The organism is Ruegeria arenilitoris (genome assembly GCF_013031355.1).
In the GTDB taxonomy this organism is placed as follows: domain Bacteria; phylum Pseudomonadota; class Alphaproteobacteria; order Rhodobacterales; family Rhodobacteraceae; genus Ruegeria; species Ruegeria arenilitoris_C.
On the sequence record NZ_WPZO01000014.1, the window covers coordinates 1 to 54,965 of the forward strand.

A 54,965-nucleotide genomic window follows, 5' to 3' on the forward strand; every position below is an offset into this window, starting at 1 on the left:
TGACAAACAACTCAATCTGGTCGCGCGACAGATTCCAATGATCAATCGCCAATGATCCCGCAACAGACTCGTCCAAATCCGTGCCAGCATGCAGGCGCGGAAGCAGGATCGTGGCCCGCAAATGCTGGACCAGCTTGGCCTTGCAGGGTTTGGTGTCGGCTTTCATTCGCCCTCCCCGGACGTATGGCGCGAATCGCGGCGTTGCTTCGGTGTGCCATTAGTATTCCAAGAAAATACATATTGTATATAGTAAAGAATCGTGCAGCATAGACTATTGACTACGTAAAACTGAACGGAACACCCGATGCGCCAGCCGCGCCACATCACCTTCATTCTGGTCGAGGAATTTTCGCACCTCGCCTTTTCCTGTGCGGTCGAGCCACTGCGGATCGCGAATCTTGTCAGTGGTGAGAAGCTTTACGAGTGGAGCTTCCTTTCCGAACATGGCGAACAGGCGGTCTGTTCCAACGGGTCGGTCACGCTGGTGCATGGCGGTTTGGATGTGTTGCCGAAGACCGATCAGCTGTTCGTGCTTTCCGGCATTAATATGCGTAACCACGCAACGCGGTCGTTGCTGGCAACGTTGCGGCGTGAACGCGCGAAGGGAACCGCCCTTGGCGCGTTATGCTCTGGTGCCTGGCTGCTGGCCGAGGCCGGGTTTCTGGACGGGATGCAGGCGGCAATCCACTGGGAATACCATGACGCATTCATGGAAGCGTTCCCTGAAGTGAATTTGGTGCGCAGCGTCTTTGTAGCGGACGAAAAGCACATCACGGCCTCGGGCGGAACTGCGACCGCCGATCTGATGCTGCATCTGATCGAACGCGATCACGGTGAAGAACTGGCCATCGCAGTCGCAGATCAGATGGTCTATAACGCGGTGCGTAATGCCACTGCGAAACAGCGGGTCTCGCTTCAGTCGCGCAACGGGATGCGGAACGCCCATCTGGCCAAAGCGATCCACATCATGCGGGATTGTATCGAAGCACCGGTGTCGCCGTCGCAAATCGCGGAGGATCTGGGCATATCGACCCGACAGCTGGAACGATTGTTCGGCAAATACCTGAACTCTTCGCCCAAGAAGTACTTTATGGAATTGCGCCTGGAGCGTGCTCAAAAGCTGTTGCTGCAGACCGAGGCGTCGGTGACCGAGGTTGCCATGGCTTGCGGGTTCGAAAGCCCCGGGCATTTTTCGCGGGTGTATCGGTCCAGCTTTGGCGTCACGCCACATGCACAGAAAAGCAAAATCGACTGAGTGTTAGCGGCGGGGGGAGCTGCTCTGGCCGTCGGCGAGCCCGGCTGGTCAGGCGCTCACCCCCTGGTCCCGCTCGTACCCCCTCGTTAAATTCAAACTCGTAAACTGATCAGCAGGATTAAGTATTCATAGATGCCAAAATGGGCATAACTATTACGAGATCGTGTCAGATATATGTAGGTTTTGGCCTAACTTAGCGTTGGTGCCCTAATTCAGGTTGAGCAGAAAGCCCGCACAAACAAGCAGGTACTGGTTGCCAGAGGCGACTTATGTTTGCGTTATTACTTGCTTTGTGTCATTTTTATTTAGCCAACAAAGGGACCATTTCTGAAAATAATGGCGTTAAATCGCAACCGAATTTCTTTGAGAGTTTCCAAGTCCTCATCAGGAGTTAACGTTGGAGGACGCATATGAATTTGGAATCCCACGAAGCCGCAGTTGAATTTGCGCCGCGTATTATTTCTATTGCGAAGCGCGAGCGGCAGATCTGTCAGGCGTCCAAAGCTGCTGAAGCCGCGTTCGAACGTATCGCAGATGCGGCTACTGGTGGTGTTGCGGTGCATAGCGAATTGCAGGATCGGGTGTTTTCCATCTTCCGCTGGTATTTTCTTTCGGCCTTTTGCACGCGTCTGCTGACGGATGCCGAGCATCGGCTGGAGCATCAAACCCTGCAGGTGTCGGTGGACATCTTCAGCGCGGTCAAGATGGTTCTGACCGAACGCGAGATTGAACGCTCGATGGCGCTGGTCAGTGTCGAGCGCACGTCGCCCACGGTGGTACGGGCCAATGACATCGGTAGCCGCGGGCATACCGTGGGCTGGGTCGCCGCCGGGTTGCATGAAAAAGGTCGGGATTTCCCGGATGAGATTCAGCACGCGCTGGCCGGTGCGCTGGCAGCGTCGGCCCGGATCAACTGACGCCTCGGTATTGGTTGCCTCTACGTCAGGGTCTGACTGCACAGTTTACACAAGCATAAATCCTTGCGTACGATCCGGTTGAATTCTTCCGATTGATTTAACGCAAGGGTTTGATGCGATGTCAGAAACACTGGACCTGCATAAGTTTGAAAATCTAAGTCCTTTCCAGATAAAAGACGAACTCATAAAGCTGGCCGAGAAAGAGTCGCGCCAGATGGCCTTGCCCTATCTGAATGCAGGGCGGGGCAATCCTAACTGGATCGCCACCAAGGCCCGCGAGGCGTTTTTTCTACTGGGCCAGTTCGCAATGACCGAAGCGCAGCGTCATCGCAACGAACCGCAGGTTGGGTTGGCCGGGATGCCGCAGGGGCCGGGCTGCTATGATCGGCTCAAGGCGCATTGTGCGGACTCGGTTGCCAAGAACGGTCCTCCGGGCGCGGATACTCTAACCGCCGTTGTGGATTTTGCGGTTGAGAAATTTGGCTTCACGCCGGACGATTTCGTGCTGGAACTGACCGACGGCGTCGTGGGCGATCATTACCCGATGCCAGATCGCTGTATGAAGCACAACGAAGCGATCGTTCATGAATACGTGATGTGGGCGATGTGTGCGGGGCATCGGCCCGACGCAAAGTTCGACATCTACGCGGTCGAAGGTGGCACCGCCGCGATGTGCTATATCTTCAAGGCGCTCAAGAACCAGAGACTGCTGAATGCGGGTGACACCATCGCGCTGGGTACGCCGATCTTTACGCCTTACCTGGAAATGCCGGTGCTGGAAGATTATGGGCTGAACGTGGTGGATGTATCCTCGGAAGAGGAGGACCATTTCCAGCTGACCGATGACGATCTGGAACAACTGGCCGACCCGAAGGTCAAAGCGCTGTTCCTGGTCAATCCGGGCAACCCGTCCTCGGTTGCGATCAGCCCCGAGGTGATGGCCCGACTGGTCGAGTTCGTCAAAACCCGGCGTCCCGACCTGATCATCCTGACCGATGATGTCTATGGTACGTTCATTCCGAACTTTCAGTCGGTGATGGGGCATCTGCCCGAGAATACGATCGGGGTTTATTCCTATTCCAAGTATTTCGGCTGCACCGGCTGGCGTCTGGGGGCCATTCTGGTGGCCGAGAACAACATCTTCGACAAGATGATCGCCGAGGCCCCGGCCGAGACCAAGGCCGTCGTGAATGCGCGGTACGAAACTCTGACCCCGGACCCGGACTCGTTCAAATTCATCGACCGGATCGTGGCCGACAGCCGCGATGTGGCGCTGAACCACACGGCGGGCCTGTCGCTGCCGCAGCAGGTGATGATGACGCTGTTTTCGCTGGTGGAACTGATGGACGAGGACAAAGCCTATCAGAAGTTCTGCTGGGGCATCCTGAAACACCGCTTTGATGAGTTGGTTGATGGGATGGGTATCGAGGTCCCCGACAACCCGCTGTTCGACCGGTATTACGGCATCATCGATTTCGAGTACTGGCTACGCAAATATGTCGGCGAAGAGGTGGTCGAGTGGATCAAGGAAAACGTCCACCCGTTGGATATTTCCTTCAAGCTGGCGCAGGACCACGGGATCGTGCTGCTGAACGGATCGGGTTTTGATGCCCCGAACTGGTCTGCGCGGGTGTCTTTCGCCAATCTTGATGACAGCGCCTATCGTCAGATCGGACGCGCGGTGCGGGCTGTGGCCATTGGCTATGTGCAGGCCTATCGCGCCTCGAAAGGCTTGCCGCTGCACGGCTGAGGCGGAACTGCAGAGAGGCTGCTGCTTTGGAACTGATCGGGTCGATCTTTGGTTATCATCCTGCCCTCGCTCTGTTCTGCAGCCTCGCCCTTGGCTATGCGCTAGGCAAAATCACCGTCGGTTCGTTCACCGTTGGTTCGGTGGCGGGTTGCCTGTTGGCTGGTGTGCTGGTCGGCCAGACCGGGGTGGTGGTGTCGGATGATCTGAAACAGGCTTTCTTTCTGCTGTTCCTGTTTTCCATCGGCTACCGAACTGGACCACAGTTCTTTCGATCCCTGAATCTGCACGCTTTGCCACAGATTGTAGTCACCGCGCTGCTTTGCGTCGTGGCGCTGGTAGTCGCCCTGCTTTTGGCCCCGCTGATGGGGCTGTCAGTGGGGATTGCAGCGGGTCTTTTGGCGGGCGGTGTGACCGAAAGTGCTACGCTGGGCGTGGCCATTGACGCCTTTGCCAAAACCGGGGCGGACGAGGCGGCGCAGCAGATTTTCGATGGAGAGATCGCCACCGGTTTTGCCGTGGCCTATTTCGTTGGCGTGATCGCCACGATCTTTTTCCATACTCAACTGGCCCCCCGGTTCTATGGCCGGTCATTGAAAGCGGCCTGCGCGGAACATGAGGCCGAGCTGGATAACAACGGCGCCCCTATGGTGTCGGAACATCGAGATTTTGAGGCGCGGGCCTATCGCATCAATCCTGAATTTGCCGGCCACAGAATTTCCGAGCTTGAGGCCCGCGTGCCGGACCATGTTCGCGCCTATTTCGACCGGGTGCGGCGCGGGGAAAAGATCCTGCCGACCTCGCGCGATATGGTGCTGCAAGAGGGCGACATCGCCGCAATTGCAGGCGTGCGCTCTTATCTGATCGACCACACGGCCATGCTGGGAGAAGAGGTCGAAGACCCCGAACTTCTCGATCTTCCGGTTCAAACCAACGATATCGTCGTGACCAATAAAGAGGTGGTCAACCAAACCTTGGCCGAATTGTCGGCCCGCCCCGAGGCGCGCACTATCTATCTGCGCGGCATCATGCGCAGCGGTGAGCGGCTGCCGATCTTTCGCGGCGTGACCCTGCACAAGGGCGATGTGCTGACCGTATCGGGCACCCGCAGCCATATCGAAGATGCCGCCAATCGGTTGGGCTATCTGGATCGCGAAACCAACAAGACCGACATGGTCTTTGTGGCCTTCTTCATCCTGCTGGGTGGGCTGATCGGCATCCCCACGCTGAAGTACGGCGCGATTGAACTGGGTTTGGGCACCTCGGTAGGGGTGCTCTTGGGTGGTCTGGTGGCGGGGTGGCTGCGCTCGACCCACCGGACATTTGGTTTTGTGCCCGAGGCTACGCTGTGGATCTTCGACTCGCTGGGGCTGTGCGTGTTTGTGGCTTGTGTGGGCATCACCTCGGGACCCAGTTTTGTCACCGGGGTCATGGAAAACGGACCGACGTTGATCTTTGGTTCAATCGCCATTGTGCTTTTGGCCCACGGGACTGCGGTTTTCGTTGGCCGCAAGGTTTTTGGCATAAACGAGGGCGTTCTGGCCGGCACGTGCTGCGGGGCAGGGACGTCGGCCCCGGGTCTGGCCGCAGTGCAAGAGGCCGCGCAAAGCCAGGTTCCGACGCTGAGCTACGGCCTGGGTTACGCTGTCGGCAACGTGCTGTTGGCCTTGTGGGGTTCGGTCATCGTGATCCTGCTGATGTAGCCTAGGGCACAAACGCTACGACCAGCGGCCCCCACAAAGTCAGGAAGATGTTCGCCACCGCATAGGTCATTGTGAAGGCAGGCGTCGGGGTCGCGTTTCCGGTCTTTTCCAGCAGCGTCGCAAAACCCGGATTGCCCGAGCGTGACCCGGTCACCACCGCGCAGGCCTCGACCGGGTTTTTGATGCGCAGCACGAAATAGTTGATCGGGAACTGAACGATCATCGGCATCAGAGTGACGACCACGCCCAGCAGCAACAGGGTAATGCCGTATTCCTGAATCGCCTCGAGCGCGGGCTTGCCTGCATTCAGACCGACGACCCCGACGAACACCGCAAGGCCAAAGCTCTGCAGGAAATTCGCGGCACCCCGGTTGATCCCACCGATCTTAGGCCTCCGGATACGCAGGTATCCGATGATCAGTCCGGTCACGAGACAACCAAGGCCCGACCCCAGCGCCACTTTCGTACCCGCGATGACAAAGCTGATCTCGCCGATCAGATAGCCGACGGCCACACCGATCCCCAGCGCGATGAAATTCGTGACCGAGGCTGCGGGCGGCACATAGCCTGCCACTTTCGACACCCGGTTCAGATCGTCTTTGTGGCCGACGATTGAAACCTCGTCGCCTGCGTGGATTTCAGTGTTGTGCAGGACGGGCACGTCATGGCCCATGCGGGTGATCTTCGAGATATGAACCCCGCGCCGCTGATCCGCTGTCAGTGCCTCGCGCAGTTGCGACAGGGTCTTGCCCGCCAGCTTGCGGTTGGTGATGACGATATTGCGGCGTTCTTCCACAACGGTCAGCTCAGGCGGGTATTCTCCGATCTCGCCACTTGCGGTGCCCTCGAACTGCGTCAGGGTCGCAACGAGCGCTGACACGACGATGATGTCACCCGCGCTGACAACAGTTTCGGGCGTCGGGTCTACCGGGGCACCGTTTTGCAGTAGTTTTTCGACAATCAGGTCACCGTCATATCCGCCTTCGATGGCTTTCACCGTTTGGCCTGCAATCGAGGCTTCGGCGTTCACCTGATAGGCGCGGGCATCAAAGCGATTCATTGGAAGGAACTCACCTTCCTCCAGTTTGCGGCCGCCACCGCTGAGCTTTTGGGCCAGTTTGATCGCCTCCTGCCGCAGGTCGACGCGCATGATGATCGGGATGACGCTGACGGCCAGGATCGGGCCGATCGAGCCAAAAATATAGGTGACCGAATACCCGACCGCGATGTTGGTCTTGAGCTTTTCAGCCTCATCCGCGGCTAGTCCCAGCAGGTCGATGGCATTGCCTGCGGTGCCGATAATGGCAGATTGCGTCAGCCCTCCGGCGGCCAGACCGGCCGCCAGCCCTTTGTCCAGTCCGGCCAATCGGGCCACGACGATAACAAAGAACAGCCCCCAAAGGGTCATCATGAACGCGGCCAGCAGCTTGGTCAGGGCGGTTCGGTTCAGGGCCGCAAAGAACTGCGGCCCGCCATTGTAGCCGACCATGAAGATGAACAGAGAGAAAAAGACGTTCTGAACATCCGTGCTCAGGTTGATGCCGCCGATCTGACCCACGAAGACCGCCACCAGCAGGGTCCCGGCGATACCGCCCAGCTCGAACTTGCCGACCCGGAACTTGCCGACGCCGTAGCCCAGGCCCAGACACAGAAACAGCGCCATGATCGGAAAGGCGCGAAGCTGTTCAGTGATCAATTCCATCTCAAATTCTCCAGGTTTCAATTCTGGCCTTATCACCGCCTCGAAAGACGTCTCAGAACGCTGATAAATCTTGGAAATTCAGATTACCTGCATCGCGCTGCGCTCAGGTAAACATCGACTTTGTGTTCTGTCAAATTGCACCTGAGAACCGATGTGCGCAAATGTGGCCGGGATGCACGCGGTTCATCCGCGCCCCTTTATCAATGTCTGCTTGTAAACTCTGCGGATATGCGATTGGGTCAGTTGATCCGACAAATGAGGCTTTGTCTGTGGCGATCAATTCGGTGAAGGCATGACGATATCAGCTGTGCCGATTTTGATTTCGGGGGCACGTGCGCCAGTTGCGCTGCATCTGGCGCGATTGCTTGCCCAGGCGGGTCACCCGGTGACTTTGGTTGATCACTTGAAATATCCTGTTGCCGCCGCCAGCCGGTTGGACATCGGGTATCACCGCATCCCCACCTTCGCTGCCGAACCCCAAGCAGCGCGGGCGGCGCTGTCAAAGATCATTTCGTCCAAAGGCATCAAAATCGTCATTCCCACCTGCGAGGAAGCACTGCATCTGGGCGCGATGTGGGCGCAGAACCGCATGAGGGCCGAGCTGTTCGCGCCAGAATTCGCCATGCTGAAACGGGTCCACAACAAATTTGCCTTTATTGAATTGTGCCGGAAAATTGGCCTCGACACCCCTGAAACTCACCTTCTGACCAGCCAAGCCGAATGCGCCGCCTACGCCGCATCTGCGCGGGATATGGTGTTCAAGCCGGTGTGGTCGCGGTTTGGGTCAAAGGTGCTGATCAGGCCTGATGCAGCGCGCCTGCGTCGGGTGAATCCTACGGTGGAGATGCCTTGGGTTGCGCAGGACTACATCTCGGGCGCGGAGCTATGCGTCTACGCCGTGGCGCGTCGGGGTCGAATTGTTGCGCTTTCAGCCTATCGCGGTTTGGTGCGTGCCGGACCGGGGGCGGCCGTTTGTTTTGAACCTGCCGATGCGCAGATTGCCCGCCCATTCGTAGAACGCTTTGTCCGCGCGACCGGATGGACCGGTCAGGTCTCGTTCGATCTGATGCATACGGAGGGCGGGCGGATCGTCCCGCTTGAATGCAATCCCCGCGCGACAAGCGGTCTGCATTTTTTCACCGAAGGGGCGGCCTTTGCACGTGCCCTCTTCATGGATGACGCAGAGGTTAAGGCAGATGTCACCGACCCGCGGGCGGTACGGCTGGCGTTATGGCTCTACGGTCTGCCGATGACGCTGCGGCGACAGGAACAGCGTGTCTTTCGGGATGCCCTGCGCCACTCGGGCGATGTGCTGGGGTGGCCCGGCGATCCGGTTGGGTTAAGGGCGCAGCTTCGATCGGTCTCTGAGTTTGCCGGGATCGCCTTGCGGCATCGGATCCGTCTGGAAAGTGCCTCAACCTGGGGGATCGAATGGAATGGAGAGGGCTAGATCTCCATCTCATAGTGTTGCACGCCGGGAGTCAGTGTTTGACCCGCTTCGATCAGCTCAATCTCACGCCGCAGAATGTCCAGCGGTCCGATCATGCGGGTGCTGCCGCGCCCGTTTTCTAAGGCCGACGCCAATACCCGGCGATCCTGTTCCAGCGCGACGCGAAACATCGGCTTGAAAAACAGCGCTTTGAGATGACCCAAACCATGTTGGCGCGGGGCGCTGAGCCAGCCAATGCCTTCGACCGTTTCCGCATCTGTCTGCCGAAGATGGAACGTGGTGGCCAGAACCATTCCCCGAGGTCCCCAATATTCCAGCTCGGCAATTCCCGGACGGCGGTAGCGGCCCACGCCTTTGGTACGGGAACCGTCCAGCAAGGCGCTGACCAGGCCATGCTGGCGCTCTTCCCCGGTATAGACGGCCTCGACCCAATCCGGGCCGCGTGTCACCTCGACCTGAACCCGGTAACGTTTGGCAGAGAGGCCGCGCAACAGGCCCTTGTGCGTGTAATGGGTATGGGTTGCATCAAGGATGTTCTCGGCTACGTCGACTAGGGTCGAGCGCGTTGTGCTTTTGACGACCTGCGAAACGATGTCCTGCCCTTGCAGTGGATGAATAACGGGCGGGGCAGGGGGTTGCCCGCTGGACAGGAAAATCCCACCTTCTGCTTCCAGAACCCGGTAGCGCGGGACGCGGCAGCGGGGCAGGGCCTCGACTGTTCCAGGCATGTCGACACATGTGCCATCGCCCGAAAAGCGCCAGCCGTGATAGGGGCATTCGATAGTATCACCCACCACGCGGCCGTCCGACAGCGGCACCAATCGATGGGGGCATTGGTCGTGCAGCGCAGAGACGCCTGTTCCGTTTCGGAAAAGCGCAACGGGTTTACCGCCAAATCGCACACGGATCGGTTTGCGGCGCAGGTCACGGGACCGGGCGACAGCGTGCCATAGGTCAGCAGTCATAGTTCGAACCTTTGCAGAAGGGGGACGCCGATGCCTGACAACACGGTTGAAATCGCGCGTAAGGCCATTCTTTGTCGTAGGGGCAGATGCCGGGCGTAGACGGCGCTGTATTCTATGGCCGGCACGGCCCCCCGATGACGTTTGAACCCCGCCGCGCCAGCGCTCATGTTGAACAGCAGACCGTTTTCCAATGCCGCTTGCTGTGCGAGCGCTGTTATCAACCGATATAGCCCATCCTTTTGCGGGCGGCTTGTGTCGTAGCCCAAAAGCGGTTGTGTCAGGGTGTGCCCGATCTGAAACCGCCCACCAAACGCCGCAAGCTCTCCGTCTTCACCGCGCAACCCCTCCAGCTCAATCAACCCGCGTTGGTGCATTTCAGCGATGAAAGTCGGAGTGTATTGCGGGTTCAGCGGGGTGTATTTTTCCAGATAAAGCAAACGATAAAGCGCGGAGCAGCGGGCATAGTCGCGCGGCTCAAAGGCCTCGTTGGCAATCAATTCATACGGCGTTCTTCGCAGCAGTCGCCGATCGTTTTTCATGTCTTTTTGCGGCTTTGGAGCTATGCGGCCATCAAACAGGTAGACCTGCCGTGACGGTAACAGATGGAAACCGTCGGCCCGGAAGGCACTCAGCGTAGACGCGTCCGCATAGGTATTGAGCGAGCGCAGGATGATCGCGTGGTCCGGAAATCGTGCCGTCAAGTTGTCGCGCAATGCGGCGGCTGTGGGGCGATCGATCTGCGGTGCCGGGTTGGTGGAAAAAAGCCAATTGTTCACCTGCACCGCGCGATCCAGCCCCGTGGCCCGAACGAAAGGTGATGCGGAGTGGATCAGCCCGATCAACGCCTGCCGCAACAGCGGGCGACTGACAAAGTTGCGGGTCTCTTCGATGGCATAGTTGATGTAGCCCGTCACCGGATCACAGATGTAGCAATTGCCTCGCAGCCCGCCATCGTTCACCGTCATCGGGACGCTCAGCCCGCCGATATCCAACTGCTCAACCCGTGTGGACAGGTTTGCAATCAGTGCTTCGGAACGGTGTCGGGCAAAGAGGTCGACAAACTGCGCAACAGGGGCGGGGCTGTCCATCATGCGCCGCCATCCGGTGCAAAGCAGCGTTCGACCCGCCTGAGTTTCCGCGTCACGTTCAGCGTCAGCGGTTTGCGTGCCAATGTGACCTCTGCCCGAAGACCGCGACGCGTCAGCAGGGTTTCAAGCTGGTGTTTGGCGCGATCTGCCGCTTCTGAGGGCAAGTCCGGCAGCAGCGTCAGGACGATGTCCTGTGCGCCCGTCTGAACGATCCTGAAATCTGTAATCCGCGGGTCTGCTGTCAGCAAAGCATTACGCAGTACGTCCGGAGTGATGAGTTGCCGCCCAGATTGGCCCAGCAGGTGAAAACAATCGTCCATGCGCCCGACCACCTCCTCCACCGCTTGCAAGGGTGACCCGCAGGGGCAGGGTTCAGGCGCAAGCCTGAGAAGGTCGTTCATCCGGTAGCGGGCAAGGATCTGCGTGTCCCTTCGGAAGGATGAAATCAATGGTGTGACAAGCCCGTCCTCCGCCGGTTCGAACTCAAAATGAATCGAGTCTTCGGCCAGATGCAGACACCCATGGCGGCAGGTCACGCCCAGCAGCCCCTCGGTGGCCATGTAGATTTGCTCCAACGGTGCCCCATAGGCTGTTTCGATCACCGGTCGGTCCACCGGATCAAGCGTTTCCGCCGCCGAGAAAACACGGGCCGGCTGCACCCGAAAACCCTGTTCTGCCATGTGGCGAAGCACTTTCGGCGGGGCGACGATCACCGAGGGGTCGAAGGCTTCCAGCGCGCCCCGCCATGTGTCCGGGCCGACCGAAAGATCGAAGAACCGCAACTGGATTTGCCGGAACTGGTTGGCGCTGTCATACAGCCCGGTTCCTTGCGGCAGGATGATCGCCACCCGCTGCCGGTGCCAAAGAAGATCGGCAATGGTTTTTGCCAGGATGGTCCCCAGCCAACGGAACCGCTCCGCGTCCGAGATGACAAAGAAACCGCGGTTTCCACTGGTTCCGGTGCTGGCACCCACGGTGAGCGAACCGACGCGAAAATCATGCTCCATCGCGTTGCGGACTTGCTCGGCCGTCACGCCGGGCACGTTGTAGCTTGCGAAATCGGCCAAAAGCCGGGCCTTGTCCATCACAGGCAGATCCTGCAACCGGTCCGGCGCATTGGAGTAGGCGCGCACGTGTGGCACCGACTGCCTGAGCCATCGCGCAAGCGCGCGGGTCTGCAGCTGTTCGAACCGTGCGCGCGAAAGCCCCGCCTTTGAAAGGCGGCATGTCGTGACAAAGCTTATGGGTGCCTGAAACCGGGCGCTCAAAGATAGGCCCCTTCTTCGACGTCAAAGAGAGAGGGTGCATCATCGTGGCACAGCATGACGCGGCCCCCGGAATTGCGAAACGCTTGGACATGATCGGTGCTGCGCCGCATGGCATCGTAATCGTCGGAAAGGAGGCGAGGCATCAGGCAGGGCCGCGCGGCCCGGGGCAAGGCATCGATCACCCATTGCGTATCCGTCGCGTAAAGCAGCGGTTCCTTCAATTGCGGGAACAACAGCCCGAAATGACCCGCTGCGTGGCCGGGCAGGGGTACCGACAAAACACTGCCATCCCCAAAGAGGTCATAACCGTCCGGCAGGTGCTGAACGCCCTGGCGGGGCCTGTCTTCCACTGGCGTCAGGCGAGTGGCAAAATCATCCGGAAGCAGTTCCGCAAAAACCCCGTGCCGGATGTTCTGAAAATTCCCGTTGCGTTGAAGACTTGCCCAAGCCGCCCTGCTGCACATGAATTGCGCGTTCGGAAATTCCGACAGGCCAGAGACATGATCGGCGTGAAAATGGGTGACAATGACCGTGGTGATATCCCGGGGGGCAAGACCAAAGCGGCTCAGGAACGGCTGCGGCTGCGCATCGTCGTTCAGCTTGGGCGCGAACGCGCGCCCATAAGCGCGCAGCCATCGGCTCCGCCCCGGTCCTTGGACGCTGTGGACGGTGTAGCCGGTATCGATCAGAACCGGCCCTGCATCAGGATGCACGAAGACCCCATAGCGCACCTTTAACCAGCGCTTCCGCCACACGCCGTTCCGCAAGATGAACCTTTCGCGTGTACTGATCCAGGCGCTGTTGGCAAAAACCGGTGTCATGTCGCTTCTCCTTCTGCGAAGGTTCGCTCAAGCCCCTCGGAAAAGGATACCCTTGGTGTCCAGCCCAGTTCGTTTTGAGCGCGCGCGATATTGAGGCTTTGTTCAAACGCAAAAAGGCCCAGAGCGTATCGGGTGACCGCAGGTTCGGGTTGGCCGGGTCGCAACAGGGCGACAGCTTCGGCTGCACGGGCTGCGATCAATGCCGGTGCCAGCGGCATGTCACGCCACCGCGGTGCGATCCCGGCCCGCTTGCACACCTGTTCGACAATGTCATGGATCGGGATCACTTCGCCCCCGGAAATATTGAAAACCCGTTGCTCAACCGAAGGCCCGGCATGAAGGGCGGCTAACACGGCCTCGACCACGTCATCCACGAAGGTCAGGTCAATCCGAGCCCGCCCGCCGCGAAACCGGGGCAGCGCGCGCGCTTTGGCAGAGCTCAGCAACCGGGGCAAAAGCGAGATGTCACCGGGCCCATAGATGCCACGCGGTCGCAAAATGATCGGGCCGACCTCTTTGGCGGCCGACACAAGGTTCTCGGCCGCAATCTTGCTTGCGGCGTACGCTGTAAACGGCCGGGGCAGAACCGCGTCTTCGCTCATGTCCAACTGATCGTTCAGAGCGAAATACACCGAGGGGCTGGAAATAAAGACGACCCGCCTGACGCCGCGTGTGCGTGCGAACTCCAGGACGGCCTGCGTGCCTGCCACATTTGCTCTGTGAAACGCCCGGGGTGGGCCGAACGGCGCGGACAATCCGGCGCAGTGAACAATCGCTGAAACATCATCAGGTATCCGGGCGTCGGGTGCCGGGTCGGGCAAGGACCAGCATACCGTGCGCAACCCTTGGTCCTCGAGTGCCGCAAGACGCCCGGTGTCACGCCCCTGACCAATGCCCCGCGCGTCCAACCGGCGCAGAACGGCACCGCCCAAAAAGCCGGTGGCCCCGGTGACAAGAGCGCGCCCCTCCATGTCAGATCACCAGCGCGGCGCCGCCAAAGCTGACGCCGGCGGAGGTTCCAAGCATCAGCACCCTGCTGCCCTCTGCCAACAGGCCCTTCTCTCGGGCGATATCGAGCGCAAAGGGAATGGAGGCCGCAATTTGGTTTCCATAGTCTTCGACAATGCGCACAACCCGATCCCGGTCGAAACCGGTTTGTCGGATCATGTGATCCAGCCCCGCCGGACTGGCCTGATGGGGGATCACCAGATCGACATCGGACCGGGCCCAGCCTGCCTGCTTGAGCAGGTCACCCATAAAGGTGTTGAAATGCTGCGATGTCAGCCGGAACAACTCTTTTCCGTTCATACCGAACTTGGCATTGGCGACAAACGCTTGGTGATCGGTTTCAAAATCGAACCGGGTGCCACCGGCACCGATGTGGCAGGCCTCGTAGGCCGAGGGAAAACTGCGGAGCCGAATTGCCTTTATCTCACTTGGCGCGCCGTCACCGGACGGCCCCAAAACCACCGCCGCCGCGCCGTCTCCGAAAAGGGCTGCGACCTCTGGTTGATCATCCCATGGCAGCGCGCGCGAGGCGATTTCCGACGAAATAACCAGCGCCCGCTTTGCGGCGCCGCCTTCGATCATCCGTGCCGCCGCCTCCAGCGCGCTGACAAAGCTGAGGCAAGTGCTGTTGATGTCAAAAGCTGCGGCGGTTCCATCAGTTATCCCCAATTCCCGCATGATCAGCGGTGCGGTTGAGGGGATAGGCTGAAATGGCACGGACGACCCCGAAATCACCAGATCGATATCACCAACGGACAGTCCGGCATTTTCAAGCGCCGCAAGACCAGCGGCCTTTGCCAGATCGATCTGATCCTCATCGCGACAGACAAACCGCCGCTTCACGCCGGTAGAAGAAACGCGATCTACCAATCCCAAATCGAAATCTATTGCGCTGCTTTGCAGTGACTGTGTCGGCAGGGACCGACCGGTTCCGAGAACGGAAACTTTCATACTGGTTCCTACGGTTGAGCCTTGATCATATAGCTCGGCCGCGCGGTTTAAGAAATGGAGTTATTCCCCACCTGTATTCGCTATATCCCCAACCGTTGCGCCCTCTGACGTTGGCTCGTGCCCGTCGGAGCTCGCGTTTTTGAGTTGGTTCTGGCTTGACCGGAGAAAGCAAAGCCTAGACATCACGCGGCGCGCCATGGTCGATGGTGGAACTTTAGGAACACTTTTTCGGGGTCACACTGCCTGCGTCAGGGAACAGATGGCGATCTAATCGAGGGAGGATTTGGTGGAGCCTAGGGGAGTCGAACCCCTGACCTCTTGCATGCCATGCAAGCGCTCTCCCAACTGAGCTAAGGCCCCTTCCAGGTACTGCCGAAGCAGTGGACGGACGTTTATGAGACGGTGGCTGTGAGTGCAAGTCCAAAAAAATGGAAAATGCCAAAAAGTTTCCGTTCCGCGTCCGGGGGTGGGCATGAGGCGGCGAGAGGCCGCCCCTGACCGGTCTTAGTTTTCGTCCTCCGACGACATGTCGGTGATATCGTCCAGCGAGACGTTATCATTGTCGTCATCATCATCGTCCAGCAGATCATCGTCCAGTTCGACATCGACATTGTCGTCATCGTCCAGAACCAGATCCTCATCCGAAGCGTCTTTACGCGCTTTGGCCGAGGCGGCATCTTCCGCATCTGCGGCGATCATCCGGCTTTTGCCGGTCTCAAGCTCCACGATCTCGCCAGTGTAGGGGCTGATGATCGGGTCCTTGTTCAGGTCGTAAAACCGCTTGCCGGTTGTCGGGCAAACGCGCTTTACGCCCCATTCTTCCTTGGGCATGTCAAATCCCCTTGATATCAGGTGAGTCGTAATAATGATTCAGGTCACGTGCCACATGCAGCGGGCACTGTCAAAGCCTTTGAGCAGGAGAAACAGGCATATGGGAGATCACGCACTGCCCGGGACGCCGCCGGTGCCGCTGACGTTGCGCAAATCGGCGCGGGCGCGGCGGATCAGCCTGCGGATTTCCCAACTGGATGGGCGGGTTACGCTGACCTACCCGCAGGGTGTGCCCGAGACTGAGGCGCTGAGTTTTGCCCGCACCAAGGAAGAGTGGATACGTCAGCACTTGCAGGATCGCCCCGATCCGGCCGTTGTGCAGTTCGGTCAGACCATCCCCATCGAAGGCGTAGAACGGCGAATCGTTCCTGCGAAAGGCCGTCGGGTTCTGTTGCAGGGCGATGAGATTGCCGTGCCCACTGGGGCCGAGGCGCGGCGTCTGGCGCGGTTTCTCAAGGAATTGGCGCGGGACCGTCTGACCGGGGCTTGTGACGATTACGCGGCGATGCTGGGCCGGTCTTATTCCAGCCTGACCATTCGCGACACCCGCTCCCGCTGGGGGTCGTGCAGCTCGGCCGGGGGGCTGATGTTTTCCTGGCGGCTGATCCTCGCCCCGTCCGAGATTCTGCACTACGTCGCCGCGCATGAGGTGGCACATCTGGCCGAGATGAACCACTCGCCCGCCTTCTGGGCGCAGGTCGAACGCATTTTCGGTGATTACAGTGACCAGAGGCTCTGGTTGCGCGACAACGGGGCGCAGCTTCACCAGTATAGATTTGATGCCGCGGTGAGTTGACCTCGGGCCTGTTTGTGATCACAAATTGGGAATGTTGACCACACGCCCCTCCGACTCTCACGGCGCGACACATGACCGGGTGTATCGCACGCTGCGCTCTCGAATCATGCATGGCGAGATGGCGCCGGGGCAGGCGTTGACCCTGCGCGGGATCGGCAAGGAGTTCGGTGTCTCGATGACCCCCGCGCGCGAGGCCGTGCGGAGGCTGGCGGCCGAAGGGGCGTTATTTCTGTCCACGTCTGGCCGCGTTTCGACGCCCGAACTTACCAATGACCGGATCGAGGAACTGGCAGCCCTGCGGGCATTGCTTGAGGTCGAGCTGGCCAGCCGCGCCCTGCCACGGGCGCATATGGCGCTGATCGATCGGCTGCAGAGCATCAACATGAACGTGGCCGAGATGGTCACCAAGCGCGATGCCGTCGGCTATATCCGCACAAATCTCGAGTTCCACCGCACGCTTTACCTGCGGGCGCAGGCCCCGGCGATGCTGGCGATTGCGGAAACAGTCTGGCTGCAGTTGGGCCCAACCATGCGCGCGCTTTATGGCAGGTTACGGCGGACCGATCCTCCGCATAACCACAAGCTGATCATCGCGGCGTTGCAGGCTGGGGACGAGCCGGGATTGCGGCTGGCGGTCCGATCGGATGTGACACAGGGTTTGCGGTTGCTGGTCAGCTAAGCGGCTTGTTGCCGAAGGTCTGAAATTGCCCCTGATCGGCTTTGTCGTTGTGGCTTGAAGATTGGGTCTGGGTTACTCTGGTCCAAATCACAACAAGAGCAGATTTCAATCATGATCGATCGACGGATATTTTCACTGGGCCTCGGGTCGGCCTTGCTGACAGCCTGTTCAACCGGTGCGCCCACCAATACGCCCGCCTCGCGGATGCGCCCGGTGCCCAATGCCGGGTGGGACGCCTGGGTTGCAAGTTTCAAGGGCCGGGCGTCGGCGCAAGGGATTTCACAGAACACCCTCAACCTTGCCTTTCAGGGGTCAGGCTATTTGCCCGAGGTGATCGAGCGCGACCGCAATCAGGTCGAATTCAAACGCTCGCTTGAGGATTATCTGGCGATTGCGGCTTCGGACGAGCGGATCGACACCGGCAAGCAGATGCTGGTGCGCCACGCAGGCACCCTGTCGCAGATCGAGGCGAAATATGGTGTCGACAAAGAGGTGGTCGTGGCGGTTTGGGGGCTGGAAAGCCGCTATGGCGCGCGGCGCGGAGATGTGCCGGTGATCTCGGCGGTGTCCACGCTGGCCTATGACGGACGGCGCGGCGCGTTCTTTGAAAAGCAACTGGTGGCGGCACTGCAGATTATTCAGGAGGGTGACACTAGCCCTGCCAACATGACCGGCAGCTGGGCCGGAGCGATGGGGCATACACAGTTCATCCCGACGTCTTATCTAGCTTATGCGGTGGATTTCACCGGCGACGGGCGGCGGGATATCTGGTCGGATGATCCGACGGATTCGCTGGCCTCAACCGCCGCTTATCTGGCGCGCGCGGGTTGGGTGCGGGGACGGCCTTGGGGGGGTGAGGCCGGTACTGTCTCGGGCACGCCGGTTGCAGTGCTACAGCCGCAACAACCGGGGCCGCGTATTGCGGTGTTCCGCAACTTTCAGGTGATCAAACGTTACAATAACTCGGACAGCTATGCGATTGGGGTCGGGCATCTGTCTGACCGGATCGCGGGCGGTGCGCCGTTTCAGGCCTCGTTCGGGCCGGATGCTACGGGGCTGACGCTGGAGGACCGTAAAGAGCTTCAGCGCCGCCTGACCTCGGCGGGCTACGACACGCAGGGCGCGGACGGGGTGATTGGCAAGAATACCGAATCTGCGATCAGCGGATATCAACGTGCCAATGGGTTGGCCGTTACCGGCAAACCCTCGGTCGAGTTGTTGCGGCAGTTGGGCGGTTAGGCCGCCAACCCTTTCGAGCCAATATCGAGGAATTTCTGACGGCGGTCCTGAATCAGGGCTGCCGCATCCTTGCCGTCCAGCTCTTGCAGCATGGCGGCAATTGCCGAGCGCACCGATTCAACCGTCGCTTCGCGATCCCGGTGGGCACCGCCTTTGGGTTCAGTAATGATCCGGTCGCAAACGCCCAGCTTGTGCAGGTCCTGTGCAGTCAGACGCAGCGCCTCGGCAGCTTCGCGCATCTTCTCGGCATCCTTCCACAGGATCGAGGCGCAGCCCTCGGGCGAGATCACCGAATAAACCGAATGCTCCAGCATTGCGACGCGGTTGGCCGTGGCAAAGGCCACAGCCCCGCCTGAACCACCTTCGCCGATGATCACCGACACCAGCGGAACACCGATCTTCAGGCACATCTCGGTCGAGCGCGCGATGGCCTCAGATTGACCGCGTTCCTCGGCCCCTTTACCAGGATAGGCACCTGCCGTGTCGATCAGAGTGATCACCGGCAGGCCAAAACGGCCGGCCATTTCCATCAGGCGCACAGCCTTGCGATAGCCTTCGGGGCGGGCCATGCCAAAGTTGCGTTCGATCCGCGACTTGGTGTCCGAGCCCTTTTCGTGGCCGATCACCATCACCGGCTGATCGTTGAACCGGGCCAAACCGCCAATGACGGCCAGATCGTCGGCAAAGTTCCGGTCCCCGGCCAGCGGGGTGAATTCGGTGAACAGGGCGTCAACGTAATCGTTGCAATGCGGGCGTTCCGGGTGGCGGGCCACCTGGCATTTCCGCCAGGGGGTCAGTTCGCCATAGAGCTCCTCCAGCAGCTTGGCGGCTTTGGCGTCCAGCGCTGCGGCTTCTTCGGCCACGTCCATCTCTTCGTTGGCGCGGGCCAGCGCGCGCAGTTCCTCGGCCTTGCCTTCGATTTCGGCCAGGGGTTTTTCGAAATCCAGATACTGGGTCATGACGCCTCTCAACGCGGAAGTTCATTGCTATATGACCTGTGGTTGCCCCGGATGCAACTCAGCAAGATTTGTGGATGCGGAATATGCAACCACGGATGGGCAAAGAGAAGGAAGGACACCAATGCCGACCAGCTATGAAAACCGCATTCTGCGCGTGCTGGACTATATCCACGACCACCCCGCCGGGGATCTGTCGCTGGATGCGCTGGCCGACGTGGCCGCGATGTCCCGGTTTCATTGGCATCGGGTGTTTCGCGCCCTGACCGGTGAAACCTGCGCGCAGGCGGTGCGTCGTATCCGTCTGCATCGTGCGGCCGTCGCGTTGGTTCAATCCGACAAAACGTTGGCGCGGATTGCGTCGGACGTTGGCTATCCCAACCTGAACTCCTTTGCACGGGCCTTTTCCGAGGCCTACGGCAGCAGCCCTGCCGCATTTCGCAAGGCCGGGCAGTTTCTGCCCGCCCATCCACGATTCAGAACCGGAGAGTATCCAATGTATCCAGTAACCACCCGAACCGAACCCGCCCGCCGCGTTATCGGCCTGCCGCACAAAGGTGCCTATGCTGAGATCGGCAAGAGCTTTGAGGCCTTCGGGGCCTTGTGCGAATCCCGTCAGCTGTGGCCGCAGGTCGGGCCGGTGATTGGCATCTACCTCGACAGCCCAGACGCGGTGCCCGTCGAGGAACTGCGCAGCTATGCGGGGGCTGAATTCTGCGGTGACGAAACACCCGAAGGCATGGAGGCCGTGCAAATCCCCGGCGGCAAGACGGCCGTTCTGACCTTCAAGGGCCCGTATTCGGGGCTTGGGGCAGCCTATCACAGCCTGTTCGGCAACTGGTTGCCGGAATCGGGTGAGGAGCCGGCGGATCAGCCCTGTTACGAAATCTACCTGAACGACCCCCGCGATACCGCGCCCGAGGAGTTGCTGACGGAAATCTGCCTGCCGCTGAAGTTACTCAGTTCGGCCACAGGACCGGGTAAAGCGATGCGACCAGCAGCGCCGCCATTGTCCAGTTGAACACCACCAACCGGCGCGGGTTCGTGAGGACTCGTGCCATTTGCTGCCCCAAAACGGTCCATGTGCTGACTGACGGCAGGTTCACCGCGCCAAAGATCAGTGCCACGATCACGATGGCCTGCAACGTATGGTCCGGCGTGTAGGCAGTGGTGGCCGTCAGGGCCATGGCCCAGGCCTTGGGATTGACCCATTGAAACGCGGCGGCTTGCAGGAAGGTCATGGGATCGCCCTCAGACGCCTTGCCCTTGGTTGGGGCTGCATGTGCGATTTTCCAGGCCAGAAACAGCAGATACCCGACCGAGGCGAGTTTCAGCGCCGTGTAGCTGACCGGATACTTGTCGAACAGCTGCACCAGCCCGGTTCCGACCAGCAGGACCATGATGGTAAATCCCAGACCGATCCCCAGCATATGCGGGATGGTGCGGCGAAAACCGAAATTGGCGCCCGACGCCATCAGCATCAGGTTGTTCGGCCCCGGTGTGATGGACGAAACAAAGGCAAAGGCGATCAGGGCCAGAAGGATGTCATAGGTCATGGTGGCTATAATTGCCGCAAAACGACCAAATGAAATTGCGTTTTCGTGCGTGATTGCAGTAATCTTACAATTAATGACGAAAGTCGACCAAATAAATCAACAGATATTGCGTGAGCTGTCCCGCGATGGCCGCATCAGCAATCTGGAACTGGCGGACCGCGTTGGCCTGTCGCCTTCGGCCTGTCTGCGCCGGGTGCAGGAACTTGAGCGCGTGGGCGTGATCTCGGGCTATCGCGCGGTACTGAACCCGGCGGCGATGGGGGTGGGGTTCGTGGCCTATATCGGCGTTGGTCTGGGCGAGCATACCAAGGCTGCGCAGGAAGGGTTCGAACGCGCCTTGCAACGCGCGCCGGAGGTGGTGGAATGTCACAATATCACTGGCACGATCGAATACTTGCTGCGCGTGGAATGCACCGACCTTGCCGCATACAAGACCTTTCACACCGACGTTTTGGGAACCTTGCCGCATGTGACGTCGATCACGTCCTACGTTGTGATGGGATCCCCCAAGGACATGCGCGCCTGACGGGTGGAAAAGTTAACTGTAACCGTCTTGCCGGGCAAAAACTGAGGTCATAATGTTATCTCAAAGGTTCAACAATTGGGGATCAACCTTAGCTGGACCAAATTCAGGGAGATGACCATGACATTCGTCCGGACCAGTGCGCTTGCCGCAGCTTTGGCGTTAATCGCCGGGGCAGCAATGTCCGCGCCATTGAAACTGCAACCCGCCAACCCGCAGCCCAGCCCGAAGGCCGGGTTGAACGTGAAATACTATGGTACAGGCAATCAACACAAAAAGATCCGAGATCTGAGCCAGGCCAAAAGCTTGCTGTCTCAGGCGCAGCCCGGAAAACCTTTGCGGGGGTTAGACTATGCTGACACCAGCAAGGGTGAGGATGTCATGACGTTCGACGGTGCTTACAATGTTGCCGCCGAGGTCACGGGGTATATGCGATTTGATTCACCCGGAATCTACGAACTCGAAACATGGTCCAACGACGGGATAGAAGCATGGGTTGGTGGTCAACAGATTGGCCACGTGAATGGCATTCAGGGGTGCGAAGCCAATCAGCGAACCGAGGTGGAAGTACCGCAAGCCGGGTGGTATCCGCTGAAAATCTATTATTACCAGAAACTCGGAACGTCTTGTCTGATGATGAAGTCGGGCAAACAGGGTGAGCGTTTCACCTGGACGCCCAACAACGTCTTCGGTCGGTAAGTAGAAAGGCGCCCCGCAGGGCGCCTTTTTTCATTAGGCGTTGGCGGCGATCAGTTCGGCCTGCGCCACAATGACTTCGGCCTGTTTGATCGAAGCGATATCGACCAGACGCCCTTTGTAAACGGTGGCACCTTCACCATTGGCCTTTGCTTGCTCCATCGCGGCCAGAATTTCGCGCGCTTCGGAAACAGCCTCGTCCGACGGGGTAAAGACCTGGTTGGCCAAAGCGATCTGTTTCGGGTGGATCGCCCATTTGCCCACCATGCCCAGCGTGGCCGAGCGTTTGGCCTGCGCGATATAGCCCTCGTCATCCGAGAAATCGCCGAACGGCCCGTCCACCGGCAGCACGCCATGGGTGCGGCACGCCGCGACGATGGCGGCCTGCGCCCAGTGCCACGGATCGGACCAGTGCTTTTCACCCTCGCGCAGCATGTAATAGTTCTCCTGCGTGCCGCCGATGCCGGTGGTCTGCATTCCCATCGAGGCTGCAAAATCCGCCGCACCCAGGCTCATCGCTTGCATCCGGGGGGATGAGGCTGCGATCTCTTCGACATGGGCGATACCCGCGGCGGATTCGATAATGACTTCAAAGCTGACCGGTTTGGTGCGGCCCTTGGCGCGCTCAATGGCGGTAACCAAGGCATCTACTGCGTAGACATCCGCCGCGCAGCCGACCTTGGGGATCATGATCTGGTCCAGACGGTCGCCTGCCTGTTCCAGCAGATCGACCACATCGCGATACCAATAAGGCGTGTCCAGCCCGTTGATCCGGACGGACATATACTTGTTGCCCCAATCGGCAGTGTTTAGCGCCTCGATCACGTTGGCGCGCGCGACGTTTTTGTCCGACGGCGCGACCGAGTCTTCAAGGTCGAGGTTGATCACATCCGCTGCCGATGCAGCCATTTTCGGGAACAGCTTGGTGTTCGATCCCGGCCCGAACAGCTGACAACGGTTGGGGCGCGCGGGGGCGGCGGGTTGAATGCGAAAGCTCATCTGGACCTCGTGCAAGAAAGGAAATTACGATTTTCTTGCCATATGAGGTATTAAATTGCGCGAAGCTTCGCAAGCGTCTTTGTGCAGCTGCGGCAATGCAATCGCAGCATCTGCCGTGGGTTGGGGTCTGCGTGGTGATTAAAGATTAATCAGTGTGAAAACTTGGGAGATTTTTGCGCGCTGACTTCTATCTGTGCAAAAATTTCCCTCTCGGGCAACTGAACCCGAAGGAAAACGCGAAACACTCGCTAAGCACGTCCCTTAGCCTGCGTCGGAATCAAAGGAGTGACCGCAATGATCGAGACACCGTACCTGCTGTTTTTGGGCGATGCGCCCGACCAATTGGCGGCCAAAGTAGCAGTTGGAATTAAGGACTGGCGCCCCGAAAACGCCGTGGGCCAGTACCGGATGGACGGCTGCAAGGCCGATCTGGGCCTGACGGACATGACCCTGACCGAGGCGAAAGCGGCCGGGGCAAAGACCCTTGTCATCGGTGTGGCCAACCGCGGTGGCGTGATCAGCCAGGAATGGAAAAAGGTTCTGGTCATGGCGCTGGAAGAAGGGTTCGACCTCGCCTCGGGTTTGCACAACCTGTTGCGCGACGAACCCGATCTGGTTGCCGTTGCCGAGGCGACCGGCCAGAAACTGCACGACGTGCGCGTACCCGAAGTCGACTATCCGATTGCCAATGGCATCAAGCGTAAGGGCAAGCGGTGTCTGGCCGTGGGCACCGATTGCTCGGTCGGCAAGATGTACACCGCTCTGGCAATGGATGCCGAGATGCGCGAGCGTGGTATGAAATCGACCTTCCGCGCCACCGGTCAGACCGGCATTCTGATCACCGGTGACGGTGTGCCGCTGGACGCAGTGATCGCCGACTTCATGGCCGGCTCTGTCGAATGGCTGACACCCGACAATGACGACGACCACTGGGATCTGATCGAAGGGCAGGGGTCGCTGTTCCACGTGTCTTATTCGGGCGTGACCATGGCTCTGGTCCACGGTGGTCAGCCCGACGCGCTGATCCTGTGCCACGAACCGACGCGCGAGCATATGCGTGGCCTGCCGACCTATCAGCTGCCGACGCTTGAAACCTTGCGTGACACTGCGCTGGCGCTGTCCAAAGTCGGCAACCCGGATTGCCAGGTCGTGGGCGTTTCGGTCAACACGCAGCACATGTCCGAGGAAGACGCATCGGCCTATCTGGCCAAGATCGAAGCCGACATGGGCCTGCCCGCGACCGACCCGTTCCGTTTCGGTTCGGGTAAGTTGGTGGACGCGCTGGCCGCGATGTGATCTGAACAACGCGCCGGAGGCGGGGTTCTTCGCCCCGGCGCCTTTTGGAAAAGATGAAGGAGCGTTTGCGTGCAGGTAGAGGTCTCTCGTGATGTGTTTCGGCTGGCGCAGGTGTTCACCATCTCGCGCGGGTCGCGGACCGAGGCAAAGGTGCTGACGGTTCGGATTTCCGATGGAACTCATCAGGGCTGGGGCGAATGCGTTCCCTATGCGCGTTATGATGAGACGCTCGAGTCGGTTGAGGCCGAGATTGCGGGTCTGCCTGCCGAGTTTACCCGCCAGTCGCTGATGGACCTGTTGCCTGCTGGCGCCGCCCGGAACGCCGTGGATTGCGCCCTTTGGGACCTGGAAAGCAAGCGCGCGGGCAAACGGGCGTGGGATCTGGCCGGGATGCCAATTCCGGGGCCTGAGATCACCGCCTACACCCTGTCGCTGGACACGCCAGAAGCGATGCAGGCGCAGGCGGCGCAGAATGCGCACCGTCCCTTGCTGAAGATAAAGCTGGGCACGCCGGACGACATGCCCCGGTTGGAAGCCGTGCGCGCAGGGGCGCCCAAGTCCAAGATCATCGTGGATGCAAACGAGGGCTGGTCGGCCGAGGTGTATGCCGATCTTGCGCCGCATCTGGTGCGATTAGGCGTTGAGCTGGTCGAGCAGCCTCTGCCCGCGGGGGAAGACCATGCGCTGATCGGGATGGAGCGCCCGGTGCCTGTCTGTGCTGACGAATCCTGCCATGACCGCACCAGCCTGCCTGCCTTGAAGGGCAAATATGATGTGGTGAACATCAAGCTGGATAAAACCGGTGGCCTGACCGAGGCGCTGGCCCTGCGTGAAGCGGCGCTTGCCGAAGGCTACAAAGTCATGGTCGGCTGCATGGTCGGCAGCTCGCTAGCCATGGCCCCTGCGACCCTGTTGGCACAGGGTGCGATGGTAACGGACCTTGACGGCCCGCTTCTGTTGGCCGAAGACCGCGAAAACCCGCTGATTTTTGATGACGCCGGAGTGCACCCGCCTGTGGCGACGCTCTGGGGCTGAGGAGAGATACATGACCCGCACCGTTTACGTAAATGGCGAATACCTGCCCGAGACCGAGGCCAAGGTGTCCATCTTTGACCGTGGTTTCCTGTTCGCAGACGCCGTTTACGAAGTCACCAGCGTACTGGACGGCAAGCTGATCGATTTCGAAGGCCACGCGGTACGCCTCAAGCGGTCGTTGGACGAGCTGGAGATGGCAGAGCCCTGCACCAAGGAAGAGCTGCTGGAGATTCACCGCAAGCTGGTTGAGCTGAACGGCATTGAGGAGGGCCTGATCTATCTGCAGGTCAGCCGTGGCTCAGACGGCGACCGGGATTTCGTGTTCCCGTCCGCCGATACCAAACCCAGCCTCGTGCTGTTCACCCAGAACAAGCCCGGCCTGGCCGACAGCCCTGCGGCCAAGAAAGGCGCCAAGATCATCTCGATTGAAGATATCCGCTGGGGCCGTCGTGACATCAAGACCGTGCAGCTGCTCTACCCGTCGATGGGCAAGATGATGGCCAAGAAGGCGGGCTGCGATGATGCGTGGCTGGTCGAGGACGGCTATGTCACCGAGGGCACCAGCAACAACGCCTATTTCGTGAAAAGCGGCAAGATCGTCACCCGCCCGCTGTCCAACGACATTCTGCACGGCATCACCCGTAAGGCCGTGCTGCGCATGGCAGCTGAGGCACAGATGGAAATTGAAGAGCGTCTGTTCACCATCGACGAGGCGAAAGAGGCAGATGAGGCCTTTACCACCTCGGCCAGCGCATTTGTCATGCCGGTGGTTGAGATCGACGGGGTGACATTGGGCGACGGCACGCCGGGTCCGATTTCGAAACGCCTGCGTGAGATCTATCTGGACGAAAGCCGCAAGGCCGCGATCTAAAGCAAAGGCCCGCCAAAGCGGCGGGCCTTTTTCGTTCCGGGCGTCAGCCCTTTTTCAAAACGTTTTCTTCGAAGGCGACTTTGAAGGCGGCCTGTTTCTCGGGGCTGGCATCAGTCTGGTAGTTGGCCTTCCACTCATCCATGGTCATGCCGTAGAAAATCTCGCGGGCTTCGTCCTTGCCCATTTCGATGCCTTTTTCGTTGGCGGCTTCCTGATACCAGCGGGCCAGGCAGTTGCGGCAGAATCCGGCCAGATTCATCATGTCGATGTTCTGAACGTCGGTGCGATCTTCCATCAGGTGCTCTTGAAGCCGACGGAACGCGGCGGCCTGAAGTTCGATTTCGGTTTGCTTGTCCATGGTCTGGCTCCGGATGACAGTTTTGTTGTCTCTGACCTAGCGGTCCTGTGGTGATGTTTCAACACGGTGGCTCAGGCCAGTTTCAAAGCCAGCCAGGGGACGATGCAGAAGATCAAGGTCAGGATTTTATAATTCGCCAAATACCGGAAATACGCTCGTTTCACATCCGGACGCTCCATCTGGAACATCCGGCCATGAACACCTGCGATCCAATCCTGCAACAGCACGATCATCAGGGTCGTGAAAAGCAAAACCGCGATATTGAGCACCGCCATCCAGCCAAAGACGGAGGTCAGAAACTCCTGAGTCATGATCGCCTCCTTTCCCCTTAATATATGGGGATCAGCGGCCGACCCCACAATGAGGTGTGATCAAAGGCCGCTGTCAGCCAGAGCATCCTGAAGGATCACGGCCATGCGCTCGGCCCAGGCGCGTTGACCGGTGTGGTCGGCGATCAGGTCGTTGCGCAGCTCGATCAGGGCGTTCGGGCGGCCATGGGCGGAACAGTGGCGGTCAATCGCGTCACCGGGCAGGACACCGGTATAGGGTTCGTTGACGCCTACGCACAGATCGCCCTCGGCCCCGAGCCGGTTGACCAGCGGGCGCGAGAACCGTTCGTCCGGCGTGTGCAGTACACCGATGTGCCACGGGCGTGGCGCACGACCGCGCAGCTGGCGGGTAAAGGAATGCATCGACACGATCACCGCGTGGGGCAGGCCCGCCATGCGCCCAAGCGCTTCATGGTAAGGGCGATAGCACATGTTCAAGCGCCGTTCGCGTTCAGCCGCGTCGGCGTGGCGGTTGCCGGGGATAATCGAGCCGTCATAGAGCTTCATCAGCAGGGTCGGATCGTCCTCGCCCCTGTTCGGGTCAATCACGAGGCGCGAGAAATTTGCTGCAATCACCGGCGCGTTCAGGATCTCGCCTAAATGCTTGGACACTTCATAGGCGCCGACGTCATAAGCGATGTGACGCTCCATATCCTCGCGCGGCAGGCCGAGGTCGCCACCATTGATTTCGGGTGGCACTGTATTGGTTGCATGGTCGCATGTGATCAGCCAGCGCGACGGGCGATCAGCGCCGTGGATAAAAAACGGAGAATACGTCATAAGCCTGTCATCTAGTTTGTCGCAGGTGTAGGGCAGTTGCTTTGAAAAGGGAATTGCGCAATAAGCAGCGTGAAGCAATGTTTGCGGTAACATTTATGCGAAACCAAGAGATGACGTCAGGAGAACACCATCAATGCGACGCCTGAGAAATGTAAAAATCGTGGCGACGCTGGGACCGGCGTCCAATGACTATGACATGATCCGCGCCCTGCACGAGGCCGGTGCTGATGTGTTCCGCCTGAACATGAGCCACGGCAGTCACGACGAGATCCGCGAGCGGCACCGGATTATCCGGCAGGTGGAAAAGGATCTGGACAGCCCGATCGCCATCCTGGCCGATCTTCAGGGTCCGAAACTGCGCGTGGGCGAGTTCGCCAATGGAGCCGAGGAACTGGAGGAGGGCGCCACTTTCCGGCTGGACCTTGATCCGGCACCCGGCGACGTAGGCCGCGTGTGCCTGCCGCACCCCGAGATTTTCGCAGCCCTTGAGCCGGGCGCACGTCTGTTGGTCAATGACGGCAAGATCCGTCTGATCGTACAAGACTGCGGCCAGGATTTCGCAAATTGTACGGTCGAGGTCGGCGGTACCATCTCGAACCGCAAAGGCGTCAACGTGCCCGATGTGGTGCTGCCTCTGGCGGCACTTTCGGCCAAGGATCGCGACGATCTGGAATTTGTCTGCCAGTTGGGCGTCGACTGGCTAGCGCTGAGCTTTGTTCAGCGCGCCAAGGACGTGTTCGAGGCCCGCGCGCTGGCTGACGGCCGTGCCTCGATCCTGTCCAAGATCGAAAAGCCTGCGGCGGTTGAAGCCTTTGACGACATCCTCGACGCCTCGGATGGGATCATGGTCGCGCGCGGCGATCTGGGGGTCGAACTGCCGGTGTCTGCCGTGCCGCCCATCCAGAAACGTCTGGTTCGGAAATGCCGCGGCGCTGCCAAGCCGGTGATCGTGGCCACCCAGATGCTGGAGAGCATGATCGAAAGCCCGATGCCCACCCGGGCCGAGGTATCGGACGTGGCAACCGCCATCTATGAGGGTACCGACGCCATTATGCTGAGTGCTGAGTCCGCGGCGGGCTCGTACCCGGTCGAGGCTGTGCAGACCATGAACAAGGTCGCCATCGAGGTTGAGGCCGACCCGACTTATATGCAGATCATTTCCGCTTCGCGCAGCGCGAAGGGCACAACGATTGCTGATGGGATTGTGGCCGCCGCGCGTGAGATTGCGGAAAAGACCGATATCAAGGCGATCTGCTGTTTCACCCAAAGTGGCACCACGGCGCTGCTGACTGCACGGGAACGTCCCAGTGTGCCGATCATCGCCATGACACCGGCCACCGGAACCGCACGGCGTCTGTGCCTGAGCTGGGGTTGCCACTGCGTGATGACGCCCGAGCTGGAGCGGTTCAAGGGTGCCGTCGTCAACGCGGCCCGCGCGGCGCGGGCAGGCGGATTTGCGGCCGAAGCGGATCAGATCGTTGTGACTGCCGGTGTCCCCTTCAACGTGCCGGGAACCACCAATATTCTGCGTATCGCACCGTGTGATGAGCGTCTGATCTACAACACGGACCCGGGCTGACCCATACGGTAAAGCCTCTTTCCCACCGCTGGCTTGCGGTGTTTGCCTATTTTTTGGGCGAAAAAAGTGTAATAATATCAACAGAAAGCCGGACTCTGGGTTGAGTTCGGCAATTTCCCCTCTGTTTTTCGGTGTTTTTCCCGGATACTGGTTCGCGTGGGCAGTCTACTCAGAAAGTTCCAGGTTCCGGCTGCCCTGCCGGGGACACGGCCCCGGCACAATCATAAAATAACGGAGGAACGTCATGACAACGAAAATTGTCATTGGACTGGACGGGACAGAAACCGGGGAACGTGCGATCACCTTTGCCAAGGATTTGGCCGGGCGGATCGGATCATGTGAATTGCTAGTGGTTTACGTGATCGAATGGTCCCCTTTCACTTTCCAGACACCTGAAGAAAACGCGCTGCGTCACAAGCGGCGCGAGGAAGAGGTCGAACTGGCCACCAACCGCATTGTCACTCCTGCGGTAGATGCGCTGAAGGCAGAAGGTTTCGCAGCGCATGGCATTGTGCGCCATGGTGACGTGGCCGAAACGCTGAATGCGATAACGGTCGAAAACGGCGGTACCCAGATTATCGTCGGGCGCGCCTCGGCGGACGGGTTCAAGAAACGCCTGTTCGGCAGCTCGACCCAGAATCTGGTCATGCACGCTGATGTGCCGGTCACTGTCGTGAACTGAGGGGAGTGACGAGTATGAATACGCTTCAAAGACTGAGCTTTGCTGCATCCGCAGTTCTGTTCGCCAGCCCCGCATTTGCGCAGGAAGCACCGGGTCTGGATGATAAGATCAATCAGGCATTCGCCGACTTCACCGGACCGTTTGTCAGCTTTATCTTCGCGCCGTTCCCGGGAACGGGGTTCCCATGGATCGTGGGATGGCTGGTGATCGCGGCGACGGTGTTTTCGCTGTATTTCGCCTTTGTGCAGTTCCGCTTTTTTGGACACGCTGTCAGCCTTGTGAAAGGTGATTATTCCGATCCCAACGACGCGGGTGAGGTCAGCCACTTTCAGGCGTTGGCTACTGCGCTTTCGGGCACGGTCGGTCTGGGTAACATCGCCGGTGTGGCGGTGGCCGTCGGAATCGGCGGGCCGGGTGCTACGTTCTGGATGATCATGGCGGGCCTGCTGGGCATGGCCTCGAAGTTCACCGAATGTACGCTGGGCGTGAAGTACCGCAACGAATACGAGGACGGCACCGTTTCGGGTGGTCCGATGTATTACATGTCCAAGGGATTCAGCGAACTGGGCCTGCCGGGCGGTAAGATTCTGGCCGTTCTGTTCTCGATCTTCTGTATTCTTGGCGCGCTGGGCGGGGGCAATATGTTCCAGGCCAACCAGGCGCACCAGCAGATCGCAGGTATTACCGGTGACTATCCCGGCTGGATAACTGGCCTGGTCTTCGCCGGCATCGTGTTTGCGGTGATCGTGGGCGGCCTGAAATCCATCGCACGCGTGACCGAAAAGGTCGTGCCCTTCATGGGCGTTATGTATGTGGTGGCCGCGCTGGTCATCATCATCATGCATGCAGATCAGATCGGCTGGGCATTCGGCCAGATCTTCGCAGGTGCCTTCACGGGTCTCGGCGTGGCTGGTGGTATGGTTGGCGCGCTGATCCAGGGCTTCCGTCGTGCGGCGTTCTCGAACGAAGCGGGCGTTGGTTCTGCTGCGATTGCGCACTCGGCCGTGCGGACGAGCGAGCCGATCACCGAAGGCTTCGTGTCGCTGCTGGAGCCGTTCATCGATACGGTTGTGATCTGTACCATGACCGCGCTGGTGATCATCATCACCCAGCAGCTGATCATTGATCCGCAAACCGGTCTTTACATGCTGAACGAAGATGGCGGCGGTATTGCAACCGTTGACGGAAACTCGGGCGTCAGCCTGACCTCGGCGGCCTTTGCCAGCGCCTTTGGCTGGTTCCCGTATGTGCTGGCCGTTGCTGTGGTTCTGTTTGCCTTCTCGACCATGATCAGCTGGTCCTACTACGGCCTGAAAGCTTGGACCTATCTGTTCGGCGAGGGCCACACCAAGGAACTGGTGTTCAAGATCATCTTCTGCGTCTTCGTCGTGATCGGTGCGGCGGCCAACCTTGGCCCGGTCATCGACTTCTCGGACGCGGCGATCTTTGCGATGGCGGTTGTGAACGTCTTTGCGCTCTACTTCCTGATGAAAGTGGTGCGGGAAGAGCTGGCCAGCTATTCGGCTCGCCTGAAAAGCGGCGAGATCCGCAAATTCGAGCACTAAACCCTTCCACCGGGGCGGCCAGTGCTGCCCCGGTGCCTGACCACCCTGCGAAAAGCGCAGATTCTGGTCCAAACCCCCTTGCCAGTATGACCGAACTTGCGTAAACGGCGCTTCTGATCGCGTGACCGGCCGAGATGGCATGCCGAGTCGCGTTTAGTACCGAACCCTGAAAGGAGACGGAAATGCCTAAGATGAAGACCAAGTCGAGCGCCAAGAAGCGCTTTAAGGTGACTGCGACCGGTAAGGTCCTTGCTGGCCAGGCCGGCAAACGGCACGGCATGATCAAGCGGACCAAGAAGTTCATCCGCGACGCCCGTGGCAACACCACCCTGTCCGCCCCCGACGCCAAGATCGTCAAGGGCTACATGCCCTACGACCGCTAAGAGGAGATTAAGAGATGTCCCGCGTTAAAGGTGGAACCGTAACTCACGCCCGTCACAAGAAGGTCATCAAGGCCGCCAAAGGTTACTATGGCCGCCGCAAGAGCACCTTCAAGGTTGCCCGTCAGGCCGTCGACAAGGCCAACCAGTATGCAACCCGCGACCGCAAGAACCGCAAGCGCAACTTCCGCGCGCTGTGGATCCAGCGTATCAACGCTGCTGTCCGTTCGCATGACGAAGCACTGACATATTCCCGCTTCATCAACGGCCTGAACCTGGCCGGTATCGAAGTGGACCGCAAAGTTCTGGCCGACCTGGCCGTGCACGAACCGGAAGCGTTCGGCGCGATCGTCGCCAAAGCTCAGGCCGCTCTGGCTGCCTGATCCTCTTTTCAGAGAGACAGTGAATGAAGGGCCGTCCCATGTGGGCGGCCTTTTTTGTTTTGTGTTCATTCAGACGATTACTTCCGACACCAAACGCTCGGGCTGAATCCTGATTGTCGACGAATTAAGAAAACTTAATCCAAACCCGCTATGCGCAGCTATGAACCATCAACACATGAAGCTTACCTAATAGGAGTGAGCACCATGAAATATACTGCTGCTTTGGGTCTCGTTGCCCTAAACCTGGCTGTTCTGAGTGGGCCAGCCCTTGCCGATTGTTACTTCGGAACTGATGCGGTGACCGGCGCCGAGACAATCATCTGCGAAACGGATGGGGGCTTTTCCAGCTGGGGAACGATGATCGCTGAAGCGTGAAGCTTTTTGTCAGAGCCTGTTGAATAATCTGAAAGGAAACGGCCGTGCTTAAGAGTACAATTGCTGTTGTTGCCTTCGTGGCTTTTGCTGGCCCTGCCATATCGAGCCAGTTCTATCCGGCGAACAGTCTTGACAGTGTGGCACTGATCGGACCTCCGGCAGAGCCAGGATCAGTTGAGTTCGACATGGAAATGTTCACCGTCCTGTGGCTGCAGGAGAGCCGAACCCCTGAACAGATGGCGTTTGTTCAAAAGTCCGTCGACCTGGACCGCTTCGCACCTATCGTTGCAACCGGGTTGCTGGATGTGGACACACAAGTATTGGGTGAAACGCTAGAGCAGATTATCGATGAAGTTCGCGACGACTATAATCTGGTCAAAGCGAATTACGATATTCCGCGGCCTTTCGTGATCAACGACGCTGTTGAACCCGTCGCGACGGCATTCCCCGTGACGTCATATCCAAGCGGGCACACGATCCGCGCAATAGTCTATACGTCGGTCCTTTCGGATATCTTTCCCGAGCATTCCGAACAGCTTGAAGCTCTTGGGCGTGAAATCGGCTACGGTCGTGTGATCGGAGGCGTTCACTATCCAATGGACGTCAAATCCGGACAGGTGCTGGGTGATGCCTACATGGATGTGATACGGGAACAGCCTGCCTATCAGGATGCGTTGAGTGCTATCCGGAACGAGAAAAGCAACGAAGCCCTGCCAGTCACGCAATAAGCGTTGCCAGAGTGCACCCAAGGGGGCGTCGCTCAATGGAGCAGTGGGTTTCGGCTTCGCGGAAACGGAAGGATGCCACCCAATTTCCCGCACGTGCCAGCAGCTGAATTGCGGATGCGGTGGACGTCTCTCGCTTTTACCGTGGGTGTTGGGTTACTTGCTGTCCTTCTTCACCAACTGCGCCGCAAAGGCCACGCCCGTGCCCGGTCCGGCATAAGTGACCATGATCACGTCATCCAGATAGACCCCGTTGAAAATACCGGCCGAAACGTCCTCTCCCGATATCCCGGCCTCGGCCAGTACAAAGCGGGTGGGATCGTCCAGGCTGAATGTGCCCATCGCTTCTTCGACGATCCAATCGGTGTCTCCGATCCGGCGCCAACGGTTGGTGGCGGTGATCAGGTTGCCATCGAGCTTGGTGATCTCCAACTCCATCTCGGTCTTCAATAGACCCTTTTCGTGGTTCGGGTTTGATTTGGCAAAAGCCACCAGATAGGTGCCGTGCCATGTGCCGACGATCTGAGGGAAACCGCTACCGTCTTCGGCGCTGGCAGGGGCGGCGATGGAAAGTGCAAGAATCGTGATCATGCTTCGAAGGAAACTGAATGCCATGGGGTATCTCCTGAATTGAATGGCCACAGGCTACCCGAGTTCAGGAGTTTGGCAAAACACGGTCCAAAAACGAAAAAACCGGCGCGGTGGGCGCCGGTTTTCTTATGAACAGTGCGGGGCCTTAGCCGAACACGCGACCCAGCGCGCCATCGACCGCGTCGGTGATTTGGTCGATGTCGTCCGGCGTGGCGATCAGCGCGGGCGAGAAGCACAGCGTGTTGTTGCGGCCGGGGACCGAGCGGTTGGTGACGCCGATGATCACGCCCTGCGCCATACAATCGGCCACAACCGCCTGCGCCAGCTTCTCGTCCACCGGCTCTTTGCTGCTGCGATCCGCAACCAGTTCGGCGCCCAGGAACAGACCCTTGCCGCGCACGTCGCCGATGACTTTATGCTTTTCCATCAGCGCCTGCAGGTTGCCCATCATGCGATCGCCCATGGCCGAGCAGTTCCCCAACAGGTTCTCGTCCTCGATGATGCGCATATTCTCGATCGCGGCCGCCGGACCGGCGGTGCAACCACCAAAGGTCGAGATGTCGCGGAAATAGTTCAGCGGATCGGCTGCGTCGTCCTTGAACATTTCAAAGACTTCCTCGGTGGTCACCATGCAGGCAATCGCCGCATAGCCCGAGGCAACGCCCTTGGCCATGGTCACGAAGTCCGGCTTGATACCGTATTGCTGATAGCCGAACCATGTACCGGTGCGGCCAACGCCACAGACGACCTCGTCGATATGCAGCAGGATGTCGTATTTCTTGCAGATCTCCTGCACGCGCTGCCAGTAACCCTCGGGCGCTTCGATCACGCCGCCACCAGCAGTCACCGGTTCAAGGCACAGCGCGCCAACAGTGTCGGGACCTTCGCGCAGGATAACCTCTTCGATCTGATCCGCGGCCCATTCGCCGAAGTTCTCGACCGGTGCACCGTCCAGCTCGTGCTTGCGGTATTCCATGCAATGCGGCACGCGCACGAAACCGGGCGCGAAGGGGCCGTATTGCGCGTTGCGCTCATCCTGGCCACCTGCTGACATCGTGGCCAGAGTCGAGCCGTGGTAGTCGCGGTCGCGGTACAGAATCTTGGTCTTTTTACCGCCGTACTTCTTGTGGGCGATCTGGCGGATCATCTTGAACGCCTTCTCATTCGCCTCAGAGCCCGAGTTGGTGTAGTAGACGCGGCTCATGCCCGGCATCTTGTCGATCAGCTTCTCGGCGAAGATTGCACCGGGGATCGAACCGGCGGAGTTGGCGAAGTAGCACAGCTTCATCAGCTGGTCATACACGGCCTTGCAGATCGATTCGCGGCCATAGCCCACGTTGACGGTCCAGACGCCGCCCGAAACGGCATCCAGATGCTCTTTGCCGTTCTGATCCCAAACACGCATTCCCTTGCCTTCGACAATGATGCGGGGATCATTGGTTTCAAAGGGCTTATGCTGGATCAGGTGGTGCCAGATATGGGCGCGGTCGGCCTCGACCACGCGGGAAAGATCGTTTTCGTTGAACGTGCCGTCCATGACATGTCCTTTCAGAAGTATTGGGTGCGCAAGATGCGGGTACGTTGCCGCCCCGGCTTGGAATTTTCGATGGCCCAGATCACCGCGAATGGCCATCTGTAGATAGGGCCAGATTGCATCATCCCGTATTGCCAGTCCATGCACTCGGCGTATTTTTACGGGTTTGTCAGATGCGGTACTTTGTGATCAAGTCGCGCAGAATCTGAACTGGGAGGGTCAGCAGATGGCAACGGCCAATATCTACGAACGTCATTTGGACAAGAACCGCGCGAATTACACGCCCTTGTCCCCGCTGAGTTTCATTGAACGTACCGCAAAGATTTACCCGGACTACCCGTCGGTGGTCTATGGTGAGCGCCGGTATAGCTGGGCGGAAACCTATACCCGGTGCCGTCGTCTGGCGGGGGCGCTATCGGCGCGGGGGATCGGCAAGGGTGACACGGTCTCGATCATCGCCGCCAACATCCCCGAGATGTACGAGGCCCATTTCGGCGTGCCCATGGCCGGTGGAGTGCTGAACACGATCAACACGCGACTGGACGCGCCGATCATCGCCTTCATCCTGAACCACGCCGAAGCCAAGGTGCTGCTGGTCGACCCAGAGTTTTCGGGCGTGGTGAAAGAGGCCCTGAAACAGGTGGATCATGATCTGCTGGTGATCGACATCGAAGACCCCAGTTTTGATGGCGGTGAAAAGCTGGGCAGCCTGACCTATGACGCGCTGCTGGCCGAGGGCGACCCGGAATTCGCATGGTCTCTGCCCGATGACGAATGGGACGCGATCACGCTGAACTATACCTCCGGGACCACGGGCAATCCGAAAGGGGTCGTGTATCACCACCGGGGCGCGACGCTGAATGCACAGTCGGACCTGCTGGACTGGGACATGCCGAAACACTCGGTCTATCTGTGGACCCTGCCGATGTTCCACTGCAACGGCTGGTGTTTCCCTTGGGCAATGGCGGCCAATGCCGGGGTCTCGGTCTGCCTGCGGGCGGTGCGGGATGAGCCGATCTATGCCGCCTTCCGCGATGAAAAGGTCACCCATTTCTGCGGCGCGCCAATTGTTCTGAACATGCTGGCCAACGCGCCGGATCACCTGAAAGATTTCGATCATGAGATCAAAGTGATGACCGCAGGTGCCCCGCCGCCTGCCGCAGTGATCGAAAAGATGGAAGGCATGGGCGTGGAAGTGACCCATGTGTATGGGTTGACCGAGACCTATGGCCCCTCGGTTGTGTGTGCGTGGAAAGACGAGTGGAACAGCAAAGGCGCCGAGGAGCGTGCGGCGCTCAAGGTCCGTCAGGGTGTTCCCTATACGGCCCTGTCGGGGCTGATGGTGGCCGATCCGGATACCCTTGAACCCGTGCCTGCAGACGGCGAGACGATGGGTGAGATTTTCATGCAGGGCAATGTCGTCATGAAAGGCTATCTGAAAAACGCCGAGGCCTCAGACAAGGCGTTTCGTGGCGGCTGGTTTGCCTCGGGCGATTTGGGGGTGATGCACCCGGATGGCTATATCGCGCTCAAGGATCGGTCCAAGGACATCATCATCTCGGGTGGCGAAAATATCTCATCGGTCGAGGTCGAGGATATTCTCTACAAACACCCCGCCGTGATGGAGGCCGCCGTGGTCGCGCGCCCGGATGAGAAATGGGGTGAAACGCCCTGTGCTTTCATCGAACTCAAGCCGGATGCGCAGGCGAGTGAGGCGGATATCATTGCCTTCTGTCGGGACAACATGGCCCATTTCAAAGCACCCAAGACGGTGGTGTTCGGGGCATTGCCCAAGACCTCGACCGGTAAGATCCAGAAGTTCAAACTGCGGGATCAGGCAAGGTCGCTGACCTAGGTGCCCATCTTGTCAAAGAGGGAAAGATCAAGCTCCAGCATCTCACCCATCCACACCGCACGGTCCCGGTGATCTTCCAGATGGTCGCCGGTTTCCGGGTGGGTGAAGATGGTTAGACCCTGCCGGTTAAGCATCAGCCAAGGGATGACTTGATCGAAAGCGTCCGGTGCAAAACCCAGTTGGCAGCTCCAACGCGGATGCGGGCCGACATTCTTGGCATGCATCCGGCCTATTCTAACCGGAAACAGGCGCGCGGCCTCTTGGCAGACCTGTTGCGCAACGTGCTGCGTATTGGCGTCGAAGTAGACATGGGCGTGATAGCCGGTGATCTCGGGCATTGGGGCCTCCTGCGTGCGTAGACAGGCTACACGGGGCAGGCCGTCCTCGCCACCAGAGCCCGCACACAGGACCTGTGCGCCAGTTCAGGTCACGGTGTCGGGGTGGGCAGCCCTGAAGGCGGGATGAGCGGCGCAGGCGGCCTCGACCGCCAGAATGCGCGGCAGCTCGGACAGGTCCACTTGCCAGCGTCGCGCGTTGTACAATTGCGGGATCAGACACAGATCGGCCAGACCGGGCTGTGACCCTGCGCAATAGGGGGCCTGTTCGAACTCAGCCAACAGCGCCTCGAACGACAGCAGGCCGGGGCGGATAAAGTGGCGCATCCAATCGCCCAACGTCCCGTCAGTCCCGCCGCCGAGCGTGGTGGCGTACTGAGCGACCGAGAGGTTGCAGACCGGGTGGATATCCACGGCAATGGACTGCGCCAAGGCCGCTACTTTGGCCCGATGCGCGGGTTCAGCCGACAGCAAACCCAGACCCCGGGTCTGATCCAGATAGTCGATGATCGCCAGAGATTGCGTCAGCCGCAGTCCGTCAATCTCAAGCACCGGAACCAGTCCCTGCGGATTGCGCGCCAGGTGGGTCTGCGATTTTTGTGCCCCGTCCCTGAGATCGACCGAGACAGCACGATAGGCGATCCCGGCCAGATTCAGCGCAATGCGCACCCGGTAGCTGGCCGATGACTGCCCGTAGTCGAACAGGATCACCTCGGTCATGCTGTCAGCCGTTTTTCAACGCGGCAGCTTTCAAGGCTTGCGCCAGTACATCCGCGTTTCCGATATGGTTTGCCAGCACCAGAATAAGCCGTGCGTTCAGGGCTTCGCTTTCCGACTTTTCCAACCCGTCATGGGCGGTCAGCAACTCGGCATAGAAATCGTCGCCATTGTCGAGGTTTGGGGTGAGGATCAGATCGGCCATCTTGCTTACTCCTTACCGGTGGCCCGGCGGATCGCCTGCCGGAATGCGTTTTCTTCGAACGTGTCGCGCCGTGCAGCCACGTGTTGATCCGGGCGGATCAGGTAGACCGCGCTGGTGGCATCGCCCAGATAGCGTCGCTTCAGCTCAAGCGTCAGGTCATCCTTGACCGACAGCGCCAACCGGGTGGTTTCGATGCCGTCTTCCTCGATCCGGGCCGGGGCGTCGGCGTCGATGGTCAGCAGGGTGAATTTACCCGCCAGTTTCGGCAACAGGAAGTCATCGCCCAAAGGCGCATCGGGGCAGGCCGCACCCGGGCGGGTGATATCCGGCCCGTTCAGGGCATCCGCCGAGCTGAGCGAGGACCCCTCGTAAGTGCATGGCGTGCTCAGCCGCCCGGAATTCACCAGCGGCCGGGCAAAGTCAAAATGTTCGCTTAGGTCCAGAACCGCATCCCGGAACTGTCGCGACATGTCGGATTTCGGCGTGATGAAATCGGTCGAGCGCGTGGACATGCGGATATTTTCGTCAGCGGCCTGAACCCGCTCGCGGTTGTAGCTGTCCAACAGAATTTCGGGTGCTTTGCCGTCGATGACCAGTTTGAGCTTCCAGCACAGGTTATCCGCATCCTGCATTCCGGAATTTGCACCGCGCGCCCCAAAAGGGCTGACTTGATGCGCACTGTCCCCGGCGAACAAAACGCGGCCATAGCGGAACCGTTCCATCCGCCGACATTGGAACGTGTAGATCGATACCCATTCCAGATCGAACTTCACATCCTCACCCAACATTGCCTTGAGTCGCGGGATGACGTTCTCGGGCTTTTGTTCACGCTCCTTGTCGATATCCCACCCCAGTTGCAGATCGATGCGCCAGACATTGTCGGGCTGCTTGTGCAGCAGTGCCGATTGCCCGCGATTGAAGGGCGGATCGAACCAGAACCAGCGCTCGGTCGGGAAATCGGCCTCCATCACCACGTCGGCGATCAGAAAGTTGTCTTCGAATACGCGGCCTTCGAAATCCAGCCCCAGCATCCGCCGTGTCGGTGAGTTCGCCCCGTCACAGGCGATCAGCCAGTCGGCCTCAATATTATAGGGGCCTTCGGGGGTTTCTACCTCGAGCGTGACATGGCTGTTATGGGTTCCGATGGCTTCGACCTTGTTGCGGCCACGGATTTCAAGGGACGCGCCTTCAGCCTGCAATTCGCGCACCCTGTCTACAAGGGCCTTTTCGAAATAGTATTGCTGCAGGTTGATGAAGGCCGGGTTCGCGTATCCGGTATCGGGCTGCAAGTTGAACTCATACACCTGACGCTCATCGAAATAGACTTTGCCCGCGTTCCACAGCACCCCTTTTTCCATCATTGGACGCCCCGCGCCCAGACGGTCGGCGATATCAAGCGTACGCTGCGAAAAGCAGATCGCACGGCTGCCGAAACTGACCTTGTCATTGTCGTCCAGCACCACGACCTCGACCCCTTGCTGGGCCAGATCAATCGCGGTGGCCAGTCCAATCGGCCCCGCACCGATCACGATCACTTTGTGCCGGACAGGCGTGGAAGCATCCTGATCCGGGCTGCGTTCATAGGCGTAAAGCGGGACTTCGAAAATCTTGTTCATGGGCTCTCCCCCGATGGTCTGGCGCTGGCTACGCGCAAGATTTCGTTCTCCGACCCTGCGAGGCCGAAGGCTTGAACCAATGGTTTCACCGAAAATTCCGCCGCAAAACGATCTGGATCAAATGCGGCGGAAATTCCTTGTCCTTTGTAAGGCCCTTACCGCGCGTAGGGAGATGCGAGAGCAGGCAATACCGTGCCGGTGCAGTCGCCGAACCCGATTGTGTAACCCTTGCCTTTGGCTGCACCTGTCAGGGTCAGGGTGTCGCCGTCTTCAATGAAGCTACGGGTTTCACCGCTGTCCAGTGTCAGCGGTTCTTTTCCGCCCCAGCTGAGTTCCAGCAGCGAACCCCGTTCCGGTTTCGTCGGGCCCGAGATGGTGCCCGACCCCAGCAGATCGCCGGTATTCATTGGGCAGCCCGAGGTGGTGTGATGCGCCAGTTGCTGCGCGGCGGAATAGTACATTTCCTTGTAATTCGTCCGGGCAATTGTGGTGGCCGGTTTGCCCGCGGGCGCCATCGTCACGGACAGGTCGATGTCATACAGCATAGGGCCGCAGTCTTTCAGGTGGTCCAGCAACTCGTGCTCGCGCGCGGGGGTGTCGCAGCGGAAGGGTTCCAAAGCGGTTTTGGTGACAATCCACGGGCTGATCGAGGTAGCGGTGGCCTTGGCCTGAAACGGGCCAAGAGGCTGGTATTCCCACGCCTGAATGTCCCGCGCGGACCAGTCGTTCAGCAGGACGTATCCGAAGATGTGGTCATCCGCTTCCTGCACGGTGATCGGGCCATCCGAGGGCGTGCCGACAATGGCGCCCATCTCAAGCTCGATGTCAAAGCGGCGGCTGGGCAGGAATGCGGGCTTCTCTTGGTCTAGTGATTTCAACTGACCCCAGGGACGACGGATATCGGAGCCCGATACGACAACCGAGGATGCCCGGCCATTGTACCCGATGGGAATGTGCAACCAGTTCGGAGGCAGCGCGTTTTCCGGCCCGCGGAACATTGTGCCCACGTTTTGTGCGTGGTGGCGGCCGGCATAGAAATCGGTGTATTCGCTGACCGCAAAAGGCATTTGCAGTTCTGCTGCGTCCTGCGGAACCAGAAGGGGTTCGACCTTTTCCTGTTCGTCAGACCCTTCGGCCAGCAGAGATGTCAGACGCGCACGCAATGCAGCCCAGACGGCCGGGCCTTGCTCCATCAGCGGGTTCCAGAAGGGGAGGTCGAACAGTGGCTCGTCGTCCAGAACGATCACCCCTTCAGCCTCAGCTGCGGTTACGTCCAGAATCATGCTTCCAATCGCCACGCCGCAATGCGGTTCGGATCCGTCGACCGAAAAGACACCATAAGGCAGGTTGTTCAGCGGAAAAGGATGGTCGGCGTCATTGGCCGAGGCCACCCAGGATTTCATCAATGGCATCTGTGATCCTTGTCAGTTTATTGCGCGTCCCGCAGGGATTTCAGCCCCAGCAGAAGCGCGGCCAATATCATGAACCCGCCGCCAGCTCGGTCCAGCCACAGCCGCGCCGAGCCCTTGAGACGCGTTGCCAGCCAACTGGCGCTGCCGCCATAGACGGTCAGAAACAGTCCGTCGATGGTCAGATAGGTGACCGAGAGGATGGCGAATTGCGGCCAGAACGGCAACGCGCTGTCGATGAACAGCGGGAACAGGGCAGCAAAGAACACCACTGCTTTGGGATTGGCGGCGGAGGTGATGAAACCCTGCGTCCAAAGCGACTTGCGGCTGGCGTGCGGTGCTGTCTGGGTCGTTTTGCGTTCCGCTTTGACGATCATCTTCACCCCAAGAAACACCAGGTAAGCCACGCCCAGCCACTTGATCACCGCCAGCGCCGCGCCCGAGGCGGCGATGATCGCGGCCAGACCAAGCCCGGCCGCCAACATTTGCAGCAGGTTCGCCGTTAGGTCTCCGGCCGCCGTAAACATCCCGCGCTTCAGCCCGTTGGTTGCCGAGTTGGACAGCATCAGCAACTGGCTCGGGCCGGGTGTGCTCATCAGCAGCAGGACGGTGGCAACATAGGTGATCCAGATATCAAAGCTCATGCCTACTTCACTTCTTGCCCGGTGTTCCGTCGAACTTTTTCTCAAGTGAGGTCCAGCAGTCAATGTAATCGTCCTGCAAGGGGGCCTCGTCGGCCGCAAAAGGCGTCAGATGCTGCGGGAACCGGGTTTCGAACATGAAGGACATGGTGTTGTCCAGCTTGTCTGGGCCAAGGTTCGCATTCGACGCTTTTTCGAACGCCTCGCGGTCCGGCCCGTGCGGCAGCATCATATTGTGCAGGCTCATGCCGCCGGGAACAAAGCCCTGCGGCTTGGCATCGTACTGACCGTAGATGTTGCCCATAAGCTCGGACATGATGTTCTTGTGATACCAAGGCGGGCGGAACGTATCCTCGGCCACCATCCAGCGTTCACGGAACAGGACAAAGTCGATATTGGCCGTGCCCGGCTGCCCCGAAGGTGCGGTCAGCACGGTAAAGATCGACGGGTCAGGGTGATCGAACAGGATCGCTCCGACCGGGCAATAGGTGCGCAGGTCGTATTTGTAGGGTGCATAGTTGCCGTGCCATGCGACCACGTCCAGCGGGCTTTGGCCGATCTTGGTAGTATGGAACTGCCCGCACCATTTGACAGTCACGGTCGAGGGCACCTCACGATCCTCAAACGCCGCGACAGGCGCCTTGAAATCGCGTGGGTTGGCCATGCAGTTGGCGCCGATCGGGCCGCGGCCCGGCAGCTCGAATTTCTGACCGTAGTTCTCGCAGACAAAGCCGCGCGCGGGACCCTCCAGTACCTCAACCCTGTACACCAGCCCACGTGGAATAATCGCGATTTCCTTGGGCTCAAGGTCGATGATCCCCAGCTCGGTCGCAAAGCGCAGGCGGCCTTCCTGCGGCACCACCAGCAACTCGGAATCGGCCGAGTAGAAATAGGCGTCCACCATCGACTCGGTGACCAGATAGATGTGGCTGGCCATGCCCACCTGCGTGTTCACGTCGCCTGCCGTGGTCATCGTGTGCATACCTGTCAGCCAGGTCAGCCCCTGATCGGAATGCGGCACCGCATCCCAGCGGTACTGGCCCAGGCTGATCACGTCCGGATCGACAAAAGGCGCGGATTTCCAATAAGGCAGGTCGATCTTTTCATAGCGGTGCGAATGCTTGACCGACGGCCGGATGCGATAGCACCACGTCCGTTCCGGCGGGTTGGCGGTGAAAGCCGTACCGCTGAGTTGCTCACCATAGAGACCATAGTTGCAGCGCTGCGGGCTGTTCATTCCCTGCGGCAGCGCGCCGGGCAGGGCCTCGGTTTCGAAGTCATTTCCAAAGCCGGGCATATAGCCCGCATGGGTGCCGACCGGGCTGCTGGCCTGGGTCATTTCATGCGGATCAGTCGGATGGTTCATCCTGCGTTCCTCCGTTTGCTGCTTGTGGGATAATAGTCGGTTTTGTAACTAACAAGCATGACTCGGGACGATTCCATGAAAAAAGATGACTTTAATTTGCAAAATTTCTTGCCCTACCTGCTGAACCGGGCGGCCGAGGAAAGCTCGTTGGAATTTCAGAAGGTCTACAAGGACCACTACGGTATGCTGCGTAACGAATGGCGGGTCCTGTTCCACTTGGGCAATTACGGCGAAATGACCGCGAAAGAGATCGGCGAACGCGCCAGGCTCCACAAAACCAAGGTCAGCCGTGCGGTGCACAGGCTGGAGGAACGCCGGTATCTGCTGCGCAGCCGCAGTGACACGGATCGCAGGGTGGAAAATCTGATGCTGACGACCTTGGGGCAATCCGTCTATCACGAGCTATACGGTATCGCCGGGCAATATGATGCAAAGCTGGCAGCACAATTCAGTTCGGACGAGGTGGCCCTGTTGCGCAAAATGCTGCGCCAGCTGGCGCATATGGAGTGATCACTGGTAATCCCGGTCTCTGGCCCCCAGATGACAACCAGAGTGGACACTGGAATAATAACAAAATGACGACCCTGAACGCCGATGCGGCGAAATCAACTGATTTGATCGAATGGATTGTGACACGCGGCCTCGAGGGAGCCGCGAAAGAAGACCTGTTGGACGGCTACTGCAACAAGCTGTTGGAACTGGGCGTGCCTTTGATGCGCTTTCATGCGGCGCAATCGGCATTGCACCCGGTCTACGGCGGCACCGGGTTCAGTTGGTATCAGGGGCGAGGGGGTGAGTCCGAGACCTTTGAGTATACCGAAGAGCCCAGCGAACAGTGGAGGCAAAGCCCCCTTTTCGCAATTCTGAACAATGAGGTGGACGAAATCCGCGAGCGTCTGGTCGATCAGAACGAGGCCAATCGCTATCCCTTGCTGAATGACCTGCGCCAGATCGGGGCGACGGATTACTATGCCACCGGGGTCAGCTTTAACGTGCCGACCCAAAGCGTGACAGGAATTGCCAAAGAGGCCGTGGACGGGGTTCTGATGTCCTGGGCCTCAAACGCGCCGGAAGGATTCCGTGACAGTGATCTGGACCTGATCAACACGGCGCTGCCGCATCTGGGGTTGGCGCTGAAATCCGCGTCGAGTGCCCGGATATCTAAAGACCTTATGCGGGTGTATCTGGGCCGCGACGCGGGGCGCCGCGTGTTGTCGGGCGAAATCCGGCGAGGATCATTGCAGCAGATCGATGCAGTGATGTGGAACTTTGACCTTGAGGGTTTTACCAGCCTGTCTGAGGAACTGCCGGGCAATGAAATCATCGACATGCTGAATGATTATCTGGCCGTCGCCGTGGGTGTCGTGCACGACAATCGCGGTAATATCCTGAAATTCATGGGCGACGGGCTGATGGCGATGTTCGACGTCGGCGAGATCGACGAGGACGCGCGGGCGGCCCTTAAAGCCGTGCCGGTGTTGCAGGAACGGATGGAGGCGCTGAATGCCCGCCGCAAGGCCGAGGGCCTGCCGGTGGCCAGCTTCACCCTCGCCCTGCACGCTGGTGAAATCCTGTACGGCAATATCGGATCCGAGACGAGATTGGACTTTACGGTGATCGGCCCCGCCGTGAACCAGACTGCGCGAATTGCCGGGATGCACAAGTCACTGGGACAGCGGATTCTGATCTCGGATGATGTTGCACGCGCGGCGCAGCCTTGCGGTCATAACCTTGTGTCTGTCGGGCGCTACATGCTGCGCGGCGTGCCGGAACCGAAAGAGCTGTTTACGATCTACGAACCTCGACACTGAAAACCCGGCTGTGCCCTGACAGCAAAGACCTGTTCTTTAACGATTTTGACGAAAAAAGCTTCTGTCGTATGATCACCCCCTGTCGTTGCCGACAGGGGTGAGTAACAAGTTGCGTCGACAAGGAGCTGATCAGACCTTGCAGTTCGATAGTCTCTTCGATTCATTTATCGTGATGCTGGCCCTGGTCGGGTCGGCGGTGTGGTTCCGGCACAGCAATGTCATTCAAGAGCGCGAACAGGGCGTGTTCGCCCGCTTGGTCACCGATTTTGCTTTGCCGGCTTTGATATTCGCCAATCTCAGCAGCGAACCGTTTCGCGTTCGGAACTTCGAGCTTGCCCTTGTGCTTTTCATGGCCATCGCCGTGGTCATGACGGTCGCGTGGTTGGCCGGGCGATGGATGCGATTGGACAGGCCGGTGCTGGGGTCGGTGATCCTTGTGTCAGGGGTCGGCAGCACGTCGACGCTGGGGTATTCGCTGCTTCAGAACATTTATGGCGACAACACCGAAATCATGAGCCAGCTCGTCGTGATGGGCGAAATTGGCGTAGTGCTGCCCCTGTTTACCGTCGGCGTCGCCATCGCCAGCTATTACGGTGAAAATAACGACGAAGGGCCAACGATAGCGGATGCCCTGAAGACATTCGTGCGGTCACCGATTTTCCTGGCCTTTGTATTGGGTGTTTTGGCGTCTGCCATTGGCCTTCCGCAAGGCAGCAGGGTTGTGGAACTGCTGAATGACTTCCTTGGGATTGCCAGCGCGTCGCTGACCTTCCTCGTGGCCTTCACGATCGGGCTGATGCTGCGACCAGTCGGATTTCAGCAGTTCGCTGGTTTGTTCGTTCTGGTCTGCGCGCTGAAATTGCTGCTCGAGCCGTTGGTCGCAGGCGGGTTTGCCTTTGTGCTGGGGTTGCCGGACTTTCAACGCGACATACTGGTGATCGAGGCCGCGATGCCGTCCGGGGCTTTGGCCGCAGTGATCGCCGCGCGCTACGGGTGCGACGCGGCAATTGCCTCAGCCTTGTTGATCGCGACCTTCGTGCTCAGCCTGTTTGCGGTGCCGCTGATTGGGTATTTGGCGCTGTAGGTTACCCCTCCGCTGGGGGCACGACCCGTTGGTAGAGGTGCCACGTGGCATGGCCAAGAATTGGCAGGGTGAAGATCAGGCCCAGAAATGCCGGAACCATCGACAATAGCATGGTGACCGAGATGATCGCCGCCCAGGTCAGCATGACCACAGGATTTTCCGCAACGACGCGGATGGACGTCAGCATGGCGGACACGAAATTGGTTTCCCGGTCAAGCAGCATGGGCATTGCAATGACAGTCACCGAGAACAGAACTGCCGACAAAAAGGCACCGACGCAGGTGCCAACGGCCAGGAAGGTCCAGCCCTGCGGTGTGAAGAAGACGGTATTTAGGAATCCGTCAAAATCCGAGAAGGATGCGTTCTGCAGGATGATCGCAAGCCAAAGCCGAATTTGGTAAATCCACACCCAGAAAATGAACAGGGTGACAAAGGCCATCCAGCCCATTTCGCGTTTGCGCTGATTGGCCATGACGCCGAGGATTTCAGACCAACCGAAACTTTCCCCCTTCTGCAATCGGCGAGACATCTCGTACAGCCCGGCGGCGGCGAAGGGCGCGACCAGTGGGAAACCTACAATGGCGGGAATGATCATCCAGATCTTGCCAAGCCAGACCAGACCCCAAACAAACAGGATGCCGAAGACTGCATAGAAAAGGCCGAAAAAGCCGCTCATCAACGGGCGCGCCAGAAAATCTGAAAAACCGGCTTTCAGCGAGGCGGTGATGTCACTGGATGTCACCGTGTTTACTTCGGGCACGGATTGTTGCTGCGGCTTCAGATTGTCCGGTGGTGTGGACCCTTCGGTGTCGGATGTCATGGCACGCTCCTCCCAAAGCACAGTGCTTTGCTGGTCCGTTTGCCAACGGACCCAGCTGTGAACAGGCGCCTTTCCTCTGCAAACAAGTCTGCATCAGGTAAGGCACAAGGGCAAGGTGGAGGAGGTTGGCAGCTTAGCTGCGCGTGTTGTGCGGGCAGAACCCCTTAAAAATCGATCTCGACGCCCGGCAGGTTCAGCTCTTTCATCATGTCACGCAACTCTTGCCGCGCGGCGATGTTCGAGATGTTCAGCTGTTTGACCCCAATATCCTTGAGGTCCAGCAGGGTCAGGCCGCGCGGGAAGAGTTCGCGGAAAATCACCCGCTCGGAAAAGCCCGAGGCGACGCGGAAGCCGATGCGCTGCGACAGCATCTCGATCGCGCGTTGCATCTTTTCCTTGTTGACCATGCGCTGTGTACCAACACGGTTGCGCACGACGACCCAGTCGATGGGTTTCAGCCCGGCTTGCGCGCGCAGCTGCCGCGCGTTCCAGACCATTTCGGAGTACACCGACGGCCCTAGGATTTTCTCACCCTTTGAATCGATCCGCGCCAGCAGGTCGAAATCGATGAAACTGTCGTTCAGTGGTGTGATCAGCGTATCGGCCAGCGAATGCGCCACCTGGCTGAGGCGGGTGTGTGAGCCGGGGCAATCGATCAGGATAAAGTCGCTGTCGCTTTCCAGTTCGGCCACCGCGGCGGACAGGCGGTGGTCATAGATATTCTCACCGGGTTTCAGCTTGCTTGCATCGATCTCGGGCAGATCATGGTGGCGCGGGCTGGGCAGACGTGCCTCGGAGCCGTTCATGAAGTTGCCGCGGTTTTCGAAATAACGCCCAAGGCTGCGCTGCCGCAGGTCAAGGTCCAGCGTGCTGACCTTGTGCCCCAGTCGCGCCAGCGCGGTTGCGACATGCATCGACACGGTCGATTTGCCTGCGCCGCCCTTCTCGTTCCCCACTACGATGATATGTGCCATGCTTGTATTCCCATGTCCCGCCGTGCTTGCCCACACGTTGTTGTGAGCCACTATATGTTGTGGAAAGCTGGAAGGGAAGGACCCCAATAGGTGATATCAGGCTCTAATTTGGAAAACCAAGGTGTGCGGGCGGGTTAGGCTGTACTCTTGTCAAACACCGTGCCCTGTTTCACTGTCGGGGGCAGGGAAATGCGATAGGGGCAGCCGTTGGATCACCTGTTTCTGAACGTTCTGAACGTGGTCCTGCCGGTGCTGATCTGCGCCGGGATCGGCTATAGTCTGGCCCTGATCAAGGCGCCCTTCGACAACAAGGTGATCGGCGGGATTGTCTCGCGTGTCGGGTACCCGACGCTGATCATCTCGCACCTGTCCACCACCAATATCGCCGTCGGTACGTTTCTGGATGTGATGGCCGCTGCCGCGTTGGCGATTGCCGGGTTCGGCGTGCTGGGGTTCGTTGCCTTGAAGGCGATGCGCCTGCCGGTGCGGGCGTTTCTGACACCGCTGATGCATGGCAATGTTGGCAATATCGGCCTGCCGATCACACTGCTGGCGCTTGGCGATGCCGGTATGGCTTATACGATGGGCTTCGTGGTGGTCGTGCTGATCAGTATCTTCACTGTGGGCATGTGGATACCGGCCGGAGAGTTTTCCCCGAAAAAACTCGCCACATCGCCGATCATCTATGCGGTGGTGATCTCGCTGATCCTGATGGCGACCGGATACAGCTTGCCGCAGCCGGTGGCCAAGTCCTTTGACATACTCGGTGGCTTGTCCATCCCGCTGATGCTGCTGACGCTGGGCCACACGCTGGCAACATTGCAGATCCAGAGCCTGGGCCGGGCGGTGATGCTGACCGTTCTGCATCTGGCGATGGCAGTTGTGATCGCCAGCGGTCTGGTCTGGGCGTTCGGCTTTACCGGGGCGGAACGCGGTGCGGTGATCCTGTGTTGCCTAATGCCGTCTTCGGTGGCGACCTACCTGTTCATTGACCAGCACGTGCCGGAATACGGGTCGGATGTAGCAGGCTTTATCCTGATATCGACGCTCAGCACGATTGTCGTGCTGCCCGTTGCGCTGTCTTATTGGATCTGACGCGGGTACTATGCGCAGAGGTAAAAATCGCTAAACTTCTGAATAATTGCGTTAATCAACCATAGTTTGAGGGCAATTTGATGCGTGACAAGACCTCGGAAGACGTGAGCCCGCAGGCCCGCGCTCGTGTCGTTCTGGCGATGACGGCGATTTGTATGATGGTCGTAGGGTTCAACACAACCGCCGTCGCCACCGTCCTGCCCAACCTAAAGGCCGAGTTCGATCTGACCCCGTCCGGGCTGCAATGGGTGATGGCAACTTATACGGTGGCCAGCGCCACGCTTGTCACCATCGTCAGCCGGCTGGGTGATATCACCGGCAAGATGGGTGTGTTTTTCTTTGGCATGATCGTTTTTGCCATCGGGTCGGCCTCGGTCCTGTTTGCGCAGGATGGGGTGATGCTGCTGTTTGGGCGTGGCGCACAGGGGGCGGGGGCGGCGGCGCTGTTCGGAACCTCTCTGTCGCTGCTGACCGCCGCCACGCCCGAGGAGCAACGCGCCAGCGTCACCGGGGCTTGGGGCGCGATTGTTGGCCTGGCTATCGGTGTCGGGCCAATCGTCGGAGGGGCCTTCGGCCACTATGTCAGTTGGAGGGCGGTTTTTGCGGCTGATCTGGTGCTGTTGGCGGTGGCCTTTGCCATTGGGCTGCATGTCAGTCGGCGCAATTACGTCCCCGACACGCGCCTTGCGGGGGCAAAATTCGACTATCCGGGGGCGGTTGCCATCCTCTTGTTCCTCGGGCCTCTTTCCTTTGCGCTCAGCAATGGGGAAAGCGGCGGCTGGGCCACGCCCCTTACGCTGATACCACTGGCCATTGCTGCGATGGCAACGGTTGTATTGGTCATCGTCTCACGCCGCGCCGAAGACCCGCTGATCGAACTGCGATACTTCCGCCACCCGCGTTACTTCATGGCTGCGGCGGGGATGTTTTTTACCGGCTTCACGCTGTTCTGCTTCTTTGTCTATTTCAACACTTTCGTGCAGTCGCCGGATGCCTTTGGGTATAGCTCCATCGGCGCAGGGCTGGCGATCATGCCGCTCAGTCTCAGCATGTTTGTCATCTCGGTCACTGCGCCGCGGTTTCTGGCGCCCTACAGCTTTCAATGGCCAGTTGCGATTGGGCTTGGGGCGATGGCCTGCGGGTTCCTGTTGCTGATGACCACCGCGAACACCACGCAATATGCCGAGATCTGGTGGAAACTGTTGATTGTCGGCATCGGAATGGGCATCTGTTTCTCGCTGCTGCCGCGTCTTGGTTTGCGCCTTTTGCCCGAGGAACATGTGGGGCAGGGGTCAGGCGTGATCAACGCCTGCCTCTATTTCGGTGCCACCTTGGGGGCCGTGGTCGGAGGCCTTGCCGAATCCATCACCAAACGTCGTGGCCTGTCCGAAGTGATCGATGCGCTGCCCGCCGGATCGACCCAGCGCGAGGATCTGGCCCATGCGCTTACCCATGGCACGCCCAGCCAGATACAGCAGCAGATAGCCGGGATGGACCCTACCGCCAGCGCCGCTCTGGCCAAGGCGCTGCGGGATTTGCAGGACAACGCCTTTGACAGTGCCATGCTGGTTGCGGCGGTTGCGGCGCTGGTCGGGATGGGGCTGGCGTTGATGCTATTGCGTGGACCGGTGCCACCGCTGCACAGTGCGGCCGAGTTGACGCGCGGGGGGCGTTAAGTGCCGCGGCCTAACCGAGCTTACCCGCCAAGATACACCCCATCTTTCGGGCGGTAGAACACCTTCTGATCATGCAACTTACCCAGAAGATCGTGAATGCGGCGTAGAGTGTCTTCGCGCCCCGCTTTGCCGCCTTCGTCTTCATCCATCGCAGCCTGCGACAACGAGGCAACCGAGCCACGCAACGCCGTTTCGATCAGGTCCATATCCTCTACCGAAAGCTCGATCATGTCATTGTACTGGGGCATTGTCAGGGTCTCCATCGTGGCTTCGTTTATGTTACCGCCAAATACAGAATCCACCAGCCCTTGAGGTGATCGGTGCCATAGGTGCGCAATCTCTCTCTCGAGGTTCGTGGAGACGACGCGCCGCTTTTGAGGCGCACAATAGAAAAAGGCCGCCCCAAGGGACGGCCTTTCGCATCTCGAACAAGTCAGGCTTAGAAACCCAGACCTTCGTACTTCTTTTTGAACTTCGACACGCGGCCGCCGGCGTCCATCAGGCGCGACGAGCCACCGGTCCACGCGGGGTGCGAGGAGGGGTCGATTTCCAGAGCCAGCTGGTCGCCTTCGGAGCCCCAGGTGGATTTCATTTTCACGATCGAGCCGTCGGTCATTTTGACGTCGATGAAGTGGTAATCGGGATGGATGTCTTTTTTCATCTTTCCGCTCCTTACGCCTCGGCGCCAGCCTTGGGCTTGTAGTTGGTGACTTCTGCGATACGTGCGGATTTACCACGGCGCGAGCGCAGGTAGTACAGTTTGGCGCGACGAACGCGGCCACGGCGGACTACGGTGATGCTGTCGATGTTGGTCGAGTGCAGCGGGAAAACACGTTCCACGCCTTCGCCAAACGAGATTTTGCGGACGGTGAACGAACCGGCGATGCCGCTGCCACCTTTACGCGCGATGCAGACGCCTTCGTAGTTCTGCACACGGGTGCGCGAGCCTTCGGTCACTTTAAAGCCGACACGAATGGTGTCACCGGCTTTGAAATCGGGGATGTCTTTCCCCAGGGCGGCAATCTGTTCCGCCTCAAGCTGTGCGATCAGGTCCATCGCAGTTTCTCCTATCTGCTCGTGGTTGGTCCACGAAGTTGAGCACGGCCTGAGAGCTCTTGGTCTTCACCGGGTCCTGCGCACAGCCCGCCAGAGGTCAGATCGAATGTTCCTTTGGTTCGGTCCGCCCTGACACGCTGCGGCTGAAGAAAGCCCGGCGTTGCGCCATGGTGCAAACCAAAACACCGGAGTCGCGCAGTTGCGGCACCGGATTGCGCTGCTTTACGAGGTTTGCGGGCAGGGATCAAGCCAAAATCGCCATATTTTCAAAGGTAGACGGTGGGATTTCGCCGTCCGCAAAATACCCCGTTGCCTTGTGAGGCCGATCAGGCATTCTGGAGGGAATTATACGAGCAGAAATTTGAAACAGGAACAGACGATGCGCATAGCGTTGATGCTGGCCGTTCTGGCCACGGCGACCCTGTCCTGCGGTCGCAGTACCCCTCCGCCTCAACAGGTCGAGGCCAAGGCTTTTCTGGATACCACGTCGCCTTCGGTCATCTACCCGGCCTTTGGCGATGCCGACCCTCATGACTGGGATGGGCGGCATCCCGGCCATTATCCGGTGCACGGGCTGGATGTGTCGCGCTGGCAGGGAACAATTGACTGGCACCGGGCCAAAGCATCAGGTGTCAGTTTTGTCTTCATCAAAGCGACCGAGGGCGGTGACGTGGCCGATCCCATGTTCGGTGATCACCGGCGCGGGGCGCAGGCGGCGGGAGTGCCGTGGGGGGCGTACCACTACTACTATTTCTGTCGCCCGGCGCACGAGCAGGCGCGATGGTTCATCCAAAACGTGCCCAAAGGCTCGGACCTGCCGCATGTGTTGGACATGGAATGGACGGCGCATTCCAGAACCTGCCGGCTGCGCCCCGATGGGGCCAAGGTTCGTTCAGAAGCCAAGCGATTCCTCGATATCCTCGAACGCCACTACGGGCGACGGCCGATCGTCTACACAACAGTGGATTTTTACGACGACACCGGTATTGGCCGTTTGCCCGGAACCGAGTTCTGGCTGCGGTCCGTTGCCGGGCATCCGCACAAAGTCTACCCCCGGGCTTCGTGGCGGTTCTGGCAATATACCGGCACCGGGCTGGTGCCGGGCGTGCAGGGCAAAGTGGATATCAACACGTTCAACGGCCACCCCGAGACATGGGCGCGTTGGAAGGCGGGCGGTTAGCTGTTGGGCGCCTCGTAAGTTTCCATGGTGCCTCCGGCCACAAGGTGATCCAGACGGCGCACCCGTTCGTCTCCGCTCGCGTTACGTAACCATGACCGCTCGGCGCTTGTAAGATCGCGTCGCTCAAACCCTCGCTCGGTCAAGCAGCGGTCAACTTGGTCTATTTCGCCCCGGATGCGCAGGTCGTGCCTTCCGCTGTATGCAGCTGCCGTGCCGATCAAGGGTGACGTCATAAGGATGAACGTCGGGTAGCTGCCAATCACAGCAGCGTTGCCGCCAATGTCGGCTTCGGTCGAGCAGGCTTCCACCGCAAACCGTGCTGAATGCAGATTGTGACCAGCTTGCGTCGGGACCGACATTTCAAGGGGTTTCGTTGCGCAGGCCGAAAGGGCGAGCACAGATAAGCACATGGTTTTCTTCATTTAACAGCCTGTAAGGTGTTGGTTGGAAATGCGTTTCACAACATCTTTAAGGCGAATATTTTGAAGAAAAATCAGCTGCAAGTGGTGCGTGTCAAAAGCTTGTACTTGCGGCATACAGGCCACACACCGGGGCTCAATCCTGGCCTTCATCCCCAGAGTCAGCATAGCGTTCCCACAGATCGGGGCGCCGTTCTTGGGTGATCTGTTCCGACATCTCGTGCCGCCACTTGGCAATGCGCCCATGGTGGCCGGACATCAGGATATCCGGGATCGGGCGGCCCTTCCATTCGGCGGGGCGGGTATATTGCGGATGCTCCAGCAGGCCCGAAGAAAAGCTCTCTTCCTCGGCTGAGGCCTGATTGCCCAGCACGCCGGGGATCAGCCGCACCGTCGCATCGATCAGAGCCTGCGCGGCGATCTCGCCGCCGGTCATGACGAAATCACCCAAGGAGACTTCTTGCACGCCGTAATGCTCCAGCACACGTTCGTCGACGCCTTCGAAACGGCCGCACAGCAGGGTCATGCCGTCACAGCGTGCGAGGTTCTGCATCATGCGCTGGTCCATCCGGCGACCACGGGGGCTGAGATAGATTAGCGGCCAGTTGCCCTGCACACCCGCCATTGTGTGTTCGATCGCTTCCCCCAGCACGTCGGCGCGCAGCACCATGCCCGCGCCGCCGCCAGCGGGCGTGTCATCCACGTTGCGGTGCTTGCCGATACCGAACTGGCGCAGATCAACAGTTTCCAGCTGCCACAGCCCCTCTTGCAACGCTTTGCCGGTCAGGCTTTCGCCCAGCACACCGGGAAAGGCCGAGGGGAACAGGGTGATGATCTTGGCCTTCCACACGCCATGCAGGTCCGGCGTGGGGGTCATCAACTCACGCGGTTTCAGTGTCGGGCGGATCGCCTTGCGACCGTGGGATTTACTGGGCTTCTCTGTCATGTCGTGCCGATCAGCGCGCTTTTCGCGCGTTCAATTATTGCATTTTTTTGCTCGATCAAAGCTGCCTCATCCAGACGCGAGCGGTTCAGGTCCAGCAACTCTGCGAGAACATCCTCGGGCAGGCGAC

Annotated in this window: 59 protein-coding genes and 1 tRNA gene (1 of these 60 running past the window's edge); 28 read left to right on the forward strand and 32 right to left on the reverse strand. The window is 59.4% G+C overall.

Annotated elements, in window-relative coordinates; translation table 11 throughout:
• Window positions 1-304: 304 nt before the first annotated feature.
• From GOX63_RS21280 to aspT (GOX63_RS21295), 4 genes are all read left to right on the forward strand, one after another.
• On the forward strand, window positions 305-1,255 hold the full coding sequence (locus GOX63_RS21280; RefSeq protein WP_170328420.1) for a GlxA family transcriptional regulator: 951 nt from the start codon (window positions 305-307) through the stop codon (window positions 1,253-1,255).
• Window positions 1,256-1,665: 410 nt separating this feature from the next.
• Window positions 1,666-2,172: a hypothetical protein gene (locus GOX63_RS21285; protein ID WP_170328419.1), complete on the forward strand. Its 507-nt coding sequence runs from the start codon at window positions 1,666-1,668 to the stop codon at window positions 2,170-2,172.
• A gap of 118 nt (window positions 2,173-2,290) precedes the next feature.
• Window positions 2,291-3,922, forward strand: coding sequence for a bifunctional aspartate transaminase/aspartate 4-decarboxylase (locus GOX63_RS21290; RefSeq protein ID WP_170328418.1), 1,632 nt, complete (start codon window positions 2,291-2,293; stop codon window positions 3,920-3,922).
• 26 nt (window positions 3,923-3,948) lie between these two features.
• Complete coding sequence (gene aspT, locus GOX63_RS21295; RefSeq protein ID WP_170328417.1) at window positions 3,949-5,622, forward strand: aspartate-alanine antiporter; 1,674 nt, start codon at window positions 3,949-3,951, stop codon at window positions 5,620-5,622.
• A 1-nt stretch (window position 5,623) separates the two neighbouring features.
• Here aspT (GOX63_RS21295) and aspT (GOX63_RS21300) read toward each other — a convergent pair whose 3' ends face one another.
• A complete protein-coding gene (gene aspT / locus GOX63_RS21300) occupies window positions 5,624-7,324 on the reverse strand; it encodes an aspartate-alanine antiporter (RefSeq protein ID WP_170328416.1) in 1,701 nt (566 codons plus the stop codon).
• Between the two features lie 292 nt (window positions 7,325-7,616).
• On the opposite strand from aspT (GOX63_RS21300), the gene GOX63_RS21305 reads away from it, so the two are divergent.
• Window positions 7,617-8,774, forward strand: a complete 1,158-nt coding sequence (locus GOX63_RS21305) for an ATP-grasp domain-containing protein (protein WP_170328415.1) — start codon at window positions 7,617-7,619, stop codon at window positions 8,772-8,774.
• On the opposite strand, the gene GOX63_RS21310 is transcribed toward GOX63_RS21305, so the two are convergent.
• From GOX63_RS21310 to GOX63_RS21345, 8 genes are all read right to left on the reverse strand, one after another.
• Window positions 8,771-9,739, reverse strand: coding sequence for a Rieske 2Fe-2S domain-containing protein (locus GOX63_RS21310; RefSeq protein ID WP_170328414.1), 969 nt, complete (start codon window positions 9,737-9,739; stop codon window positions 8,771-8,773). The genes GOX63_RS21305 and GOX63_RS21310 overlap by 4 nt on opposite strands.
• A complete protein-coding gene (locus tag GOX63_RS21315; RefSeq protein WP_170547171.1) occupies window positions 9,736-10,830 on the reverse strand; it encodes a GNAT family N-acetyltransferase in 1,095 nt (364 codons plus the stop codon). Before GOX63_RS21315 ends, GOX63_RS21310 begins: the two co-directional genes overlap by 4 nt.
• A complete protein-coding gene (locus GOX63_RS21320) occupies window positions 10,827-12,095 on the reverse strand; it encodes a CoF synthetase (protein ID WP_170547174.1) in 1,269 nt (422 codons plus the stop codon). Before GOX63_RS21320 ends, GOX63_RS21315 begins: the two co-directional genes overlap by 4 nt.
• Window positions 12,092-12,916, reverse strand: coding sequence for an MBL fold metallo-hydrolase (locus tag GOX63_RS21325; RefSeq protein ID WP_170328411.1), 825 nt, complete (start codon window positions 12,914-12,916; stop codon window positions 12,092-12,094). Before GOX63_RS21325 ends, GOX63_RS21320 begins: the two co-directional genes overlap by 4 nt.
• On the reverse strand, window positions 12,913-13,887 hold the full coding sequence (locus tag GOX63_RS21330) for an NAD-dependent epimerase/dehydratase family protein (RefSeq protein WP_170328410.1): 975 nt from the start codon (window positions 13,885-13,887) through the stop codon (window positions 12,913-12,915). The genes GOX63_RS21325 and GOX63_RS21330 overlap by 4 nt, the downstream gene beginning before the upstream one ends.
• 1 nt (window position 13,888) lies before the next feature.
• On the reverse strand, window positions 13,889-14,875 hold the full coding sequence (locus tag GOX63_RS21335) for a 3-oxoacyl-ACP synthase III family protein (RefSeq protein WP_170547177.1): 987 nt from the start codon (window positions 14,873-14,875) through the stop codon (window positions 13,889-13,891).
• Window positions 14,876-15,159: 284 nt separating this feature from the next.
• Window positions 15,160-15,235, reverse strand: a tRNA-Ala gene (locus tag GOX63_RS21340).
• A 144-nt stretch (window positions 15,236-15,379) separates the two neighbouring features.
• Window positions 15,380-15,706, reverse strand: a complete 327-nt coding sequence (locus GOX63_RS21345; RefSeq protein ID WP_170328408.1) for a TIGR02300 family protein — start codon at window positions 15,704-15,706, stop codon at window positions 15,380-15,382.
• A 100-nt stretch (window positions 15,707-15,806) separates the two neighbouring features.
• On the opposite strand from GOX63_RS21345, the gene GOX63_RS21350 reads away from it, so the two are divergent.
• From GOX63_RS21350 to GOX63_RS21360, 3 genes are all read left to right on the forward strand, one after another.
• Window positions 15,807-16,502, forward strand: a complete 696-nt coding sequence (locus GOX63_RS21350) for a M48 family metallopeptidase (RefSeq protein WP_254436058.1) — start codon at window positions 15,807-15,809, stop codon at window positions 16,500-16,502.
• Between the two features lie 31 nt (window positions 16,503-16,533).
• The gene (locus tag GOX63_RS21355; protein ID WP_170328406.1) at window positions 16,534-17,181 is read left to right on the forward strand and encodes a GntR family transcriptional regulator; all 648 of its coding nucleotides are present in this window, start codon (window positions 16,534-16,536) and stop codon (window positions 17,179-17,181) included.
• Window positions 17,182-17,292: 111 nt separating this feature from the next.
• On the forward strand, window positions 17,293-18,420 hold the full coding sequence (locus GOX63_RS21360; RefSeq protein WP_170328405.1) for a lytic murein transglycosylase: 1,128 nt from the start codon (window positions 17,293-17,295) through the stop codon (window positions 18,418-18,420).
• On the opposite strand, the gene GOX63_RS21365 is transcribed toward GOX63_RS21360, so the two are convergent.
• Window positions 18,417-19,379 carry an acetyl-CoA carboxylase carboxyltransferase subunit alpha gene (locus tag GOX63_RS21365; protein ID WP_170328404.1) on the reverse strand — a complete coding sequence of 321 codons (963 nt, stop codon included), beginning with the start codon at window positions 19,377-19,379 and terminating at the stop codon, window positions 18,417-18,419. The genes GOX63_RS21360 and GOX63_RS21365 overlap by 4 nt on opposite strands.
• Before the next feature lie 121 nt (window positions 19,380-19,500).
• On the opposite strand from GOX63_RS21365, the gene GOX63_RS21370 reads away from it, so the two are divergent.
• The gene (locus tag GOX63_RS21370; RefSeq protein WP_170547180.1) at window positions 19,501-20,397 is read left to right on the forward strand and encodes an AraC family transcriptional regulator; all 897 of its coding nucleotides are present in this window, start codon (window positions 19,501-19,503) and stop codon (window positions 20,395-20,397) included.
• Here GOX63_RS21370 and GOX63_RS21375 read toward each other — a convergent pair.
• Window positions 20,336-20,932, reverse strand: coding sequence for a LysE family translocator (locus tag GOX63_RS21375; protein WP_170328402.1), 597 nt, complete (start codon window positions 20,930-20,932; stop codon window positions 20,336-20,338). The genes GOX63_RS21370 and GOX63_RS21375 overlap by 62 nt on opposite strands.
• A gap of 73 nt (window positions 20,933-21,005) precedes the next feature.
• Between GOX63_RS21375 and GOX63_RS21380 the strand changes: the two genes are divergently transcribed.
• Both GOX63_RS21380 and GOX63_RS21385 read left to right on the forward strand, forming a co-directional pair.
• Entirely contained in the window at window positions 21,006-21,458 is a 453-nt protein-coding gene (locus tag GOX63_RS21380) for an Lrp/AsnC family transcriptional regulator (protein WP_170328401.1), read from the forward strand.
• Between the two features lie 117 nt (window positions 21,459-21,575).
• On the forward strand, window positions 21,576-22,154 hold the full coding sequence (locus GOX63_RS21385; RefSeq protein ID WP_170328400.1) for a PA14 domain-containing protein: 579 nt from the start codon (window positions 21,576-21,578) through the stop codon (window positions 22,152-22,154).
• Window positions 22,155-22,187: 33 nt separating this feature from the next.
• Here the strand turns inward: GOX63_RS21385 and GOX63_RS21390 are convergent, their stop codons facing one another.
• Window positions 22,188-23,150: an L-malyl-CoA/beta-methylmalyl-CoA lyase gene (locus GOX63_RS21390; protein ID WP_170328399.1), complete on the reverse strand. Its 963-nt coding sequence runs from the start codon at window positions 23,148-23,150 to the stop codon at window positions 22,188-22,190.
• A gap of 294 nt (window positions 23,151-23,444) precedes the next feature.
• Here GOX63_RS21390 and dgcN point away from each other — a divergent pair, with 294 nt between their 5' ends.
• From dgcN to GOX63_RS21405, 3 genes are all read left to right on the forward strand, one after another.
• Complete coding sequence (gene dgcN, locus GOX63_RS21395) at window positions 23,445-24,446, forward strand: N-acetyltransferase DgcN (protein ID WP_170547184.1); 1,002 nt, start codon at window positions 23,445-23,447, stop codon at window positions 24,444-24,446.
• Window positions 24,447-24,515: 69 nt separating this feature from the next.
• Window positions 24,516-25,481: an N-acetyl-D-Glu racemase DgcA gene (dgcA, locus tag GOX63_RS21400; RefSeq protein WP_170328397.1), complete on the forward strand. Its 966-nt coding sequence runs from the start codon at window positions 24,516-24,518 to the stop codon at window positions 25,479-25,481.
• 10 nt (window positions 25,482-25,491) lie between these two features.
• The gene (locus GOX63_RS21405; RefSeq protein ID WP_170328396.1) at window positions 25,492-26,352 is read left to right on the forward strand and encodes a D-amino-acid transaminase; all 861 of its coding nucleotides are present in this window, start codon (window positions 25,492-25,494) and stop codon (window positions 26,350-26,352) included.
• Between the two features lie 43 nt (window positions 26,353-26,395).
• Here the strand turns inward: GOX63_RS21405 and GOX63_RS21410 are convergent, their stop codons facing one another.
• The 3 genes from GOX63_RS21410 to GOX63_RS21420 form a co-directional block, all read right to left on the reverse strand.
• Window positions 26,396-26,710 carry a DUF1244 domain-containing protein gene (locus tag GOX63_RS21410; RefSeq protein ID WP_170328395.1) on the reverse strand — a complete coding sequence of 105 codons (315 nt, stop codon included), beginning with the start codon at window positions 26,708-26,710 and terminating at the stop codon, window positions 26,396-26,398.
• 71 nt (window positions 26,711-26,781) lie between these two features.
• On the reverse strand, window positions 26,782-27,021 hold the full coding sequence (locus tag GOX63_RS21415; RefSeq protein WP_170328394.1) for a DUF6868 family protein: 240 nt from the start codon (window positions 27,019-27,021) through the stop codon (window positions 26,782-26,784).
• A 60-nt stretch (window positions 27,022-27,081) separates the two neighbouring features.
• The gene (locus GOX63_RS21420) at window positions 27,082-27,819 is read right to left on the reverse strand and encodes an N-formylglutamate amidohydrolase (protein ID WP_170328393.1); all 738 of its coding nucleotides are present in this window, start codon (window positions 27,817-27,819) and stop codon (window positions 27,082-27,084) included.
• 133 nt (window positions 27,820-27,952) lie between these two features.
• On the opposite strand from GOX63_RS21420, the gene pyk reads away from it, so the two are divergent.
• The 7 genes from pyk (at window position 27,953) to GOX63_RS21455 (ending at window position 33,511) form a co-directional block, all read left to right on the forward strand.
• The gene (gene pyk, locus GOX63_RS21425) at window positions 27,953-29,398 is read left to right on the forward strand and encodes a pyruvate kinase (protein WP_170328392.1); all 1,446 of its coding nucleotides are present in this window, start codon (window positions 27,953-27,955) and stop codon (window positions 29,396-29,398) included.
• A 244-nt stretch (window positions 29,399-29,642) separates the two neighbouring features.
• Window positions 29,643-30,080 (forward strand): universal stress protein, encoded by a 438-nt coding sequence (locus GOX63_RS21430; RefSeq protein ID WP_170328391.1) that lies wholly within the window; start codon window positions 29,643-29,645, stop codon window positions 30,078-30,080.
• A 14-nt stretch (window positions 30,081-30,094) separates the two neighbouring features.
• Entirely contained in the window at window positions 30,095-31,645 is a 1,551-nt protein-coding gene (locus tag GOX63_RS21435; protein ID WP_170328390.1) for an alanine/glycine:cation symporter family protein, read from the forward strand.
• A gap of 182 nt (window positions 31,646-31,827) precedes the next feature.
• Entirely contained in the window at window positions 31,828-32,028 is a 201-nt protein-coding gene (gene rpmI, locus GOX63_RS21440; protein ID WP_010443552.1) for a 50S ribosomal protein L35, read from the forward strand.
• A 14-nt stretch (window positions 32,029-32,042) separates the two neighbouring features.
• Window positions 32,043-32,408: a 50S ribosomal protein L20 gene (gene rplT, locus GOX63_RS21445; protein WP_008756009.1), complete on the forward strand. Its 366-nt coding sequence runs from the start codon at window positions 32,043-32,045 to the stop codon at window positions 32,406-32,408.
• 204 nt (window positions 32,409-32,612) lie between these two features.
• The gene (locus GOX63_RS21450; protein ID WP_170328389.1) at window positions 32,613-32,783 is read left to right on the forward strand and encodes a hypothetical protein; all 171 of its coding nucleotides are present in this window, start codon (window positions 32,613-32,615) and stop codon (window positions 32,781-32,783) included.
• A 44-nt stretch (window positions 32,784-32,827) separates the two neighbouring features.
• Window positions 32,828-33,511, forward strand: coding sequence for a phosphatase PAP2 family protein (locus GOX63_RS21455; protein WP_170328388.1), 684 nt, complete (start codon window positions 32,828-32,830; stop codon window positions 33,509-33,511).
• A gap of 153 nt (window positions 33,512-33,664) precedes the next feature.
• Here GOX63_RS21455 and GOX63_RS21460 read toward each other — a convergent pair whose 3' ends face one another.
• Both GOX63_RS21460 and GOX63_RS21465 read right to left on the reverse strand, forming a co-directional pair.
• A complete protein-coding gene (locus GOX63_RS21460) occupies window positions 33,665-34,123 on the reverse strand; it encodes a hypothetical protein (protein WP_170328387.1) in 459 nt (152 codons plus the stop codon).
• Between the two features lie 121 nt (window positions 34,124-34,244).
• Window positions 34,245-35,636 carry an aminotransferase family protein gene (locus GOX63_RS21465; protein WP_170328386.1) on the reverse strand — a complete coding sequence of 464 codons (1,392 nt, stop codon included), beginning with the start codon at window positions 35,634-35,636 and terminating at the stop codon, window positions 34,245-34,247.
• 223 nt (window positions 35,637-35,859) lie between these two features.
• Between GOX63_RS21465 and GOX63_RS21470 the strand changes: the two genes are divergently transcribed.
• Entirely contained in the window at window positions 35,860-37,488 is a 1,629-nt protein-coding gene (locus tag GOX63_RS21470; protein ID WP_170328385.1) for an acyl-CoA synthetase, read from the forward strand.
• Here the strand turns inward: GOX63_RS21470 and GOX63_RS21475 are convergent.
• The 7 genes from GOX63_RS21475 to hmgA all read right to left on the reverse strand — a co-directional run bounded on the left by GOX63_RS21475 (window position 37,485) and on the right by hmgA (window position 43,777).
• Window positions 37,485-37,826, reverse strand: a complete 342-nt coding sequence (locus tag GOX63_RS21475) for a DOPA 4,5-dioxygenase family protein (RefSeq protein ID WP_170328384.1) — start codon at window positions 37,824-37,826, stop codon at window positions 37,485-37,487. The genes GOX63_RS21470 and GOX63_RS21475 overlap by 4 nt on opposite strands.
• An 84-nt stretch (window positions 37,827-37,910) precedes the next feature.
• Entirely contained in the window at window positions 37,911-38,543 is a 633-nt protein-coding gene (maiA, locus tag GOX63_RS21480) for a maleylacetoacetate isomerase (RefSeq protein ID WP_170547186.1), read from the reverse strand.
• Window positions 38,544-38,547: 4 nt separating this feature from the next.
• A complete protein-coding gene (locus tag GOX63_RS21485; protein ID WP_170328382.1) occupies window positions 38,548-38,745 on the reverse strand; it encodes a DUF2783 domain-containing protein in 198 nt (65 codons plus the stop codon).
• Between the two features lie 5 nt (window positions 38,746-38,750).
• A complete protein-coding gene (locus GOX63_RS21490) occupies window positions 38,751-40,361 on the reverse strand; it encodes an FAD-dependent oxidoreductase (protein ID WP_170328381.1) in 1,611 nt (536 codons plus the stop codon).
• A 155-nt stretch (window positions 40,362-40,516) separates the two neighbouring features.
• A complete protein-coding gene (fahA, locus tag GOX63_RS21495) occupies window positions 40,517-41,773 on the reverse strand; it encodes a fumarylacetoacetase (protein WP_170328380.1) in 1,257 nt (418 codons plus the stop codon).
• 17 nt (window positions 41,774-41,790) lie between these two features.
• Window positions 41,791-42,414 (reverse strand): LysE family translocator, encoded by a 624-nt coding sequence (locus tag GOX63_RS21500; RefSeq protein ID WP_170328379.1) that lies wholly within the window; start codon window positions 42,412-42,414, stop codon window positions 41,791-41,793.
• Window positions 42,415-42,421: 7 nt separating this feature from the next.
• A complete protein-coding gene (gene hmgA / locus GOX63_RS21505; protein WP_170547189.1) occupies window positions 42,422-43,777 on the reverse strand; it encodes a homogentisate 1,2-dioxygenase in 1,356 nt (451 codons plus the stop codon).
• 75 nt (window positions 43,778-43,852) lie between these two features.
• Here hmgA and GOX63_RS21510 point away from each other — a divergent pair, with 75 nt between their 5' ends.
• From GOX63_RS21510 to GOX63_RS21520, 3 genes are all read left to right on the forward strand, one after another.
• Window positions 43,853-44,287, forward strand: coding sequence for a MarR family winged helix-turn-helix transcriptional regulator (locus GOX63_RS21510; RefSeq protein WP_254436059.1), 435 nt, complete (start codon window positions 43,853-43,855; stop codon window positions 44,285-44,287).
• A 65-nt stretch (window positions 44,288-44,352) separates the two neighbouring features.
• The gene (locus tag GOX63_RS21515) at window positions 44,353-45,588 is read left to right on the forward strand and encodes an adenylate/guanylate cyclase domain-containing protein (RefSeq protein WP_170328376.1); all 1,236 of its coding nucleotides are present in this window, start codon (window positions 44,353-44,355) and stop codon (window positions 45,586-45,588) included.
• Window positions 45,589-45,724: 136 nt separating this feature from the next.
• Window positions 45,725-46,672 carry an AEC family transporter gene (locus tag GOX63_RS21520; RefSeq protein WP_170328375.1) on the forward strand — a complete coding sequence of 316 codons (948 nt, stop codon included), beginning with the start codon at window positions 45,725-45,727 and terminating at the stop codon, window positions 46,670-46,672.
• Window position 46,673: 1 nt separating this feature from the next.
• Here the strand turns inward: GOX63_RS21520 and GOX63_RS21525 are convergent, their stop codons facing one another.
• Both GOX63_RS21525 and GOX63_RS21530 read right to left on the reverse strand, forming a co-directional pair.
• Window positions 46,674-47,492: a DUF2189 domain-containing protein gene (locus GOX63_RS21525; protein ID WP_170547192.1), complete on the reverse strand. Its 819-nt coding sequence runs from the start codon at window positions 47,490-47,492 to the stop codon at window positions 46,674-46,676.
• Window positions 47,493-47,656: 164 nt separating this feature from the next.
• Window positions 47,657-48,466, reverse strand: coding sequence for a division plane positioning ATPase MipZ (locus GOX63_RS21530; RefSeq protein ID WP_170328373.1), 810 nt, complete (start codon window positions 48,464-48,466; stop codon window positions 47,657-47,659).
• Between the two features lie 207 nt (window positions 48,467-48,673).
• Between GOX63_RS21530 and GOX63_RS21535 the strand changes: the two genes are divergently transcribed.
• A complete protein-coding gene (locus GOX63_RS21535; RefSeq protein ID WP_170328372.1) occupies window positions 48,674-49,561 on the forward strand; it encodes an AEC family transporter in 888 nt (295 codons plus the stop codon).
• Between the two features lie 80 nt (window positions 49,562-49,641).
• The gene (locus tag GOX63_RS21540) at window positions 49,642-51,237 is read left to right on the forward strand and encodes an MFS transporter (RefSeq protein ID WP_170328371.1); all 1,596 of its coding nucleotides are present in this window, start codon (window positions 49,642-49,644) and stop codon (window positions 51,235-51,237) included.
• A gap of 20 nt (window positions 51,238-51,257) precedes the next feature.
• On the opposite strand, the gene GOX63_RS21545 is transcribed toward GOX63_RS21540, so the two are convergent.
• The 3 genes from GOX63_RS21545 to rplS all read right to left on the reverse strand — a co-directional run bounded on the left by GOX63_RS21545 (window position 51,258) and on the right by rplS (window position 52,293).
• Window positions 51,258-51,485 (reverse strand): hypothetical protein, encoded by a 228-nt coding sequence (locus GOX63_RS21545; protein ID WP_170328425.1) that lies wholly within the window; start codon window positions 51,483-51,485, stop codon window positions 51,258-51,260.
• 191 nt (window positions 51,486-51,676) lie between these two features.
• A complete protein-coding gene (gene rpmE, locus GOX63_RS21550) occupies window positions 51,677-51,898 on the reverse strand; it encodes a 50S ribosomal protein L31 (RefSeq protein ID WP_170328370.1) in 222 nt (73 codons plus the stop codon).
• A gap of 11 nt (window positions 51,899-51,909) precedes the next feature.
• Entirely contained in the window at window positions 51,910-52,293 is a 384-nt protein-coding gene (rplS, locus tag GOX63_RS21555; protein WP_170328369.1) for a 50S ribosomal protein L19, read from the reverse strand.
• Window positions 52,294-52,672: 379 nt separating this feature from the next.
• Here rplS and GOX63_RS21560 point away from each other — a divergent pair, with 379 nt between their 5' ends.
• Window positions 52,673-53,473 (forward strand): glycoside hydrolase family 25 protein, encoded by an 801-nt coding sequence (locus tag GOX63_RS21560; RefSeq protein WP_170328368.1) that lies wholly within the window; start codon window positions 52,673-52,675, stop codon window positions 53,471-53,473.
• On the opposite strand, the gene GOX63_RS21565 is transcribed toward GOX63_RS21560, so the two are convergent.
• The 3 genes from GOX63_RS21565 to GOX63_RS21575 form a co-directional block, all read right to left on the reverse strand.
• A complete protein-coding gene (locus GOX63_RS21565; RefSeq protein WP_170328367.1) occupies window positions 53,470-53,895 on the reverse strand; it encodes a hypothetical protein in 426 nt (141 codons plus the stop codon). The genes GOX63_RS21560 and GOX63_RS21565 overlap by 4 nt on opposite strands.
• Window positions 53,896-54,028: 133 nt before the next feature.
• Entirely contained in the window at window positions 54,029-54,838 is an 810-nt protein-coding gene (trmD, locus tag GOX63_RS21570) for a tRNA (guanosine(37)-N1)-methyltransferase TrmD (RefSeq protein WP_170328366.1), read from the reverse strand.
• Window positions 54,835-54,965, reverse strand: the final stretch of a protein-coding gene (locus tag GOX63_RS21575; protein WP_170328365.1) for a hypothetical protein. It continues 685 nt past the right edge of the window; only the last 131 of its 816 coding nucleotides appear in the window; its start codon lies off the right edge, out of view; its stop codon occupies window positions 54,835-54,837. Before GOX63_RS21575 ends, trmD begins: the two co-directional genes overlap by 4 nt.

Bases quoted from the DNA above. Each gene is read 5' to 3' on its own strand.
- GOX63_RS21360 (WP_170328405.1), top strand. From the start codon at position 17,293: ATGATCGATCGACGGATATTTTCACTGGGCCTCGGGTCGGCCTTGCTG.
- GOX63_RS21450 (WP_170328389.1), top strand. From the start codon at position 32,613: ATGAAATATACTGCTGCTTTGGGTCTCGTTGCCCTAAACCTGGCTGTT.
- GOX63_RS21510 (WP_254436059.1), top strand. From the start codon at position 43,853: ATGAAAAAAGATGACTTTAATTTGCAAAATTTCTTGCCCTACCTGCTG.
- GOX63_RS21385 (WP_170328400.1), top strand. From the start codon at position 21,576: ATGACATTCGTCCGGACCAGTGCGCTTGCCGCAGCTTTGGCGTTAATC.
- GOX63_RS21430 (WP_170328391.1), top strand. From the start codon at position 29,643: ATGACAACGAAAATTGTCATTGGACTGGACGGGACAGAAACCGGGGAA.
- GOX63_RS21460 (WP_170328387.1), bottom strand. From the start codon at position 34,123: ATGGCATTCAGTTTCCTTCGAAGCATGATCACGATTCTTGCACTTTCC.
- GOX63_RS21370 (WP_170547180.1), top strand. From the start codon at position 19,501: ATGCCGACCAGCTATGAAAACCGCATTCTGCGCGTGCTGGACTATATC.
- GOX63_RS21380 (WP_170328401.1), top strand. From the start codon at position 21,006: ATGACGAAAGTCGACCAAATAAATCAACAGATATTGCGTGAGCTGTCC.
- trmD (WP_170328366.1), bottom strand. From the start codon at position 54,838: ATGACAGAGAAGCCCAGTAAATCCCACGGTCGCAAGGCGATCCGCCCG.
- hmgA (WP_170547189.1), bottom strand. From the start codon at position 43,777: ATGAACCATCCGACTGATCCGCATGAAATGACCCAGGCCAGCAGCCCG.
- pyk (WP_170328392.1), top strand. From the start codon at position 27,953: ATGCGACGCCTGAGAAATGTAAAAATCGTGGCGACGCTGGGACCGGCG.
- GOX63_RS21500 (WP_170328379.1), bottom strand. From the start codon at position 42,414: ATGAGCTTTGATATCTGGATCACCTATGTTGCCACCGTCCTGCTGCTG.
- aspT (WP_170328416.1), bottom strand. From the start codon at position 7,324: ATGGAATTGATCACTGAACAGCTTCGCGCCTTTCCGATCATGGCGCTG.
- GOX63_RS21405 (WP_170328396.1), top strand. From the start codon at position 25,492: ATGACCCGCACCGTTTACGTAAATGGCGAATACCTGCCCGAGACCGAG.
- GOX63_RS21290 (WP_170328418.1), top strand. From the start codon at position 2,291: ATGTCAGAAACACTGGACCTGCATAAGTTTGAAAATCTAAGTCCTTTC.
- GOX63_RS21285 (WP_170328419.1), top strand. From the start codon at position 1,666: ATGAATTTGGAATCCCACGAAGCCGCAGTTGAATTTGCGCCGCGTATT.
- GOX63_RS21325 (WP_170328411.1), bottom strand. From the start codon at position 12,916: ATGACACCGGTTTTTGCCAACAGCGCCTGGATCAGTACACGCGAAAGG.
- rplS (WP_170328369.1), bottom strand. From the start codon at position 52,293: ATGGACCTGATCGCACAGCTTGAGGCGGAACAGATTGCCGCCCTGGGG.
- maiA (WP_170547186.1), bottom strand. From the start codon at position 38,543: ATGACCGAGGTGATCCTGTTCGACTACGGGCAGTCATCGGCCAGCTAC.
- rplT (WP_008756009.1), top strand. From the start codon at position 32,043: ATGTCCCGCGTTAAAGGTGGAACCGTAACTCACGCCCGTCACAAGAAG.
- GOX63_RS21565 (WP_170328367.1), bottom strand. From the start codon at position 53,895: ATGAAGAAAACCATGTGCTTATCTGTGCTCGCCCTTTCGGCCTGCGCA.
- GOX63_RS21530 (WP_170328373.1), bottom strand. From the start codon at position 48,466: ATGGCACATATCATCGTAGTGGGGAACGAGAAGGGCGGCGCAGGCAAA.
- GOX63_RS21490 (WP_170328381.1), bottom strand. From the start codon at position 40,361: ATGAACAAGATTTTCGAAGTCCCGCTTTACGCCTATGAACGCAGCCCG.
- GOX63_RS21415 (WP_170328394.1), bottom strand. From the start codon at position 27,021: ATGACTCAGGAGTTTCTGACCTCCGTCTTTGGCTGGATGGCGGTGCTC.
- GOX63_RS21330 (WP_170328410.1), bottom strand. From the start codon at position 13,887: ATGGAGGGGCGCGCTCTTGTCACCGGGGCCACCGGCTTTTTGGGCGGT.
- GOX63_RS21470 (WP_170328385.1), top strand. From the start codon at position 35,860: ATGGCAACGGCCAATATCTACGAACGTCATTTGGACAAGAACCGCGCG.
- GOX63_RS21545 (WP_170328425.1), bottom strand. From the start codon at position 51,485: ATGCCCCAGTACAATGACATGATCGAGCTTTCGGTAGAGGATATGGAC.
- rpmI (WP_010443552.1), top strand. From the start codon at position 31,828: ATGCCTAAGATGAAGACCAAGTCGAGCGCCAAGAAGCGCTTTAAGGTG.
- GOX63_RS21485 (WP_170328382.1), bottom strand. From the start codon at position 38,745: ATGGCCGATCTGATCCTCACCCCAAACCTCGACAATGGCGACGATTTC.
- GOX63_RS21280 (WP_170328420.1), top strand. From the start codon at position 305: ATGCGCCAGCCGCGCCACATCACCTTCATTCTGGTCGAGGAATTTTCG.
- GOX63_RS21465 (WP_170328386.1), bottom strand. From the start codon at position 35,636: ATGGACGGCACGTTCAACGAAAACGATCTTTCCCGCGTGGTCGAGGCC.
- GOX63_RS21345 (WP_170328408.1), bottom strand. From the start codon at position 15,706: ATGCCCAAGGAAGAATGGGGCGTAAAGCGCGTTTGCCCGACAACCGGC.
- GOX63_RS21375 (WP_170328402.1), bottom strand. From the start codon at position 20,932: ATGACCTATGACATCCTTCTGGCCCTGATCGCCTTTGCCTTTGTTTCG.
- GOX63_RS21365 (WP_170328404.1), bottom strand. From the start codon at position 19,379: ATGACCCAGTATCTGGATTTCGAAAAACCCCTGGCCGAAATCGAAGGC.
- GOX63_RS21390 (WP_170328399.1), bottom strand. From the start codon at position 23,150: ATGAGCTTTCGCATTCAACCCGCCGCCCCCGCGCGCCCCAACCGTTGT.
- fahA (WP_170328380.1), bottom strand. From the start codon at position 41,773: ATGCCATTGATGAAATCCTGGGTGGCCTCGGCCAATGACGCCGACCAT.
- GOX63_RS21410 (WP_170328395.1), bottom strand. From the start codon at position 26,710: ATGGACAAGCAAACCGAAATCGAACTTCAGGCCGCCGCGTTCCGTCGG.
- GOX63_RS21335 (WP_170547177.1), bottom strand. From the start codon at position 14,875: ATGAAAGTTTCCGTTCTCGGAACCGGTCGGTCCCTGCCGACACAGTCA.
- GOX63_RS21515 (WP_170328376.1), top strand. From the start codon at position 44,353: ATGACGACCCTGAACGCCGATGCGGCGAAATCAACTGATTTGATCGAA.
- GOX63_RS21350 (WP_254436058.1), top strand. From the start codon at position 15,807: ATGGGAGATCACGCACTGCCCGGGACGCCGCCGGTGCCGCTGACGTTG.
- GOX63_RS21305 (WP_170328415.1), top strand. From the start codon at position 7,617: ATGACGATATCAGCTGTGCCGATTTTGATTTCGGGGGCACGTGCGCCA.
- dgcN (WP_170547184.1), top strand. From the start codon at position 23,445: ATGATCGAGACACCGTACCTGCTGTTTTTGGGCGATGCGCCCGACCAA.
- GOX63_RS21525 (WP_170547192.1), bottom strand. From the start codon at position 47,492: ATGACATCCGACACCGAAGGGTCCACACCACCGGACAATCTGAAGCCG.
- GOX63_RS21310 (WP_170328414.1), bottom strand. From the start codon at position 9,739: ATGACTGCTGACCTATGGCACGCTGTCGCCCGGTCCCGTGACCTGCGC.
- rpmE (WP_170328370.1), bottom strand. From the start codon at position 51,898: ATGAAAAAAGACATCCATCCCGATTACCACTTCATCGACGTCAAAATG.
- GOX63_RS21315 (WP_170547171.1), bottom strand. From the start codon at position 10,830: ATGATGGACAGCCCCGCCCCTGTTGCGCAGTTTGTCGACCTCTTTGCC.
- GOX63_RS21540 (WP_170328371.1), top strand. From the start codon at position 49,642: ATGCGTGACAAGACCTCGGAAGACGTGAGCCCGCAGGCCCGCGCTCGT.
- GOX63_RS21560 (WP_170328368.1), top strand. From the start codon at position 52,673: ATGCGCATAGCGTTGATGCTGGCCGTTCTGGCCACGGCGACCCTGTCC.
- GOX63_RS21420 (WP_170328393.1), bottom strand. From the start codon at position 27,819: ATGACGTATTCTCCGTTTTTTATCCACGGCGCTGATCGCCCGTCGCGC.
- GOX63_RS21435 (WP_170328390.1), top strand. From the start codon at position 30,095: ATGAATACGCTTCAAAGACTGAGCTTTGCTGCATCCGCAGTTCTGTTC.
- GOX63_RS21355 (WP_170328406.1), top strand. From the start codon at position 16,534: ATGTTGACCACACGCCCCTCCGACTCTCACGGCGCGACACATGACCGG.
- GOX63_RS21475 (WP_170328384.1), bottom strand. From the start codon at position 37,826: ATGCCCGAGATCACCGGCTATCACGCCCATGTCTACTTCGACGCCAAT.